The sequence below is a fragment of the Phaeobacter sp. S60 genome (genome assembly GCF_000826845.1).
Lineage (GTDB): Bacteria > Pseudomonadota > Alphaproteobacteria > Rhodobacterales > Rhodobacteraceae > Phaeobacter > Phaeobacter piscinae.
Genome location: NZ_JSWJ01000023.1, coordinates 1 through 55,608 on the forward strand (window position 1 = coordinate 1; position 55,608 = coordinate 55,608).

Annotated in this window: 54 protein-coding genes, 4 tRNA genes and 1 riboswitch (1 of these 59 only partly in view); of the genes, 28 read left to right on the top strand and 30 right to left on the bottom strand. The window is 62.1% G+C overall.

Annotation, left to right across the window (positions count from 1 at the left end; translation table 11 throughout):
• Positions 1–275 precede the first annotated feature (275 nt).
• Genes OO25_RS18715 through thiC form a run of 7 tightly spaced genes read right to left on the bottom strand, consistent with a single transcriptional unit; the run spans position 276 to position 6,356 of the window.
• The gene (locus OO25_RS18715; RefSeq protein WP_040181971.1) at positions 276–1,055 is read right to left on the bottom strand and encodes a hydroxymethylpyrimidine/phosphomethylpyrimidine kinase; all 780 of its coding nucleotides are present in this window, start codon (positions 1,053–1,055) and stop codon (positions 276–278) included.
• A complete protein-coding gene (locus OO25_RS18720) occupies positions 1,052–2,041 on the bottom strand; it encodes a HesA/MoeB/ThiF family protein (protein WP_040181973.1) in 990 nt (329 codons plus the stop codon). The genes OO25_RS18715 and OO25_RS18720 overlap by 4 nt, the downstream gene beginning before the upstream one ends.
• Positions 2,017–2,610, bottom strand: coding sequence for a thiamine phosphate synthase (locus tag OO25_RS18725; RefSeq protein ID WP_040181974.1), 594 nt, complete (start codon positions 2,608–2,610; stop codon positions 2,017–2,019). The genes OO25_RS18720 and OO25_RS18725 overlap by 25 nt, the downstream gene beginning before the upstream one ends.
• A 23-nt stretch (positions 2,611–2,633) precedes the next feature.
• A complete protein-coding gene (locus OO25_RS18730; RefSeq protein ID WP_040181975.1) occupies positions 2,634–3,401 on the bottom strand; it encodes a thiazole synthase in 768 nt (255 codons plus the stop codon).
• 3 nt (positions 3,402–3,404) lie between these two features.
• A complete protein-coding gene (gene thiS / locus OO25_RS18735; protein WP_040174277.1) occupies positions 3,405–3,602 on the bottom strand; it encodes a sulfur carrier protein ThiS in 198 nt (65 codons plus the stop codon).
• Complete coding sequence (locus tag OO25_RS18740; protein ID WP_040181977.1) at positions 3,571–4,545, bottom strand: FAD-dependent oxidoreductase; 975 nt, start codon at positions 4,543–4,545, stop codon at positions 3,571–3,573. The genes thiS and OO25_RS18740 overlap by 32 nt, the downstream gene beginning before the upstream one ends.
• A complete protein-coding gene (gene thiC / locus OO25_RS18745; RefSeq protein ID WP_040181980.1) occupies positions 4,542–6,356 on the bottom strand; it encodes a phosphomethylpyrimidine synthase ThiC in 1,815 nt (604 codons plus the stop codon). Before thiC ends, OO25_RS18740 begins: the two co-directional genes overlap by 4 nt.
• 122 nt (positions 6,357–6,478) lie before the next feature.
• A riboswitch (TPP riboswitch) is annotated at positions 6,479–6,608 on the bottom strand.
• A 209-nt stretch (positions 6,609–6,817) separates the two neighbouring features.
• On the opposite strand from thiC, the gene bioB reads away from it, so the two are divergent.
• From bioB to OO25_RS18780, 7 genes are all read left to right on the top strand, one after another.
• Positions 6,818–7,795, top strand: coding sequence for a biotin synthase BioB (gene bioB / locus OO25_RS18750; protein ID WP_040174273.1), 978 nt, complete (start codon positions 6,818–6,820; stop codon positions 7,793–7,795).
• The gene (locus tag OO25_RS18755) at positions 7,795–8,934 is read left to right on the top strand and encodes an 8-amino-7-oxononanoate synthase (RefSeq protein ID WP_040181983.1); all 1,140 of its coding nucleotides are present in this window, start codon (positions 7,795–7,797) and stop codon (positions 8,932–8,934) included. The genes bioB and OO25_RS18755 overlap by 1 nt, the downstream gene beginning before the upstream one ends.
• Positions 8,931–9,572, top strand: a complete 642-nt coding sequence (gene bioD / locus OO25_RS18760) for a dethiobiotin synthase (protein WP_040181985.1) — start codon at positions 8,931–8,933, stop codon at positions 9,570–9,572. The genes OO25_RS18755 and bioD overlap by 4 nt, the downstream gene beginning before the upstream one ends.
• Positions 9,569–10,882, top strand: coding sequence for an adenosylmethionine--8-amino-7-oxononanoate transaminase (bioA, locus tag OO25_RS18765; protein WP_040181987.1), 1,314 nt, complete (start codon positions 9,569–9,571; stop codon positions 10,880–10,882). The genes bioD and bioA overlap by 4 nt, the downstream gene beginning before the upstream one ends.
• Positions 10,883–11,503 carry a pimeloyl-ACP methyl esterase BioG family protein gene (locus tag OO25_RS18770; protein ID WP_040181988.1) on the top strand — a complete coding sequence of 207 codons (621 nt, stop codon included), beginning with the start codon at positions 10,883–10,885 and terminating at the stop codon, positions 11,501–11,503. It begins immediately after the preceding gene.
• Positions 11,500–12,288: a methyltransferase gene (locus OO25_RS18775; RefSeq protein WP_040181991.1), complete on the top strand. Its 789-nt coding sequence runs from the start codon at positions 11,500–11,502 to the stop codon at positions 12,286–12,288. Before OO25_RS18770 ends, OO25_RS18775 begins: the two co-directional genes overlap by 4 nt.
• A gap of 105 nt (positions 12,289–12,393) precedes the next feature.
• Entirely contained in the window at positions 12,394–12,921 is a 528-nt protein-coding gene (locus OO25_RS18780) for a DUF2478 domain-containing protein (RefSeq protein WP_040174257.1), read from the top strand.
• A gap of 224 nt (positions 12,922–13,145) precedes the next feature.
• On the opposite strand, the gene OO25_RS23025 is transcribed toward OO25_RS18780, so the two are convergent.
• Positions 13,146–13,229, bottom strand: a tRNA-Tyr gene (locus OO25_RS23025).
• Positions 13,230–13,349: 120 nt separating this feature from the next.
• Between OO25_RS23025 and rlmB the strand changes: the two genes are divergently transcribed.
• From rlmB to OO25_RS18795, 3 genes are all read left to right on the top strand, one after another.
• A complete protein-coding gene (gene rlmB, locus OO25_RS18785; protein ID WP_040174315.1) occupies positions 13,350–14,126 on the top strand; it encodes a 23S rRNA (guanosine(2251)-2'-O)-methyltransferase RlmB in 777 nt (258 codons plus the stop codon).
• Between the two features lie 196 nt (positions 14,127–14,322).
• Complete coding sequence (locus tag OO25_RS18790; RefSeq protein WP_242407072.1) at positions 14,323–14,886, top strand: YHS domain-containing (seleno)protein; 564 nt, start codon at positions 14,323–14,325, stop codon at positions 14,884–14,886.
• A gap of 370 nt (positions 14,887–15,256) precedes the next feature.
• On the top strand, positions 15,257–15,727 hold the full coding sequence (locus tag OO25_RS18795) for a CoA-binding protein (protein WP_040181994.1): 471 nt from the start codon (positions 15,257–15,259) through the stop codon (positions 15,725–15,727).
• A 45-nt stretch (positions 15,728–15,772) separates the two neighbouring features.
• Here the strand turns inward: OO25_RS18795 and OO25_RS18800 are convergent, their stop codons facing one another.
• From OO25_RS18800 to OO25_RS18810, 3 genes are read right to left on the bottom strand one after another with little or no spacing between them, the layout of a single operon-like run.
• The gene (locus tag OO25_RS18800; RefSeq protein ID WP_014874045.1) at positions 15,773–16,090 is read right to left on the bottom strand and encodes a phosphoribosyl-ATP diphosphatase; all 318 of its coding nucleotides are present in this window, start codon (positions 16,088–16,090) and stop codon (positions 15,773–15,775) included.
• Entirely contained in the window at positions 16,087–16,848 is a 762-nt protein-coding gene (gene hisF, locus OO25_RS18805) for an imidazole glycerol phosphate synthase subunit HisF (RefSeq protein ID WP_040181997.1), read from the bottom strand. The genes OO25_RS18800 and hisF overlap by 4 nt, the downstream gene beginning before the upstream one ends.
• A 34-nt stretch (positions 16,849–16,882) precedes the next feature.
• Entirely contained in the window at positions 16,883–17,365 is a 483-nt protein-coding gene (locus OO25_RS18810) for a DUF2867 domain-containing protein (RefSeq protein ID WP_040181999.1), read from the bottom strand.
• A gap of 270 nt (positions 17,366–17,635) precedes the next feature.
• Here OO25_RS18810 and OO25_RS18820 point away from each other — a divergent pair, with 270 nt between their 5' ends.
• Positions 17,636–18,082 (top strand): DUF302 domain-containing protein, encoded by a 447-nt coding sequence (locus OO25_RS18820; protein ID WP_040182004.1) that lies wholly within the window; start codon positions 17,636–17,638, stop codon positions 18,080–18,082.
• Between the two features lie 86 nt (positions 18,083–18,168).
• On the opposite strand, the gene hisA is transcribed toward OO25_RS18820, so the two are convergent.
• A complete protein-coding gene (gene hisA / locus OO25_RS18825; RefSeq protein WP_040182007.1) occupies positions 18,169–18,891 on the bottom strand; it encodes a 1-(5-phosphoribosyl)-5-[(5-phosphoribosylamino)methylideneamino]imidazole-4-carboxamide isomerase in 723 nt (240 codons plus the stop codon).
• Between the two features lie 132 nt (positions 18,892–19,023).
• On the opposite strand from hisA, the gene OO25_RS18830 reads away from it, so the two are divergent.
• The gene (locus OO25_RS18830; protein ID WP_014874050.1) at positions 19,024–19,410 is read left to right on the top strand and encodes a DUF2147 domain-containing protein; all 387 of its coding nucleotides are present in this window, start codon (positions 19,024–19,026) and stop codon (positions 19,408–19,410) included.
• Between the two features lie 117 nt (positions 19,411–19,527).
• Here OO25_RS18830 and OO25_RS18835 read toward each other — a convergent pair whose 3' ends face one another.
• Together OO25_RS18835 and OO25_RS18840 are read right to left on the bottom strand one after the other, a co-directional pair.
• Entirely contained in the window at positions 19,528–19,779 is a 252-nt protein-coding gene (locus OO25_RS18835) for a WGR domain-containing protein (protein WP_014874051.1), read from the bottom strand.
• Between the two features lie 175 nt (positions 19,780–19,954).
• Positions 19,955–20,491, bottom strand: coding sequence for a peroxiredoxin-like family protein (locus OO25_RS18840; protein ID WP_040182096.1), 537 nt, complete (start codon positions 20,489–20,491; stop codon positions 19,955–19,957).
• A gap of 102 nt (positions 20,492–20,593) precedes the next feature.
• On the opposite strand from OO25_RS18840, the gene OO25_RS18845 reads away from it, so the two are divergent.
• Entirely contained in the window at positions 20,594–21,325 is a 732-nt protein-coding gene (locus tag OO25_RS18845; protein WP_040182099.1) for an AraC family transcriptional regulator, read from the top strand.
• 97 nt (positions 21,326–21,422) lie between these two features.
• On the opposite strand, the gene hisH is transcribed toward OO25_RS18845, so the two are convergent.
• Together hisH and hisB are read right to left on the bottom strand one after the other, a co-directional pair.
• Positions 21,423–22,061, bottom strand: coding sequence for an imidazole glycerol phosphate synthase subunit HisH (hisH, locus tag OO25_RS18850; protein WP_040174242.1), 639 nt, complete (start codon positions 22,059–22,061; stop codon positions 21,423–21,425).
• 1 nt (position 22,062) lies between these two features.
• A complete protein-coding gene (hisB, locus tag OO25_RS18855) occupies positions 22,063–22,650 on the bottom strand; it encodes an imidazoleglycerol-phosphate dehydratase HisB (protein ID WP_040182101.1) in 588 nt (195 codons plus the stop codon).
• Between the two features lie 202 nt (positions 22,651–22,852).
• On the opposite strand from hisB, the gene OO25_RS18860 reads away from it, so the two are divergent.
• The gene (locus tag OO25_RS18860) at positions 22,853–23,092 is read left to right on the top strand and encodes an Lrp/AsnC family transcriptional regulator (protein ID WP_040174309.1); all 240 of its coding nucleotides are present in this window, start codon (positions 22,853–22,855) and stop codon (positions 23,090–23,092) included.
• Positions 23,093–23,505: 413 nt separating this feature from the next.
• Here the strand turns inward: OO25_RS18860 and OO25_RS18865 are convergent, their stop codons facing one another.
• The 6 genes from OO25_RS18865 to OO25_RS18890 form a co-directional block, all read right to left on the bottom strand.
• Positions 23,506–24,858, bottom strand: coding sequence for an aminotransferase (locus OO25_RS18865; RefSeq protein WP_040182010.1), 1,353 nt, complete (start codon positions 24,856–24,858; stop codon positions 23,506–23,508).
• A gap of 213 nt (positions 24,859–25,071) precedes the next feature.
• Positions 25,072–25,146 (bottom strand) — tRNA-Gly (locus OO25_RS18870).
• A gap of 215 nt (positions 25,147–25,361) precedes the next feature.
• Positions 25,362–25,436, bottom strand: a tRNA-Gly gene (locus tag OO25_RS18875).
• A 67-nt stretch (positions 25,437–25,503) separates the two neighbouring features.
• The gene (locus tag OO25_RS18880) at positions 25,504–26,415 is read right to left on the bottom strand and encodes a NaeI family type II restriction endonuclease (protein WP_040182012.1); all 912 of its coding nucleotides are present in this window, start codon (positions 26,413–26,415) and stop codon (positions 25,504–25,506) included.
• A 112-nt stretch (positions 26,416–26,527) separates the two neighbouring features.
• Positions 26,528–27,502: a DNA cytosine methyltransferase gene (locus tag OO25_RS18885; protein WP_040182014.1), complete on the bottom strand. Its 975-nt coding sequence runs from the start codon at positions 27,500–27,502 to the stop codon at positions 26,528–26,530.
• A gap of 156 nt (positions 27,503–27,658) precedes the next feature.
• Positions 27,659–27,733 (bottom strand) — tRNA-Gly (locus OO25_RS18890).
• 235 nt (positions 27,734–27,968) lie between these two features.
• On the opposite strand from OO25_RS18890, the gene OO25_RS18895 reads away from it, so the two are divergent.
• A complete protein-coding gene (locus OO25_RS18895; RefSeq protein ID WP_040182103.1) occupies positions 27,969–28,175 on the top strand; it encodes a hypothetical protein in 207 nt (68 codons plus the stop codon).
• Positions 28,176–28,290: 115 nt separating this feature from the next.
• Here OO25_RS18895 and OO25_RS18900 read toward each other — a convergent pair whose 3' ends face one another.
• The 3 genes from OO25_RS18900 to OO25_RS18910 all read right to left on the bottom strand — a co-directional run bounded on the left by OO25_RS18900 (position 28,291) and on the right by OO25_RS18910 (position 35,084).
• The gene (locus tag OO25_RS18900) at positions 28,291–31,734 is read right to left on the bottom strand and encodes a pyruvate carboxylase (protein WP_040174233.1); all 3,444 of its coding nucleotides are present in this window, start codon (positions 31,732–31,734) and stop codon (positions 28,291–28,293) included.
• 126 nt (positions 31,735–31,860) lie between these two features.
• A complete protein-coding gene (locus OO25_RS18905; protein ID WP_040182016.1) occupies positions 31,861–33,066 on the bottom strand; it encodes an alpha-hydroxy acid oxidase in 1,206 nt (401 codons plus the stop codon).
• 224 nt (positions 33,067–33,290) lie between these two features.
• Positions 33,291–35,084, bottom strand: coding sequence for a diguanylate cyclase (locus OO25_RS18910; protein WP_040182018.1), 1,794 nt, complete (start codon positions 35,082–35,084; stop codon positions 33,291–33,293).
• Positions 35,085–35,319: 235 nt separating this feature from the next.
• Here OO25_RS18910 and OO25_RS18915 point away from each other — a divergent pair, with 235 nt between their 5' ends.
• The gene (locus OO25_RS18915) at positions 35,320–37,683 is read left to right on the top strand and encodes an ATP-dependent helicase (protein WP_040182105.1); all 2,364 of its coding nucleotides are present in this window, start codon (positions 35,320–35,322) and stop codon (positions 37,681–37,683) included.
• Between the two features lie 356 nt (positions 37,684–38,039).
• Here the strand turns inward: OO25_RS18915 and OO25_RS18920 are convergent, their stop codons facing one another.
• Positions 38,040–38,258 carry a DUF1127 domain-containing protein gene (locus OO25_RS18920; protein ID WP_014874065.1) on the bottom strand — a complete coding sequence of 73 codons (219 nt, stop codon included), beginning with the start codon at positions 38,256–38,258 and terminating at the stop codon, positions 38,040–38,042.
• Positions 38,259–38,577: 319 nt separating this feature from the next.
• On the opposite strand from OO25_RS18920, the gene OO25_RS18925 reads away from it, so the two are divergent.
• The 8 genes from OO25_RS18925 to mraY all read left to right on the top strand — a co-directional run bounded on the left by OO25_RS18925 (position 38,578) and on the right by mraY (position 48,124).
• Entirely contained in the window at positions 38,578–39,648 is a 1,071-nt protein-coding gene (locus tag OO25_RS18925; RefSeq protein WP_040174303.1) for an Mrp/NBP35 family ATP-binding protein, read from the top strand.
• Between the two features lie 823 nt (positions 39,649–40,471).
• The gene (gene mraZ / locus OO25_RS18930; protein WP_040174211.1) at positions 40,472–40,939 is read left to right on the top strand and encodes a division/cell wall cluster transcriptional repressor MraZ; all 468 of its coding nucleotides are present in this window, start codon (positions 40,472–40,474) and stop codon (positions 40,937–40,939) included.
• Positions 40,940–40,942: 3 nt separating this feature from the next.
• A complete protein-coding gene (gene rsmH / locus OO25_RS18935; protein ID WP_040182020.1) occupies positions 40,943–41,950 on the top strand; it encodes a 16S rRNA (cytosine(1402)-N(4))-methyltransferase RsmH in 1,008 nt (335 codons plus the stop codon).
• Positions 41,947–42,321 (top strand): cell division protein FtsL, encoded by a 375-nt coding sequence (locus tag OO25_RS18940; RefSeq protein WP_040182022.1) that lies wholly within the window; start codon positions 41,947–41,949, stop codon positions 42,319–42,321. The genes rsmH and OO25_RS18940 overlap by 4 nt, the downstream gene beginning before the upstream one ends.
• Positions 42,318–44,105 carry a penicillin-binding protein 2 gene (locus OO25_RS18945; protein WP_040174205.1) on the top strand — a complete coding sequence of 596 codons (1,788 nt, stop codon included), beginning with the start codon at positions 42,318–42,320 and terminating at the stop codon, positions 44,103–44,105. The genes OO25_RS18940 and OO25_RS18945 overlap by 4 nt, the downstream gene beginning before the upstream one ends.
• Positions 44,106–44,120: 15 nt before the next feature.
• A complete protein-coding gene (locus tag OO25_RS18950) occupies positions 44,121–45,605 on the top strand; it encodes a UDP-N-acetylmuramoyl-L-alanyl-D-glutamate--2,6-diaminopimelate ligase (RefSeq protein ID WP_040182024.1) in 1,485 nt (494 codons plus the stop codon).
• Entirely contained in the window at positions 45,602–47,014 is a 1,413-nt protein-coding gene (murF, locus tag OO25_RS18955) for a UDP-N-acetylmuramoyl-tripeptide--D-alanyl-D-alanine ligase (RefSeq protein ID WP_040182025.1), read from the top strand. The genes OO25_RS18950 and murF overlap by 4 nt, the downstream gene beginning before the upstream one ends.
• Before the next feature lie 27 nt (positions 47,015–47,041).
• Positions 47,042–48,124: a phospho-N-acetylmuramoyl-pentapeptide-transferase gene (gene mraY, locus OO25_RS18960; RefSeq protein ID WP_024097922.1), complete on the top strand. Its 1,083-nt coding sequence runs from the start codon at positions 47,042–47,044 to the stop codon at positions 48,122–48,124.
• A gap of 316 nt (positions 48,125–48,440) precedes the next feature.
• Here the strand turns inward: mraY and OO25_RS18965 are convergent, their stop codons facing one another.
• Positions 48,441–49,355 (bottom strand): glutaminase, encoded by a 915-nt coding sequence (locus tag OO25_RS18965; RefSeq protein WP_040174200.1) that lies wholly within the window; start codon positions 49,353–49,355, stop codon positions 48,441–48,443.
• A gap of 129 nt (positions 49,356–49,484) precedes the next feature.
• Between OO25_RS18965 and murD the strand changes: the two genes are divergently transcribed.
• Positions 49,485–50,882 carry a UDP-N-acetylmuramoyl-L-alanine--D-glutamate ligase gene (gene murD / locus OO25_RS18970; protein ID WP_040182028.1) on the top strand — a complete coding sequence of 466 codons (1,398 nt, stop codon included), beginning with the start codon at positions 49,485–49,487 and terminating at the stop codon, positions 50,880–50,882.
• Between the two features lie 3 nt (positions 50,883–50,885).
• Here murD and OO25_RS18975 read toward each other — a convergent pair whose 3' ends face one another.
• The 3 genes from OO25_RS18975 to OO25_RS18985 all read right to left on the bottom strand — a co-directional run bounded on the left by OO25_RS18975 (position 50,886) and on the right by OO25_RS18985 (position 52,890).
• Complete coding sequence (locus OO25_RS18975) at positions 50,886–51,329, bottom strand: MarR family winged helix-turn-helix transcriptional regulator (RefSeq protein WP_040174196.1); 444 nt, start codon at positions 51,327–51,329, stop codon at positions 50,886–50,888.
• Positions 51,330–51,333: 4 nt separating this feature from the next.
• Positions 51,334–51,627: a putative quinol monooxygenase gene (locus tag OO25_RS18980; RefSeq protein ID WP_040182030.1), complete on the bottom strand. Its 294-nt coding sequence runs from the start codon at positions 51,625–51,627 to the stop codon at positions 51,334–51,336.
• Positions 51,628–51,708: 81 nt separating this feature from the next.
• Positions 51,709–52,890 carry an NAD(P)/FAD-dependent oxidoreductase gene (locus OO25_RS18985; RefSeq protein ID WP_040182033.1) on the bottom strand — a complete coding sequence of 394 codons (1,182 nt, stop codon included), beginning with the start codon at positions 52,888–52,890 and terminating at the stop codon, positions 51,709–51,711.
• 132 nt (positions 52,891–53,022) lie between these two features.
• Here OO25_RS18985 and ftsW point away from each other — a divergent pair, with 132 nt between their 5' ends.
• The 3 genes in view from ftsW to murC are tightly spaced (at most 19 nt apart) and all read left to right on the top strand, a layout consistent with a single transcriptional unit that may run on beyond the window.
• Positions 53,023–54,234, top strand: a complete 1,212-nt coding sequence (gene ftsW / locus OO25_RS18990; protein ID WP_052463923.1) for a putative lipid II flippase FtsW — start codon at positions 53,023–53,025, stop codon at positions 54,232–54,234.
• Positions 54,235–54,253: 19 nt separating this feature from the next.
• Positions 54,254–55,351 carry a UDP-N-acetylglucosamine--N-acetylmuramyl-(pentapeptide) pyrophosphoryl-undecaprenol N-acetylglucosamine transferase gene (locus tag OO25_RS18995; RefSeq protein WP_040182035.1) on the top strand — a complete coding sequence of 366 codons (1,098 nt, stop codon included), beginning with the start codon at positions 54,254–54,256 and terminating at the stop codon, positions 55,349–55,351.
• On the top strand, positions 55,348–55,608 hold the 5' portion of the coding sequence (gene murC / locus OO25_RS19000; RefSeq protein WP_040174189.1) for a UDP-N-acetylmuramate--L-alanine ligase. 1,137 nt of this gene lie beyond the right edge of the window; only the first 261 of its 1,398 coding nucleotides appear in the window; its start codon is at positions 55,348–55,350; the stop codon falls past the right edge of the window. Before OO25_RS18995 ends, murC begins: the two co-directional genes overlap by 4 nt.

Here is a 55,608-nt window from a genome sequence, read left to right on the forward strand (position 1 = left end):
CGCCAAACGCCCCCAGCCCCTAGGCCAAACAAAGTGAGGTCAGCTCAGGCTCGGAATTGGGCCGATTACAAAAACACCGCGCCGGATCAGTCCGGCGCGGTGTTTCCGTGTCGACCGCACTGTTAGATGCGCCCTTGGGCAGCAAGGGGCGCCACCGCCCCGGAAATAGCGGTCCGAGGCAAAGACACGCGAAATGCCGTGCAGCCACGGGTCTCTTCAGGCGTCAGCCTAAGCGAGATCTGGCTGCGATGGCCTGCAGGCCTGAGCGGGGCGGTTCAGGCCGCGCCTTCCTTCAGCCATTCATGCACATAATCGCCGGCATGGGCGCAGGCCTGATCCAAATTCTGACCGGCCATCAGTTGAACGGCAATTGCCGTGGCAAGGGTGCAGCCGGTGCCACGCCTGCCGTGCTGCAGCCGTGGTCTGTCGTAGCGCACATGCGTGTCACCAAAAAAGAGCTGGTCAACCGATATGGCCCCGCCTCCGTGTCCGCCTTTGATCAGCACCGCATCGGCGCCCGCCTCCTGCAACTGACGGGCCTGCAATGCGATGCCGGATGCCTCAGGGCTGTCGGGTTGCCGGTTGCTGGCGGAAGGGGCAAGCTGAGCGGCCTCTTGCAGATTGGGGGTGATGAGAGTGGCGCGCGCAATCAGCGGTTTGAGGTCTGCGACCTGCATCAACTGGCCGCCGGAACTGCTGCGCAGCACGGGATCCAGCACAACCGGGCATGTTTCGGGCACGGAGTGGGCCAGCGCCTTGGCGATGACTTTGGCGGCCATTGCGCTGCCGACCATACCGATTTTTACTGCAGAAATCGGCCCGGTCGCGGCGGCTGCGCGTATCTGGCTCTGGATGGTCTCGGGGGGCGTCGGGCGGATCTCCTCCAGCGCCGTGTCTGTCTGCACTGTGATCGCCGTCACCACCGGCCGCAACGCGGGCGATCGCTGTGCAAATGGCGGCAACAGCTGGGCCATTGCAGTGGCCGCGGCGATGTCTCGGGTCAATCCCGCACCGCCGCTGCTGTCGGTTCCAGCGATGATCAGAAGCGCGCTCATCCGCGCCGCCCCGCAGCCAGCAGGACAAGTTCTCCGGCAAACTCCGGGGCAATCTGGGTCGCCGTGCGCCAGGCGCGCAGGCCACTGTGACAGGCCAGCACCACGCGGCGATCACGGGGCAGATCGCTTGCGCGCAAGGCCTCCGGCAGGATACGGACAGCAGCGCGGACGGCGGGTGTCGGGGCTTCTTGCGCGGAGCGCAACTCAACCACGTAATCCTCATCGGTGATCGCGTTCCGCCCGATGAAGGGGAAGGGGCGGGATGGCTCCTCTGCAGTGCTGAAATCAAAACCACCCATCTGCAGCCCTGCGAAGTCCACGCTGAAGAGGCGCCCGCGCGGGGTCGGCTGGTGGTTGAGCAACAGTTTCAGCGCCAACTGTGCCTGCCAGGCGCCAATCACACCGACAACCGGGCCCATAATACCGGAACTGGCGCAGGTGGCGGCACTGCCGGGCGGGTCAGGGAAGACCGCGCGCAGTGACGGGCCACCGCCGCAGAAGACGCCGACATAGCCCGATTGCGCCAGTGCCGAAGCAGAGATCAAATCTCGCCCCAGCCGCTGGCAACAATCTGACAACGTATACGACACCGCGTGGCTGTCGGCGGCATCGATCACCAGATCCACCGGTGTCACCGCAGCTGTGACATTGTCGGGGGTGAGATCTCGCGCATGGGGATGCAGGCGCAATTCGGGCGCCATGGCGCGCAGCCTTTCGCGGGCGGCGTCAACTTTGTAGCGGCCGATATCTGCGGGCGTATACAGGGGTTGGCGCGGCAGGTTCGTGGCCTCTACACTGTCGCCATCCACCACCGTGATTTCACCAAGTCCAGCCCCGGCGAGATATTGCAGGACGGGGCTGCCCAGCCCGCCAGCCCCGACCACCAGAACATGGGCAGCTGCAAGCTTTGCCTGTCCTTCCGCCCCCACCTCGGGTAGGGCAATCTGACGGTCAAAGCGGCTCATGAGGCACAGGCCTTGATCCATTCGCGGGTGCGCGCCTCCGGATCAGGGGCCTGCTGGATATCGGTGACCACAGCGGCGCTGTCTGCGCCCGCAGCAAAGACACCGGGCAGGCGTTCGGGCGTCAGCCCGCCAATGGCGACCAGAGGGGTGTCGCCCGCCATTTCCTTCCAGCGCCGCAGGCGATCCAAGCCTTGTGGCGCCCATTTCATCTTCTTCAGCAGGGTCTCATACACCGGGCCAAGGGCAATATAGTCCGGCTCAAACGCCAAGGCGCGCTCCAGTTCCGCCTCATCATGGGTCGACAGGCCAAATTGCACGCCCTTGCGACGCAGCGCGGCAAAATCGGCGCTGTCCATGTCTTCCTGCCCCAAATGGACAAACCCGCAATTCAGGTCCAGGGCGGCCTGCCAATGGTCATTGACCACCAGCTGTGCGCCATGCACCGCACAGAAATCCCGCGCCCGCGCGATCTGGCGGCGGATCTCCCGCTCTGGCAGGTCCTTCAGCCGCAGCTGCACCAGTCGGACCCCATGCGGCACCAGCAGTTCCAGTTGGCTGACATGGCCAACGATCAGGTAAAAACGCTCCATTGTCGTCTCCAAATTGAGGGGGCTCAGCTCAGCGCGGCGAGGCCAAGAACAGGGGTGGAGGGCACGGCCATATCGCGGCGTTCCATCGGGTCAGCCAGATACCCTTCACGGCCGGCCTCAATCGCGAGTGCGATGGCACCGGCCATGCCGGCAGGGTCTCCGGCCTTTGCCACTGCGGTATTCAGCAGCACCGCATCCATTCCCAGCTCCATTGCCTGGGTGGCATCCGAAGGGCGACCGATGCCCGCATCGACGATCAACGGCACGTCGGGAAAATGCGCCCGCATTGCGCGCAGCGCATCGGGGTTGCGCAGGCCCTGACCGGATCCAATCGGCGCGCCCCAAGGCATCAACACCTCGCAGCCTGCCTCCAGCAGTTTTTCTCCCACCACCAGATCATCGGTCGTGTAGGGAAACACCTGAAACCCGTCATCAGACAGCACGCGCGCGGCCTCCACCAGCGCAAACACATCGGGCTGCAGCGTGTCGGAATGACCGATCACCTCCAGTTTGATCCACGGGGTGTCAAACAGCTCGCGCGCCATATGGGCGGTGGTCACGGCCTCCTGCACAGAATGGCACCCGGCTGTGTTGGGTAGGATGCGACAGTTCAATGTCCGCAACTGATCCCAAAACCCGGCGCCGGTGCCCTCCGCCGTTTCCCGCCGCAGCGACACCGTGATGATCTCGCTGGCGCTGCTTTTGATTGCCGCGTTCAGAACGCAGGGTGAGGGGTATTGCGCGGTCCCCAGCAACAGGCGTGAGGTGATGTCCTGACCATAGAGTTGCATGGTTCAGCCCCCTTGCATCGGCGTGAGGATCTCCAGCCGATCCCCCTCCGCCAGTTGAGTTTTGGGGCGGGCAGCGCGGGCCACGAAGTGTCCGTTGACGGCGGTTGCAACTGCGGACTGGGCATAGCCGAGCTGGTGCAGCGCCTCGTCGAGAGTGCCGGCGCGGACCTCATGCGGTTTGGCGTTGACGGTGATTTTCATCCTGTGTCTCCGGTCTCAGGCGGTTTGCCACCTGCTGCGCCATGGCGGGCGCCAGCAGAAATCCGTGGCGGTACAGCCCATTGAGGAAAAGCGTCCCGCCGTCCTGATGAAGGCGGGGCAGATTATCGGGGAAGGCGGGGCGCAGACCTGTGCCGGATTCCACCACGCTGGCCTCGGCAAACCCGGGGTGCAGGGTGAAGGCGGCGTTCAGCAACTCACTGAGGGAACGCAGGGTGATTGCGCGCGTCGATGTGCTCTCGATCATCGTGCCGCCGATCATGAACAGGCTGTCGCCCCGCGGCACCAGGTAGAGCGGCATTCGCGGATGGAGCAGCCGCAGCGTGCGACTGATCTCCACCTCCGGGCAATGCAGGATCGCCATCTCGCCGCGCACAGGGCGCAGATCTGGCAGTTGCCCTGCGGCGGCGATGCCCCTGCAATCCAGATCAACAGAGCCGGGGGCATCCGTTCCAAGGCAGATTTTCGCCCCCAGCGCGGCGGCCGCAGCCGCCAGATCCCGGATCGCGCGGCGCGGGTCCAGATGCGCCTCCTGTTCGAAGAACAAACCTTGCGCAAAGCGTCCCGTGAGGGCTGGTTCCAGTGCCGCGATCTCTGCCCCGTCCACCCCCCGATAGCCGGTCGTGCGACGGGCAAAGCGGGTCAGCTCTGCCCGGTCGCGGGCGGGCGCCACCACCAGCGTGCCGCGCCTGTGAACGGCTGTGACCTTGGCCCACCAGTCGATGGCGCGGCCACCGAGTGTGATCACCTCCTCCTCGGCGCTTTCGCGTTCACACCAGGGCGCCAGCATGCCGCCTGCATAGCGCGAGACACTGCCCGCGCCGATCTCTGTCGCGCGCTCATAGACCCGCACCGCAGCCCCGCGCTGCGCCAGTTCATAGGCGCAGGCGAGGCCCGCGAGGCCTGCACCTGCGATGGTGATCATTCCGCCGGTTCCGCAGCCTCGGGCGCTGGCACATAGAGTTCGCCGCCTTCGCGAAACTTGGCGGCCATCGCCTCCATGCCTTCCTTCTGCGCCTCGGCACGGATGTCGTGGCTGATCCGCATCGAGCAGAACTTCGGACCGCACATGGAACAGAAATGCGCCACTTTATGCGCCTGCTTGGGCAGGGTTTGGTCGTGGAACTCGCGCGCCGTCTCCGGATCCAGCGACAGGTTGAATTGATCCTCCCAGCGGAACTCGAACCGCGCGCGGCTGAGGGCATCGTCACGGCGCTGCGCCCCCGGCAGACCCTTGGCGAGGTCGGCTGCATGGGCCGCGATCTTATAAGTGATCACGCCGGTTTTCACGTCGTCGCGGTCCGGCAGGCCAAGGTGTTCCTTGGGCGTCACGTAGCAGAGCATCGCACAGCCGAACCAGCCGATCATCGCCGCCCCGATACCGCTGGTGATGTGGTCATAGCCCGGTGCAATGTCCGTGGTCAGCGGCCCCAGCGTGTAGAACGGTGCCTCGTGGCAGCACTCCAACTGCTTGTCCATATTCTCCTTGATCTTGTGCATGGCGACATGGCCCGGCCCTTCGATCATCACCTGGCAATCCTTGGCCCAGGCGATCTTGGTCAACTCGCCCAGGGTTTCCAACTCGGCAAACTGCGCCTCGTCATTGGCGTCCGCAATCGAGCCGGGGCGCAGCCCGTCGCCCAAGGAGAACGAAACATCATACTGGCGGCAGATGTCGCAGATCTCCTCGAAATGTTCATAGAGGAAGCTCTCCTTGTGGTGATGCAGGCACCACTTGGCCATGATCGAGCCGCCGCGCGACACGATGCCGGTCACCCGCTCCACCGTCATCGGCACCATATGAAGCCGCACGCCGGCATGGATGGTGAAGTAATCCACGCCCTGTTCCGCCTGTTCGATCAGCGTGTCGCGGAACACGTCCCAGGTCAGGTCCTCAGCGATGCCGTTCACCTTCTCCAGCGCCTGATAGATCGGCACGGTGCCGATCGGCACAGGGGAATTGCGCACGATCCATTCGCGGGTGTTGTGGATGTTGCGCCCCGTCGACAGATCCATCACCGTGTCGGCGCCCCAGCGGATCGCCCAGACCAGCTTGTCCACTTCCTCCTCCATCGAGGAAGTGACGGCAGAGGTGCCCATGTTGGCGTTGATCTTCACGAGGAAGTTGCGGCCGATGATCATCGGCTCGATCTCGGGGTGGTTGATGTTGGCCGGGATGATGGCGCGGCCCGCGGCGATTTCCGAGCGCACGAACTCGGGCGTCACGTAGTCGGGGATATTGGCGCCGAAGTCATTGCCGTCGCGCTTGCCGTGGCAGGGGGACAGCTCGCGCAGCTGGTTCTCGCGGATTGCCACGAACTCCATCTCAGGCGTGATGATGCCTGCGCGGGCATAGGCCAGCTGAGTGGGTGCCGCGCCGTTCTTGCCGCGCAAGGGAGCGGGTTTCACCGGGAACTCTGCCACCAGCCGGTCGCCTGCGGCAAAGCCGTTGTCCTCGGGCTTCACATCGCGGCCCTGATATTCCGCGACATCGCCGCGGGCTTCGATCCACTGGCGGCGCAGCTGTGGCAGACCTTCGCGAATATCGGTCAGCACATCCGGGTCGGTATAGGGGCCGGAGCTGTCATAGACCGGCAGCGGCGCCTCGCCCGCGGTGGGGTGGGTGGCGATTTCGCGCATTGGCACGCGGATGTCCGGGTGGACTTCGCCGCTGACATAGATCTTGCGCGATGCAGGCAATGCGCCTGTGGTGATTTTCGGGTTGGGGACGTTCATTTTGGTGCTCCTCGAAGCCTAGACTTGGAAAAGACACCAGATGAGGTTTGGCTCGGGAAACAGAGGGCGTAGGACCCCCTTGTTCAGTCATCGCAAGACGTCCGGGAGTGTACAAGTCCCGCAGCCATGCGCGCCTAGCTTCCTACGCCAGTATCAACTGGGTCAGGTTCAAAGGGTCGCGCCGCCGGTTCGGGAATGCCCCGCACCTAAACGCCTCTCAGTCCCCTTGGCGGGACTCCCCTGCGTGCTTTAGGGGTAGGGGAGACAGGGTCTCTCCGTCAATATTTTATTTTATAGATTATTTTTAACGTTTTATTTTAGGATGTTGTGACGGTTTTGGTTGGAGATTAGAGCGAATTCGCCGCAGCGCAGCTTTGCACTTGATCGCTGCACGTCAAGTTATCTATAAAATACCAACGCCATCCGCGTATGGCCATCTGGTAGAGAGAACAGGAGACAGCATGCTGGACGCTGCACCCATCCGCACCGATTGGACCCGCGAGGAAGCGGAGGCAATTTACAACACCCCTTTCATGGATCTGCTGTTTCAGGCGCACTCGGTGCATCGGCAGTATTTCGACCCCAATCAGGTGCAGAAATCCAAGCTCCTCAGTATCAAGACCGGCGGCTGCGCCGAGGACTGCGCCTATTGCTCCCAGTCGGCGCGCAACGGCGCGCAGCTGTCGGCCTCAAAGCTGATCGAGGTGCAGCGGGTGATCGCCGAGGCCAGAAAAGCCAAGGAAGGCGGCGCCACGCGCTATTGCATGGGCGCGGCCTGGCGCTCGCCCAAGGACCGCGACATGGCCGCATTGGAGGCGATGGTGCAGGGGGTCAAGGATCTCGGGATGGAGACCTGCATGACCCTGGGTATGCTGGAGGAAGACCAGGTGTTCCGCCTGCGCGACGCCGGTCTGGATTACTACAACCACAACATCGACACCTCGGAGCGCTACTACTCCGAGATCATCACCACCCGCACATTCGCTGACCGGATCGACACCCTGAACCGGGTGCGCGAGGCGGGCATCAAGGTCTGCTCCGGCGGCATCGTCGGCATGGGGGAGCAGCAGCTGGACCGCATCGACATGATGCTGGCGCTGGCAACGCTGGAGGTGCATCCGGATTCGGTGCCCGTGAACATGCTGATCCCGATCGCCGACACGCCGCTGGCGGATGTCGAGAAGCTGGATCCGATCGAATTTGTCCGTTCCGTGGCGCTGGCCCGGATCCTGATGCCGAAATCCCATGTGCGTCTGTCCGCAGGTCGCACCGATATGTCGGATGAGATGCAGGCGATGTGCTTCTTTGCCGGGGCCAATTCCATCTTTGTGGGCGACACGCTGCTGACTGCGGACAACCCCGAAGAGGACAAGGACCAGCAATTGTTCGACCGTCTGGGCATCACCGCGATGGCGGTGGGATGTGACGGCAGCCGCTGATGGCGGGCGCCTTCCCGAGGCATGAGACGTCGCTGGAAGCGCTGCGCAATCGCGGGCGCTACCGGCAGCTGATGCCGAGGGACGGGCATGACTTTGCCTCTAACGACTACCTGGGCCTGGCCGGAGACGACGTGCTGTGCGCAGCGGCGATTGCCGCCGTGGCACGCGGCGTGCCGGTGGGGGCAGGCGGCGCGCGCCTGTTGCGCGGCAATGACGCTGAGCACCAGTTGCTGGAAGCCGAAGCGGCGGAGTTTTTCGGCACCGGGGCGGCGCTGTTCATGGGCGGCGGCTTCAATGCCAATCAGGCGATTTTTTCCACCCTGCCGCAGCAGGGCGATCTGGTGCTTTATGATGCGCTGATCCATGCCAGCACCCATGACGGCATGCGGCTGGGCCGCGCCGACACCCGCAGCTTTGCCCACAGCGACGTGGAAGATGCTGCAAGGGTGCTGAAAGACTGGCGCGCCCAAGGCGGCGAGGGCCAGGTCTGGATCGCGGTTGAGGCGGTCTATTCGATGGACGGTGATCTGGCGCCGCTGGACGCGCTGATGGCGCTGGCGGATGCCACCGGCGCCGTGCTGGTGGTGGATGAGGCCCATGCAACCGGTGTCTTCGGCAATCTGGGGCGCGGGCTGGCGCATGATATCGCGCACCGTCCCAACGTCCTTTCCTTACACACCTGCGGCAAGGCGCTGGGCGCCTCTGGTGCGCTGATCTGCGGCCCGAGTGTGCTGATTGAGACGCTGATCAACAAGGCCCGCAGCTTCATTTATGCCACCGCGCCGTCACCGCTGAATGCCGCACTGGTCCGCGCTGCTTTGTATGAGCTGCGGGATAACCCGGCCCGCCGCGATCGGGCATGGGAGGGCATCAGCCATGCCCAGGATGAGGCCAAACGGCTTTGCGGTCTGGCGGGCTTCCAGAGCCAGATCCTGCCGGTGGTGATCGGCGACGACAAACGCACCATGGCGCTGGCCTCGGCCATGCAGGCCCGCGGCTACGACATCCGCGGCATCCGCCCGCCGACGGTGCCCCGCGGCACCTCGCGGCTGCGCCTGTCGATCACCTTGAATACCGGGGCAGAGGTCATGACCGCGATGTTCGAAGACCTCGCCCGGGAAATGGAGACAAGGACATGAGCGCGCTGATCGTCACCGGCACCGATACCGGCATCGGCAAGACCATCTTCTCGGCCGGCCTGGTGCAGGCCCTGGCCGCCACCTACTGGAAGCCGGTGCAATCCGGGCTGGAGGAGGAGACCGACAGCCAGATCGTGGCGCGCCTCTCCGGCCGCCCGGTGCTGCCGGAGGGGTACTTGCTGCAGCTCCCCGCATCGCCGCATCTGTCGGCGGAGTCCGAGGGCGTGGAGATCGACCCGGATACGCTGGACCTGCCCGACGTGGACGGCGTATTGGTCGCCGAAGGGGCAGGCGGTTTGATGGTTCCGCTGAACCGCAAGGCGCTGTATCTTGATCTGTTCACCCGCTGGGGGGCGCCGGTGATCCTTTGTGCGCGGACGCAGCTGGGCACGATCAACCACACGCTGTTGTCGCTGAAGGCCCTGCGCGGCGCGGGCTGCCCAGTGGTTGGCGTTGTTTTCATCGGCGATCCGGAACCGGCGGTGGAGGAAACCATCTGCCAGTTCGGCAAGGCCGCGCATCTGGGCCGGCTGCCGGTTCTGGGCGAGCTGACCTCTGACGCGCTGGCGGTGGCCTTTCAGGCCAGCATCCGGGTGGACCTGATCAAGGCCGCCCTGGCCCAAGGAGAGATGGCATGAGCGCATCCGGCCTCACCCAGCTGGAATTCGACCAGCAGCACCTTTGGCATCCCTACACCAACGTTGCCAAACCCGGTCCGACCTTCGTGGTGAAGGAAAGCGAGGGTGTCCACATCACGCTGGACGACGGCACCCGGCTGATCGACGCCATGTCGTCGTGGTGGTGCATGATGCACGGCCATAAGAACCCGGCGATCACCAAGGCGATCCATGACCAACTCGACACCCTGCCGCATGTGATGTTCGGTGGGCTGACCCATGATCCGGCGATCGACCTGGGCCGCAAGCTGTTGGAGATAACGCCGGACAGCCTCACCCGCATCTTCTATTGCGACAGCGGCTCGGTCTCGGTCGAAGTGGCGATGAAGATGGCGGTGCAGTACCAGCACGCTATCGGCCAGCCCGGGCGCAAGGAGTTCGCCACCATCCGCTCCGGCTATCACGGCGACACCTGGAAGGCGATGAGCGTCTGCGACCCGGACACCGGCATGCACCATCTGTTTCAGGGCGCGCTGAGCGTGCAGCATTTCGTCTCCCGCCCGCCGATACGCATTCATGAAGAATGGATCGATGACCCGGCGCAAAACGGCCTCGGCGAGCTGCGCCAAATGCTTGAGGCCAACGCGGAAAAGATCGCGGCTTTCATCCTGGAACCCGTGGTGCAGGGCACCGGCGGCATGTATTTCTATCACCCGGAGTATCTCAATCAGGCGCGCGCCTTGTGTGACGAGCTGGGCATCCTCCTGATCTTCGACGAGATCGCCACCGGTTTCGGCCGCACAGGCGAGCTGTTCGCCACTGGTTTCTGCACTGTCGAACCGGATATCATCTGCCTCGGCAAAGGGCTGACGGGCGGCCATATTTCATTCGCCTGCACCATGACCAATGACCGCGTCGCCGAGGGCATCGGCGGCGGCAATCCCGGGCTGTTCATGCATGGCCCCACCTATATGGGCAACCCGCTGGCCTGTGCCGCGGCCAAGGCCTCGCTGGATCTGCTGACCGGGCAGGCCCCTGAAACTCAAGACTGGCGCGGCACCGTCGCCGCAATCGGTGAGCAGATGCAGGCCGAGCTGGCACCGGCGCGCGATCTGCCCAATGTGGCGGATGTGCGGGTTCTGGGCGCGATTGGCGTCATCGAGATGAAACACGCGGTGTCTGCGGATGAGGCCCACGCCCGGGCGCATGAGATGGGCGTGTTCCTGCGTCCCTTTGGCAAGAATATCTATACCATGCCGCCCTTCATCACCGCGCCGGATCAGCTGAGCGAAATCACCGCAGGCATGCTGCGGCTGGCGCGGGAGCTGTAAATGGACTTCCGCTGGCTCAAACAGGATCAGGCAGCCGAGGCCATCGTGGTCTTTGGCGGCTGGGCTGTGGGGCCGGAGGTGTTTGATCATCTCACAGGCCCTCAGGACATCCTTTTTGTCAGTGATTACCGCAGCCTTGATGCAGACCTTCCCGATATGTCGGGTTACGACCATATCACCCTCCTGGCGTGGTCTTTTGGCGTTGCAGCCTATGCCCATTGGCAGGAGGGGCGCACCGATCCCTTTGACCGCAAAGTTGCAGTCAACGGAACCCTTGCGCCGGTGGATGCAGGGCACGGTATCCCGCCAGACGTGATGGCCAAAACGGCGGAAGGGCTGAGCGAGGCGAGCTTTGCCCAGTTCCTGCGCCGGACCTTCAATGCGCCGCAATCCCCCAGGGTGATCGACATCGAGACCCGCCGCGCTGAACTGCATGCGGTTGCTGCGCGCGGCGCGGCCCCCGCCGTGGCCTTCGATCAGGTCTGGATTGCGGGGCGGGATCGAATTTTCCCGCCTGTCAATCAGCACCGGGCCTGGGAAGGTGCGCCACTTCGGGAGTTGCCCACAGCGGCCCATGCCCCCTTTGATCACTTCGACAGCTGGCAGGCCGTGATCTCATGAAAGATCTGACACCCCCAGCTGTTGATGCCGCCCGTGTGGCGCGCGCCTTTCGCCGGGGGCTGGGCAGCTATCACGGTGCGGCGTCTGCGCAGGCGCAGATTGCAGCCGAACTTTCGGCGCTTTTGGCCAAACACGTGGGTCAGACACCGTTTTCGCATTTGTTTGAATTTGGGGCCGGGACTGGCCATCTGACCTATGCGCTGCTGCGGGATCTCTCGGTTTCGCGCCTCACGCTCAACGATCTGCTGCCTGAGGCGGAGGCCGGTTTGCTGCCGATCCTGAGGGCACGGGGGAAATCCGCAAGTTTCCTGCCAGGGCGAATTGAGGACATCTGCCTGCCCGAGCCGCTAGATCTGATCGCAGCGGCCTCTGTTGTGCAGTGGGTCAGCGACCTGCCAGGCCTGCTGCGCCGATTTGAGGCCGCGTTGTGCCCCGGTGGCTGGCTTGCGCTCTCCGGTTTCGGCTCGGCGCATTTTCACGAATTGGTCGCACTCGGCTCTGATGCAGCAGCCCCAAACTATATGGACCACCACCAATGGGCGGGGGTGCTGCCTCAGGGGCTGCGGCTGATCGAACTGCGGCAGGCGCCGATCGTTCTCAGGTTTGACACTCCGCGCGCGGTGTTGCGCCATCTACGGGACACCGGCGTGAACGGCCAGTCGCGCGGTGGCTGGAGCCGTGGCAGGCTTCGGGCGTTTGAAGACGCTTATTGCAGCCGTTTTCCCCATCAGGGCGGTGTACGTCTCACCTATGATCCGGTGCTGATGCTGGCGCGGCGCGTCTGAACGGCACTGCGGCCAAAGTCGCAGGCCGCGCGACGATTGCGCCTCTGGCAGTTGCGCTGCTTTGGCGCTAGCCTGTGGCCGAAAATCACCAAATAAGAGGCCACAATGCATCTGTCCTACGTCATGACCCAGGAGCGCGGTGCCACCGACAAGCTGCTCAGCGCATTGGCAGAGCGGTTGCAGGCCGATGGGCTGCGACTGGCCGGGATCGTCCAGACCAATACCGAATGCTATGATAACGCGCTGTGTGACATGGATGTGCGCGTCCTGCCGGCGGGCGAGACCATCCGTATTTCGCAATCTCTCGGCCCAGAGGCGCGGGGATGCCGTCTCAACCCGGAGGCGTTGGAGCGCGCGGTGGGACAGGTCACGGCGGCGCTGGGGCAGGACCCGGCACCGCAGGTTCTGCTGGTGAACAAATTTGGCAAACACGAGGCGGACGGGCGCGGAATGCGCCCTGTCATCGGCGAGGCGCTGGCGCGCGGAGCGGTGGTGGTTTCTGGCGTCAACCGGATGAATGTCGAGGCGTTTCAGAACTTCTCTGACGGGCTGGCGCAGGAGGCTGAACCGGATCTTGATGCGCTCGTAAACTGGGTTCATTCCGCCGTTGCAGAGGCCGCGAAAGAGCGCTGATAATTCCTGTAGTCGCACAGCTGATCTAACAAACCGGTGGGGGATATCACGCCGGTTTGTTTGGCGTACCTGCCGCCGATGATATCAGAGAGCGAAGTGTATAGGCGCAGGTGGTCGGTGCGTGAAGTCGGGAATAATGATATAAATCAGCTGGTTGAATTAAGATATTCGCCCGGCGCCAAGCGCTACCATCTTCTTGCTTCATACTGTTGAAAGAGAGAAGATGGTGGGCGACCCTGGAATCGAACCAGGCGTGCGTCTCCGCGAGGGAGTTACAGTCCCCTGCCACACCTTGCGGCCTGTCGCCCACAATCAGTTGCGTGTTGCACCTGATGTGGAGGCGTGATTACAAGCAGGCCAAAGGGGCGTCAACCGGAAAAACACAAGTTTTTCACGCGGGTCCTGATTTCTTTCTGCTGGAGAGCAATATGTCCAAAAAACCCAAGTGGGTCGTCGAAAAAGAGCAGGCCAAAAAGGCGGCTTCTGCGGAAACCGTATGGCTGTTTGGCCTACATGCGGTGCGCGATGCGCTGCTCAATCCTGAGCGTGAAAAACTGCGCCTGATGGTGACCCAGAACGCCGAGGCAAAACTGGCCGACGCCATTGCCCAGTCGGGGGTTGAGGCGGAGGTGATTGACCCTCGCAAATTCAACCCGCCGATTGACAAGCAGTCGGTCCATCAGGGCGCCGTTCTCGAAGTGAAGCCGCTGAATTGGGGCGGGCTGGACGAGAACTGCATCGGCGCGGAGGTTCCGCGCGTGTTGCTGCTGGACCGGGTGACAGATCCCCACAACGTTGGCGCAATCCTGCGTTCGGCAGAGGTGCTGGGCGCCAGCGCGGTCATCGGCACACGACACAATTCCGCACCAGAGACCGGCGCGCTTGCCAAAACCGCCAGCGGTGCGCTGGAGCGCCAACCCTATCTGCGGATGCGCAACCTTGCGGACACGATTGTCGAACTGCAACGGATGGGCTTTCTAGTGCTGGGCCTTGATGGCGAGGCGGAGCAAACCATCGAAACGGTTCTGGACGGGCGCAAGGGCGATCCTGTGGCATTGGTCCTCGGGGCAGAGGGGCCGGGCCTGCGTCAAAAGACGAAGGAAACCGTGGATCATCTGGTTAAGATTGATGCTGCTGGTGGCTTTGGGTCGCTGAATGTCTCCAATGCGGCGGCGATTGCGCTCTACGCATCGCTGCCTCGCTAATTGGTACCAGCGACCCCGATCAGGCCTGTGAGGCGCCGTACTGACAATGTCAGCGCGCCCTCACAGGCCCATCACAAATGCGTATCCTCTCTTTGCAGACGCCGGTCTGCCGGGCAGACTTATCGTGACATCGTCGCGGGCATGTACCCGTCTGCGCCCCAAGACTGAACAACTCGACGAAGGACCCCGCCTGCCCGTGACCCGCCGCCCTGCCATGCCCAGTCCGCGATCCCACCCGATTCCGTCGCCGCGTATTTCGCGCCTGCGGGAAGGGAAAGTCCGGCATCTGGGTGCTGTTGTCAGGTCGATGATGGCCGTGCTGGCGATCGGCAGTGTGGTTGCATTGACGGCAACGCTGAGACCTGAGACCGCCCGCGCTGATCCGGCGCTGGTCTCCGCGCCAAAGGGCGTGGCGGCAGGTGGCCATGATGTGGTGGCATTTTTTCAGGATGGGACGGCCGTGCTGGGCCAGCAGACCCATGCGATCCTGTGGCATGGGGCCGTCTGGCGTTTTGCCTCCTCGCAGAATCAGGAGCGGTTTGAGCTGAACCCCCGTGCCTATGCGCCCCGGTTTGGGGGCTATTGCGCCTATGCGCTCTCCAAAGGGTATCTGGCGCCCGGCAATCCGACGCTTTGGGTGATTGCGGATGGTCGGCTTTATCTGCTGAACAATCCAAGCGCGCTGGCCGCCTGGCAGGCCGAGCGGCAAGCGCTGATCGCCGCCGCAGAGGGGCGGTGGCCCAAAATCCTGCGGAAGTGACCGGCAGGCACCGCCTCTTGCCTGAGTTGCGGAAGTCCCGTGACAGCCCCCTATGTGACTGGCCGCGCGAGAGAAATGTCACGAATTTGAGAGGTTCCCTTTCAAATTCGACAACCCACCCCATATTATTAACAGACTGCGAACTGGAACCTTCGCAGATCTTTTTCACTGTCCCTCGTTCCATACCTTGCGCCCGGGCCTGATCCTGGGCGCATTTTTCTTGCTCTGTAGGGAGCGTGCGATTTCTGATAGGGCCGCAGCACGCAATTGACCTTGCACCCAATGCATCAGGCGATACGGTCAGGATTGACGCAACGCTCATCAGACGACTTTGGCAGGGCGATGTGAGACCAGCGCAGACGGGGGAGCGATGCCAGACTATACTGACCAGCATCTGAAAGATGTGCTGACACGCACCAAGACCATCGCGGTGGTTGGCGTTTCCACCAATTCGGTCCGTCCCAGCTACTATGTGGCGCGGTATCTCGGCCTCAAGGGCTATCGCGTGCTGCCGGTGAACCCGGGTCATGCCGGGAAGTCCCTGTTTGGTCAGACCATTCACGCCAGCCTAAGCGATATTCAGGAGCCGATCGATATGGTCGACATCTTTCGCCGCTCCGAGGCGGTGCCCGCCATCGTGGAGGAGGCGCTGGAGGTCTGCGAAGGGGTGCAGACGATCTGGATGCAGATCGGCGTAGAGCATGCTGGGGCCGCCGCAAAGGCGGAGGCGCGCGGTGTCACAGTGATCCAGAACCGCTGTCCGAAGATCGAATATCAGCGCCTGTTCGGAGAGCTGCGCATGGGTGGATTTGCCACCGGGATCATTTCCTCGAAGCTCTGAGGCGGCTGGCCAAATCAGTGCTCCCGCCAGCGCCAGATCCCTATGTCAGCCCTTGGGTCGCGCGGCCTTCTCAGCAATGCCACTCAGCCCCTGACGATCTGCCAGCACCTGAAGCACATCATCCAGCGCCACATCACGCGCCGCCAGCATCACCAGAAAATGATAAAGTACATCCGCCCCCTCAGAGGCGAGGCCGGTCTTGTTGTCCTTCACCGCCTCAATGATGGCCTCAATGGCTTCCTCGCCGAATTTCTCGGCACATTTTTCCGGCCCCTTGGCGAGCAGTTTGGCGGTCCAGCTGCTGTCCGGATCAGCCCCCTTGCGGGACAGAATGGTGGTCTCAAGATCGTGCAACAGGGTCATGTCAGCCTCATCAGGATACCGGCAGCGGCCATATGTTGTTTGGCTTCCTGCACAGTGAATTCACCAAAGTGAAAGATGGAGGCCGCCAGAACCGCGCTGGCACCGCCCTTGGTGACGCCCTCTACCAGATGGTCCAGCGTGCCGACACCACCAGAGGCAATCACGGGCACATCGACGGCATCGGATATCGCGCGGGTCAGCGGCAGGTTGAAACCTGATTTGGTGCCGTCGCGGTCCATTGAGGTCAGTAGGATTTCTCCCGCACCTTTGGCCACCACGAGCCGGGCGAATTCAACCGCATCAATTCCGGTTTCGCGGCGACCGCCATGGGTGAAGATCTCCCATTTTCCAGGTGCCACCGTTTTTGCGTCAATGGCGCAGACGATACACTGGCTGCCGAACTGATCCGCAGCCTCGCGAATGACATCCGGGTTGGCCACTGCTGCGGAATTGAACGAGACCTTATCGGCCCCAGCCAGGAGCAAGGCACGCACGTCTTCTTTGGTACGGACCCCACCGCCAACGGTGAGCGGTACGAAACATTGCTCCGCTGTGCGCCGAACCATATCGAACATGGTGCCACGGTTTTCATGGGTCGCGTGGATGTCAAGAAAGCAGATCTCATCCGCGCCGGCCGCATCATAGGCCTTGGCGGCCTCAACGGGATCGCCGGCGTCGCGCAGGCCAACGAAATTCACACCTTTGACCACGCGGCCATCAGCCACGTCGAGACAGGGGATAATGCGGGTTTTCAGCATGGAGGATCCCTTTGCCGCTGCGGTTGGTCTTGTCTTACTGCGCGGGTGGTTGGGATGCAATCGCGGGGCTGTGCCGCGCGATGCGGCGCATACTGTCCCGGACAATCAGGATATGAAACGGCATCACCAGCGCCAGATAGATCCGCCCCTGAAGGTTATGCCGGTGTACCCAGGTGGCCATGTAAATCTGCCCGTCGTGGCGTAAAACGGTGATGCGGAAATCCAGATGACTGTCATCGGCACCCAGGATCAATTCGCGGCTGTCCTCAAAGGTGACGGGAAAGATCGCGCCTTCGCCGGTGTCACTCACCTCGGTTTTCAGTCCCAGCGGGCGCACAATCGCGTTGCGCAGGCGCAAAAGCGCGGAGGCCCATCCCGGCATCGACAGGCCAATATCGGCAGCCTCCCGCGGGGACAATGGGCTTTCAACCGCATAGCCGTCGATGAAATCGCCGGGCGAGACCATCTGCCACAAACGGGCACTGTCGGGGAGGCGGGTCTTGCGGACGCGGGGCATGGGCTGAGTTCCGTTTCTGTCTTCGCACCGGAGAGATCAACGGCACTATTGCGGCGCAATAAACGTCAATTTGCGACAGATGGGAAGCGGGCGCGGTGCCGCAGGGGGCGCGGCATCTGCCTCGGCGCCGTTTATGACTGCGCTTGCTGTGATCAAACGATCGGACCCGGCCCTGTGGCACGGGTTTGCCGATGCCAAAGATGTGAATTGTACACAGGGCTTTGCTGGCTTGTTCTTAGCGCATTCATTCCCCAATTCGGAGCTGCCGTTATGATCAAATCCCTTGCCCTCGCCGGAGCCATTGCTGTTATGTCTGCCCTTCCTGCCGCTGCTGACCTGATCAAAATACCAAGCCAGAAACCCGTGGCCGACACCATGGATGCGCTGCAGGCCGCCGTTGAGGGCGCGGGCGCCACGGTGTTTGCCCGTGTGGATCACGCCGCAGGGGCGCAGAAAGTGGATCTGTCGCTTGGTGACGCGCAGCTGCTGATTTTTGGCAATCCCAAACTGGGCACCCCGGTGATGCAGGCGGATCCGCGCGCGGGGTTGTTCCTGCCCCTGAAAATCCTCGCGTATCAGGACGCGGAGGGGCAGGTCTGGCTGACCTATGAAGATCCGGCCGAGATGCTCTCAGCGCTGGATGTTCCGGCCGATGCGGAGGCCGTGGCCAAGATGCAGGGCGCGCTTGGCAAGCTGACGGGTGCCGCGGTCAAATAACGCGGGCGGTTTCAGCACAGGCGGAGGGGGCGCTGCCCCCTCTGGTCCCTTCACCCCGGGGATATTTTCAGCCAGAAGAGGGGCGATCAGCTTTTCAGGATCTTCAGCGCCTTGCCAAGGTCAATCGCGCCATCATAAAGCGCGCGACCGGAGATGGCGCCGTTCAAAGGCGCGCCGCAGGATTTGAGCGCCTGCAGATCGTCCAACGAAGAAACGCCGCCCGAGGCAATCACCGGAATACTCACGGCATTGGCCAGCGCGGCTGTGGCCTCAACGTTCGGACCTTTCATGGCGCCATCGCGCAGAATATCGGTGTAGATAATCGCGGCCACACCGGCATCCTCAAAGGATTTTGCCAGATCGGTCACCATGACATCGGTCTCTTCGGCCCAGCCCTTGGTGGCGACGCGGCCATTGCGGGCATCAATCCCGACGGCGACCTTGCCGGGGAAGGCGCGCGCCGCTTCGCGGACCAGATCGGGGTTCTCTACCGCGACGGTGCCGAGGATCACCCGCGCCAGACCTTTGTCAATCCAACGCTCGATGGTGGCCATGTCGCGAATGCCGCCGCCCAGCTGGGCCGGGACCTTGCAGCGCTTCAGGATCTCTTCGACCGGGGCCGCGTTGATCGGCTCACCCGCAAAGGCCCCGTTCAGATCCACCAGATGCAGCCAATCACAGCCTGCCTCGACAAACTCCAACGCCTGCGCTGCCGGGTCGTCGTTGAAGACGGTGGTCTTTTCCATATCGCCGTGCAACAGGCGAACGGCCTGGCCATCCTTGAGGTCGATTGCGGGGTAGAGGATCATCCGGCCGGTCCTTCATCAAACTAAGCTGGCCTCTTTTGCACAAGGCCGCGCCGGATTGCAACGCGACCCGAGGTCAAGCTTGCCTGAATTGCCCCTTGGCGGCCAGACTGGCTGCAAAAGGGAGGATGACACATGAAAAAACTGGCACTTGGTATTGCCTGTGCATTGGGACTGGCGGGCATGGCCTCAGCTGATCCGGTGCTGGGCACCTGGAAAACCCAGCCTGATGACGGCTCTTATGCGCATGTCACCATGGCGCCCTGCGGCGCTGCAGTCTGTGGCAAGATCAGCCGGACGTTCAATGCCGAGGGAGAGTATAAATCGCCCAACATCGGCAAAACGCTGGTGATCGACATGGTGGCGAATGGCGATGGCTCTTATGCGGGCAAGGTCTGGCGCCCCTCGAACAACAAGATCTATACCGGCAAGATGAACCTGTCCGGCAAATCGCTGGCCCTGCGCGGCTGCGTGGCGGGTGGGTTGATCTGCTCCAAACAGACCTGGAGCCGGGTGAAGTAAGCGCGCCCTTCAAGGTCACGTGAGTGGATCAGTACCTCAAGGGGGTGGCGGCATCAGATCGGCGCCCTTTTTTGATGGGCGTGCGGATGATGGGTGTGCGAAGACTGGGGCTGGGCCTTAGAACAGTCCCAGCTGCACCGGGATCGGCACAAAGCCACGTTTGATCTGGCGGTCGCGATGTTTCTCGGCAGCGGCCAGGGCGGTTTCCTGGGATGTATAATAGCTGCGCCGTTGTTGACCGCCGGCCTCTCCCAATGGGCCGTTGGTCTGTTCGACACACCACTCCCCGAACAGGGTCTGGCTCAGGTTCAGCACGCAATAGCGGTGCTGACCTTCAATATAGTCGAATTTTTCGAGACGGATCTGCACCGGGCGGCGACCTGCAAAAGACTGGGGATATCTGGGTTTGCGGTGTATGCCCGTGTGCGCCCCCACTGTCCATCCATTCTCGCCCGGATTTCGCATTCCCATGCTGCGTCCGGTTGCCATCTGGCCACAGCACCCTGCGGCCAGATACCTCCCTTTATCGGTCTGCGGCTTGTGATCAGACGTCGCCGTCGTATTCGCCGCGCGCGGGGTAGTCATTGGCGATGGCAAAATCCAGCGCCGAGACCAGCTCCGAGAAATGCGGGCGCACGAAGGGCATGGTCTGCACCGATCCGTAATAAAGCGTCTGCTCAGGCGTCACCATGAACAGGCCGGGTTCGGAAAACAGCGCCGGTTCTTCGATCCCGATGGAGGTCTTCCCGCGCGAGGTGGACAGATACAGCCCCCACTGGCGGGCGACATTCAGCGACAGGTCATAACCAAAGCGCAGCGCCTTAGCGCCGATCTTGTCGGCCATGGCGCGGGTCCGTTCCTCGCCATCACTGCTGACGGCGATACAGGCCACGCCGCGGCTGGCGAAATCAGCAACCCGCTTTTCCAGCTCAGTCAGATAGTTGGCGCAGATCGGGCAGTGCAATCCGCGGTAAAAACAGATCACTGTGCCCCGTGTCGCATCTTCTGACGACAGATTAAATGTCCCGTGGTCCAGTGTCGGCAGGGTGAGATCGGGTGTTTTTTGGCGTGGCATCAGCATGGGGTGGTCCTTGTCAGATCGCAGTTTTGGTGGCTTGTTTTTCATCTTTGCGCAGATTATGGTCACATAAATCCGAAAAATATGATGGATAATCCGATTTCCATGGACCGTCTGACCACATTGATGGATCGCTTCCAGCTCAGCGTATGCGCCGCAGGGCCGGGGGAGGCGAACCTTATCGCCCTTGCGGATCCCAAAGGTGAACCGGTGTGTATCTGCTATCGTACGAATGAGCGGTCACAGATGCCCACCTCTGCTGCGGTGATGTGGGCGGCGCGGGTGGAATGGTCTGGACGCCGCAACCCGTTTCTCGCGGCTCTTCCGGCGCAGGTTGAATATGACATCTCCGATGCTCCGGAGGTACAGGCTCTCGTGCGTGCAATGCGGGGGGAGGCTGAGGCCGGTCGATGTGGGGCGCAATCAGTGATCAACCGCTTGGGCGAGGTGCTGATGGTGCATCTTCTGCGCAACCAGCTTCAGAATGGTGCGACCGAGCCGGGGCTGCTGGCCGGGCTGGCTGACCCACGGCTGAGCCGGGCGATTGTCGCCATGCATGATCATCCGGGCCGCCTCTGGAGCAATGCCGACCTTGCCGAGATCGCAGGATTGTCGCTATCGCGTTTTGCCGAAGTTTTCGCCGCAGAGGTGGGAGAAACCCCGATCGGATACCTGCGCCGCTGGCGGTTGATCCTTGCACATCAGGATCTGTCGCGCGGGGACCGGGTTGATGCCGTGGCCCGGCGCTACGCGTATAGCAGCCCCGAAGGTTTCAGCCGTGCCTTTCGCAAGGCCTATGACGTGGCGCCGCTGTCCCTGCGCATGGCGGCTGCCTGATCGCCGCCGCGCCTGTCATCTTTCCATAAATACTCAAATACAAAAGCCACCTGCGCAGCAGGTGGCTTTCGGATGTCATGATATACCAACCCTTGGGTTACGGCGCCCAGGTCAGGAAATTCCCGATCATCCGCAGGCCAATGTCCTGGCTTTTCTCCGGGTGGAACTGCATCCCCACCATGGTGTCACGACCAATAACCGCGGTGACATCGCCGCCGTAATCCACATGTGCCAACCGTTCGGATGGGTCACTCACTCGGAAATGGTAGGAGTGCACAAAATAGCAGTGATCGCCGGACGTGATGCCATCAAACATCGCGTGGTCATGGTCGATCACCAGATTGTTCCAGCCCATATGCGGCACCTTCAGGGTGCTGTCGCTGGGCGTGATCTTGACCACATCCCCCTGAACCCAGCCGAGGCCTGGAGTGTCGCGGTATTCGTGGCCGGTGGTGGCCATTAGCTGCATACCGACACAGATCCCCAGAAAGGGGCGACCGTTCTGTTCGACCGCCTCCACCATGGCCTCATAGATGCCGCGATGGCCGCGCAGCTCCTCCGCGCAGGCCGGGAAGGCGCCGTCGCCGGGCAGCACCAGCCGGTCGGCCCGCGCCACAACGTCAGCATCCGAGGTCACCACAACCTCGCCGCCATCCACCTCCCGCGCCATGCGCTGAAAGGCTTTTTCGGCCGAGTGCAGATTGCCGGATTCGTAGTCGATGATCGCGGTCAGCATATTAGAGCGCACCTTTGGTCGACGGGATGGCATCGCCTTTGCGCGGATCGGTTTCGACAGCCGTGCGCAGGGCGCGGGCCACGGCCTTGAATGCCGCTTCGGCGATGTGGTGACTGTTGAAGCCGTGCAGTTGGTCAATATGCAGGGTGATGCCGCCGTGCGTGCTCAGCGCCTGAAAGAACTCGCGCACCAGTTCGGTGTCGAAAGTGCCGATCTTCTGGGTCGGAAGGTCTACATTCCAGATTAGAAACGGGCGCGCTGACAGATCCAGCGCACAGCGCACCTGCGCGTCATCCATCGGCAGGTGGCATTCGCCATAGCGGTTGATGCCCTTCTTGTCGCCAAGGGCTGCAACCAGTGCCTGCCCCAGCGCGATGCCGGTATCCTCGACGGTGTGGTGATCATCAATGTGATAATCGCCTTTGGCGCGGATGGTCATATCGATCAGCGAATGGCGGGACAGCTGGTCCAGCATATGGTCGAAAAAGCCGACGCCGGTCTGGTTGTCATAGGCACCGGTCCCGTCGAGGTTGATCTCGACAGTGATCTCGGTTTCGGCGGTCTTGCGGGTGATCTGAGCGCTACGCATGGTCGGCATGTCCTTGATATCCTGCGCCGCTTATAGGGGCAGGGCGGGGGCGCGCTCAAGCCTGCCGCAGCAATTGGCGCAAAACTGTTGCGCCATTCGACAGCGCAGCCCCCACGGGAGGCCGCGCCGGGGATTGCCTCCGCCGCGCCTGCGTGTCAGCTTGGCGGTCAAACCACGCATTCCCAAACAGTTGAGGGGCACCATGTCCACCTGCGTCTTTATCCAGATCCGCTGCAAGCCCGGCACAACCTACAAGGTCGCCGAGGAGATTGCTCTGCGTGAAATCCATTCCGAGCTTTATTCCACCAGCGGGGACTATGATCTGTTGATGAAACTATATATTCCCAGCGATCAGGATGTTGGCAAATATATCAATGACCAGCTCTTGGTCATCGACGGGATCGAACGCTCACTCACCACCATGACCTTCAAGGTGTTCTGATCCGCCGCAGTCTTCGGGGCAGCGGGGGAGCGGCGCGGGTCCATGCCACGCCACCTCCCTTGCCCCGGTTTCCCCGACCTACCGGATACAGTGGTCCCCGGATCCACTGGCGCTCTGTACCCCGCAAGTCCCGGACCGTCTGGTTCCCCCCGAAACCATCTGACCGCAGGGCCATGCGGGATCACATAATCAACTGGTGCTGAAATGCTGGTTTGGAACACCTTTGGAATAGGATAATCCTTGCAGCATTTCACGGTCCATTCACGGGGAAAAATCGCAGGTTTGTGACATTGTCGATTTGGGAGGCCATGCTGCGTCCCACGGTGATAAGCCACCTGACCAAGAAAAAGCGGCGCCATGATCTGACGCCGCTGCCGTGGATTTTGCAGTCTTAATTGCCGCGCTTTTTCGCGTTAGTGGGCCAGGTGGCCACCGGCCTTTAGCTCCGCGTAGCTGGCGTCAATCGCGGTCTTCAGGCGGGTCAGCATCTCGTCAACTTCCTCGCGGGTGATGATCAGCGGCGGGCATAGCGCCACCGCATTGCCAGCCACCGCCCGCAAGATCAGCCCATTATCCTGACACAGCCGTTGCGCGGTTGCACCGGCACGCCCTTTTTCAAAACTCGCGCCGGTGGTTTTGTTCGACACCAGCTCCAGCGCCGCGATCAATCCCTTGCCGCGCACCTCGCCCACCAGCGGATGATCGGTGAAAATCTCCCGCAGCTGCGCCTGCAAATAGCTGCCCACCTCGGCGGCATGCGCAAACAGGTTATCGCGCTCGTAAATCTCCAGCGTCTTCAGCGCTGCCGCACAGGCTGCGGGGTGACCGGAGTAGGTATAGCCGTGGCCAAACACGCCGACCTCATTGGTCTGAACCACCATCGCCTCATACATCCAGCCCGGAATGACTGAGGCGGAGATCGGGAAATAGGCGGACGAGAGCTGCTTGGCGAAGGTCATCAGATCCGGCGTGATGCCCATGGTGGTGCAGCCGAAATCCGCACCGGTGCGGCCAAAGCCACAGATCACCTCATCCGCCCAGATCAGAATGCCGTATTTGCGCAGCAGCGCCTGCAGCCCCTCATAATACCCCTCCGGCGGCACGATCACGCCAGAGGCGCCGGTGATCGGCTCCACGATCATCGCGGCAATGGTGTCGGGATCTTCAGCAAGGATCTGATCCTCAAGGTTTTGCAGGATCCGCTCGACAAACTGCGCTTCGGTCTCATTGCCCTGCCGGGCGGTGTAATAATGCGGCGAGTCGGCGCGCAGGATGCTCAGCGCCTCCAGCGGCGCGTCGAAATGCGCCAGATTCGCGGGCAGGGACGTCAGTGAACCGGCCGCCACCGTGACCCCGTGATAGCCGCGCTCGCGGGTGATGATCTTGCGTTTTTCCGGCTTGCCGATGGCGTTGAAGTAATACCGCAGCATCTTGTAATGGGTGTCATTGGCATCCGAGCCGGAGTTGCCGAAGAAGATATAGGCATCCTCCACCGGCACCATTGCCGCCAGCTTGTCGGCAAGATCCTGGATCGGCTGATGCGTCTTGCCGCCAAAGGTGTGGGAGAAGGGCAGCTTGTGCAGCTGTTCGGTGATCGCATCCATCACCTCGGTGTTGCTGTAGCCCAGCGAGGTGCACCAAAGACCCGCAAGCCCTTCGATATATTTGCGGCCGTCGCTGTCGAACACATAGATGCCTTCGCCCCGCTCAAGGCAAAGCTGTTCAGTGGCGGTGAAATTGGTGGTGGGATAGATTACCGGGGCCATGGGCTGTTGTCCTCCTGAGCTGGCGCGCCGCCGTGGCGGCATATCGGCGATGGGGCTTGCGCCCCCTTTGGCCACAGCATTGGCGGGTTTTGAGAGTCGGGTCAAAGGAATTTGATCAAATCTTCACGCCAATTCCGCACAGGCCACATGTGGCGTGCAGCAAAAGGCAGAAACGCAAAAGGCCGCTCAAAAGAGCGGCCTTTGCAGTCCAAATGGAGCGGGCGAGGCGATTCGAACGCCCGACCCTAACCTTGGCAAGGTTATGCTCTACCCCTGAGCTACGCCCGCGCTGCCATTTGGTGAGGCGGTATGTAGGAAATTGCTGCAGCCCCCGCAAGAGGGAAAATGACCCGCCATAGCAGAAAATAGCAATACCCACGCTGGCCCCGCACATTCGCGGGCCTGCGCTTTACCGCCCGCGCTGATCCGGCAAAAATCCTCTAGTGAATTGTCTTCATTGGATAAAGAAAAAGCCGCTCAATTGAGCGGCCTTTCTGTCCTGATGGAGCGGGCGAGGCGATTCGAACGCCCGACCCTAACCTTGGCAAGGTTATGCTCTACCCCTGAGCTACGCCCGCGCTGCCATCTGGTGAGCCGGTGAATAGGCAATTGCGCGCAGGGCTGCAATAGGAAAACAGCGGCTTTTTACGCCTTGTCGAAAAAATCTTCGCAGCCCGCGTGGCCGGCGCTCGCCGCCAGCCGGGCCTCCGCCAGAGTGGTCAGCTGCGCGGAGATGAATTCGGATCCGCTGCAATGGGGCAGGTTGAGCGCGCGGATCAACTGCGCATCCTTGCGCCCCTCAAGGATCACGATGCCATCGCGGGCCAGAAGGTCGCGGGTGCCATGGCCGCCGTCCGAACGGATCCGCCGCATGAAATCCTTCTGCGCTGCCACGGCCTCCACAACATCCCGCGGAATCGGCTGGCGCTGTACCGCCCGGAACAGGGTCGCCATCCGGGCATTGCCGCTGTCCCCGGCGAAAATCTCCTCCACTACGACCTCGGGCAGCAGACGCCAGAAATTAGCCGGGTAAGGCTGATCGCACAGCAGCCAGAGGATATGCTCAAACCCCTGCGCAGAGATCGACCGTTTGGCGTCCTTGTTCTGCCCGGCGGTCAGGTAATCGCGCCGTGCCACGATCAGCCCCAGATAACAGCGCGCCCGTGGCTCATCTGCCGCCACCAGAATGCAGGGCTGATCCACCGCCTCGGTTGGAATCATCCAGTTGCTGCCCATCGTGTGTTTGATATCCACGTCATGGCCGAGGATTTCGGTATCCAGCCGCCCCTTCGGCAGCCGCAGCAGCGCGCGCAGCTCAATCTCCACCCGCGTACCGATATAGGTCTTTTCGGTCTTCTCCAGATCCTCATAGGCGCGCCGACCAGTTTTGGAGGTCAGGATCACATCGTCAATGCAATCGCGCAGCATTGCGGGGACGCTGCGGGTCAGCTCCATCAACCCGCCCGCGCGGGTGGTGATGTCCTGCGCCAATGCAGACAGCAGGGCGTGATCGGCGTGACCGGGGCTGATCTGGCTGGGCGGCAGTTTCTGTTTCATCGCACGCCCTGTGCTGATCCGCAGCGGCGGGATGAGTATTTCTGGAAAGGTGACAGGGCAGGGTGTGGCCTATCGGAGCAGGCGGAAATCAGACCCGGCATCTCAACGCGCCTCAGCGTCCGGCGGCAGGCGCGGTGACAACCGTCAGGCTGGGGCGTGCAATAGCCAGGCGGATCTGGCGCGCTACAGCCTCCGCTACCGGGGGCGGGAAGGCATTGCCGACCTGGCGATAGGCGTTGGTCTTGGCACCGGTGAAATGCCAGCTGTCGGGGAAACCCTGGATGCGCGCCACCATCCGCACGGTGAGGCGCGGCATATCGTTGTGGAACGGATCCGGTGCCTCATAGGCGATCGTACGCCCCTCAACGCCCAAGGCCGCCCAGGCACGCCGCGCCCGTGTCGGACCCAGATCCGGTCCGCCGTGTTTCTTGGAGCCGCCAACAATGGTCGGGGCTATTTCATCGGCCTTGGCGGCCCAGTCGTCCGCCCCGCGCCAGCCGCGTTCCTTCATCAGGTCGAGCAGCGTCTCACCCACGGTGCGCGGATTATGCGGCAGGGGGTCAGGCCAGTTGAACTGGCCAGAAAATTCCTTGCGCAGGGCAACAATCGCCACGCGGGGGCGCAGCTGCGGCACGCCGTAGTCAGAGGCATTGAGCAGCCGCCAGTCGGTCTCATAGCCAAGCTTGGCGAGCTGTTTCTTCAGCTTCTCGCGGTAATCATGGAACACCGCATCGAGGAAGCCACGTACGTTTTCGATCATCACCGCGCGGGGGCGGGTGGCGGCGACAATCTCGATGGCGTCATCAAAGAGATTGCGCTCGTCTTTCTCACCAAGCTGTTTGCCCGCAACGGAGAATGGCGGGCAGGGCAGGCCGCCGGCCAGGAGATCAATACCGCGATAGGCGTCGGCATCCGCCTTGAAGGCGCGCACGTCCTCCTCCAGTACGTTCCACTGGGGGCGATTGTGGCGCAGGGTGGCGCAGCAGTGTTTGTCGATTTCGACCAGCGCGGTGTGGTCAAATCCGGCCTTTTCAAGCCCCAGCGCCTGACCGCCTGCCCCTGCGCAGAGTTCTACCGATGTGAGCATGCTGCCGTATTACCTGTTCTCGTGCTGCGGATGCAGCTGTTCCCGCTCTGTTCTTAGGCGCTGAAGTGATTCCGCGCAAGCCAGAGGCTACGCCGGATTTCAGAAACACAAAAGGCCACCGTTGCGTCTGCAGCGGTGGCCTTTTTGCTGTCCAAATGGAGCGGGCGAGGCGATTCGAACGCCCGACCCTAACCTTGGCAAGGTTATGCTCTACCCCTGAGCTACGCCCGCGCTGCCATTCGGTGAGGGGGATTTAGTCATTCGCTGGCAGGGCTGCAAGCGAAAAACGCAAAGTGGTCGGCAAAAAATGACCGTCACGGCGATTTGAGCGACGGAACCCGCTGGTTGCTGCGTTTTACCTCTATGATGACACCATGAGCCCGGCCGAAACGACCCCAAGCACAACGTATCAATGAGCCGGGCCAACCCGCAGACAGATCTGCGAAACCGAAAAGGGAGCCGCTTGATGACACTGCTAAGCACACCGCTGCGTGACCGGCTGGGCACATCCTTGGACGACCGGCTGGATACACTGCGTATTCTGGGTCTGACCGTTGCCATTTGTCTGGCAATCGGCGTCAAACTCACCGCCGGTGGACAGGTCGCGGGTCTTCATTCCGCCGAGGCCCCGGTGATGCTGCTGCCCGCGATTGAGACACAGGCGCTGATCTGAGCAGTCCGCGTCTGGCAGCACGCACCATCTGACGGGAAAAAGGCGCCCCCGATCTGAGGGACGCCTTTATATGATATTCGCATTGCCTGCCATCCGTGACAGGCGCTGGCGGCGATCACTCCAGCTCGATCAGCAGATCCTTGGCGTCGATCTGACCACCGGGTTGGACATGCACGGCCTTCACCACCGCATCACGTTCGGCGTGGATGCCGGTCTCCATCTTCATCGCCTCGATGGTCAGGAGCATATCGCCCTCATGCACCGGCTGACCAACCTGCACCGCAACGGAGGCCACAACACCCGGCATCGGCGCACCGATGTGATTGGGGTTGCCCTGCTCGGCCTTCGGATTGGCCTGGGTGGTGGCCTTGACCAGACGGTTCGGGACGCGAATGACGCGGGGCTGACCGTTCAGTTCAAAGAAGACTTTGACCTCACCCTTGTCGTCAGTGTCGCCAATCGCCTGCAGCCGGATTTCCAACGTCTTGCCGGGATCGATTTCGGCAGTGATCTCCTCGCCCGGTTCCATCCCGTAGAAGAAGGTGCGGGTGGGCAGGCTGCGGACCGGGCCATAGGTCCGGTGGCGGCCCATGTAATCGAGGAAGACCTTGGGATACATCAGGTAGCCGTTCAGATCCTCATCATCGACCTCTTTGCCTTCCAGCTCTTTGGACAGTTCGGCGCGGGTCGCTTCCAGATCCACCGGGGCGAGATGGGCGCCGGGGCGTTCCAGATTGGGGGCATCGCCTTTCAGCACCTTGGAGACGATCGCTTCAGGGAAGCCGCCCGGAGGCTGGCCCAGATTGCCGCGCATCATGTCCACCACCGAGTCGGGGAAGGCCACATCGGTCTTCGGATCCTCAACATCATCGCGGGTCAGCCCTTGGGACACCATCATCAGCGCCATATCGCCAACCACCTTGGACGATGGCGTCACCTTCACAATGTCGCCAAACATCTGGTTCACATCGGCATAGGTCTGCGCCACATCTGACCATTTCTCTTCCAGACCCAGCGACCGGGCCTGTGCTTTCAGGTTGGTGAACTGACCACCGGGCATCTCGTGCAGGTAGACCTCGGATGCAGGCGCGGCGAGACCGCTCTCGAAGGCCACATAATGCGCCCGCACCTGCTCCCAGTAACCGGAGATTTCGCGCACGGCGGCAATGTCGATACCGGTATCGCGGTCGGTGTTGCGCAGCGCTTCGACGATGGAGCCGAGGCAGGGCTGCGAGGTGCCGCCACTGAAGGCATCCATCGCCGCATCCACCGCATCCACGCCCGCATCAGCCGCCGCCAGAATGGTGGCACCCGCCACACCGGAGGTGTCATGGGTGTGGAAATGCACCGGCAGGCCAACCTCTTCCTTCAGCGCCTTGACCAGCTGGCGGGCGGCCGCTGGCTTCAACAGGCCGGCCATGTCTTTGAGGCCCAGAATATGCGCGCCTGCGGCTTCCAGCTCCTTGGCCATGCCGACATAATATTTGAGGTCGTATTTGGCCCGGTTCGGATCGAGGATATCGCCGGTGTAGCAGATCGTGCCTTCGCAGATCTTGCCGCTCTCAACAACGGCATCCATGGCGACACGCATGTTTTCAACCCAGTTCAGGCTGTCAAATACGCGGAACACATCCACGCCGGTGGTCGCGGCCTGACGCACGAATTCCTGCACCACATTGTCGGGGTAGTTGGTGTAGCCAACCCCGTTGGAGGCGCGCAGCAGCATCTGGGTCATCAGGTTCGGCATCCGCTCGCGCAGATCGCGCAGGCGCTGCCAGGGACATTCCTGCAAGAAGCGGTAGGCCACGTCGAATGTCGCGCCACCCCAGCACTCAACCGAGAACAGCTGGCTGAGGTTCTGCGCATAGGCCGGGGCCACCTTGATCATGTCGATCGAACGCATCCGGGTCGCCAGCAGCGACTGGTGGCCGTCGCGCATGGTGGTGTCTGTCAGCAGCAGCTGGCGCTGTGCTTTCATCCAGTCGGCCACTGCCTGCGCGCCCTTTTGCTCGAGGAGGTTGCGGGTGCCGTAGGGCTGCGTTGCGGCATCCGCCTTGGGGGCCCGCGGCTCTTTCAAATCGGCATGGGGCGCGGCACGGCCTTCGGTTTCAGGATGCCCGTTGACCGAGATATCGGCGATATAGGTCAGCACCTTGGTGCCCCGGTCGCGGCGCTTGGCGAACTGGAACAGTTCCGGCGTCTCGTCGATGAATTTGGTGGTGTATTCATTCGACAGGAAGGTCGGGTGTTTCAGCAGGTTCTCGACGAAGGCGATGTTGGTGCTGACACCGCGCACCCGGAATTCGCGCAGCGCGCGATCCATCCGCGCAATCGCCTTCTCTGGGGTGGGCGCTTTGGCGGTCACCTTGGTTAGCAGTGAATCGTAGTAGCGCGTGATCACCCCGCCCGCATAAGCGGTGCCACCATCCAGACGGATGCCCATGCCGGTGGCCGAGCGGTAAGCGGTGATGCGGCCATAGTCGGGAATGAAGTTGTTGAGCGGATCCTCGGTGGTGACCCGTGTCTGCAGCGCATGGCCATTGAGGCGGATTTCATCTTGCGATGCCTTGCCGGTGGCCTCGGCAATGGTCTTGCCCTCGGCGATCAGGATCTGCGCCTGCACGATGTCGATACCGGTGACTTCCTCGGTGACCGTATGTTCCACCTGGACCCGCGGGTTCACCTCGATGAAGTAGAATTTGCCGTCGTTCATATCCATCAGGAATTCGACGGTGCCCGCGCATTCATAGTTCACATGCTGGCAGATCTTGCGGCCCAGATCGCAGATCTCTGCGCGCTGCTCCTCCGTCAGATAGGGGGCAGGGGCGCGTTCGACCACTTTCTGGTTGCGGCGCTGAACGGAGCAGTCCCGCTCATAAAGATGGTAGATTTCACCGTGCTTGTCGCCAAGGATTTGCACCTCAACGTGACGGGCGCGGGTGATCATCTTCTCCAGATAGCCCTCGCCATTGCCGAATGCGGCTTCTGCCTCACGGCGGCCTTCCAGCACTTTTTCTTCCAGCTCATCTTCGCTGTGAATGGGGCGCATGCCACGACCACCACCACCCCATGAGGCCTTCAGCATCAGCGGGTAGCCGACCTCAGCCGCTTCCTTGCGGATCGCGTCCATATCATTGCCCAATACCTCGGTGGCCGGGATCACTGGCACATCGGCCTCAATCGCGACGCGGCGCGCCGAAGCCTTGTCGCCAAGGGCGCGCATGGTTTCCGCCTTCGGCCCGATGAAGGTGATGCCGTTGCGGGCGCAGGCATCCACAAAGTCCGGGTTTTCGGACAACAGGCCGTATCCGGGGTGGATCGCATCGGCGCCGCATTCCTTCGCGACACGGATAATCTCATCAATCGACAGATAGGCCGCAACCGGCCCCATGCCTTCTCCTATCCGATAGGCTTCATCTGCCTTGAACCGGTGCAGGCCCAGTTTGTCCTCTTCGGCATAGACGGCCACCGTCTTCTTGCCCATCTCATTGGCTGCCCGCATGACGCGGATGGCGATCTCGCCGCGGTTGGCGATCAGGATTTTCTTGAAGTCGGTCATGGCGTCCTCGGGGTCGTGCAGTTTGGCGAAGTGATAAGCGCAAATTAGGGTCCGGTATAGACGTAGTTCTGGGTATGACCAGCGTGATAGCGCTGACCTGAGGCCAGAAACCGGCATAATTCGCATTTATGGCGGTGCATTTATGTCCGTATCGGACCTATCTGTCGTGAACGGGGTGGCAAACGACGCAAGTGCCAACGGTTGGGGCAGCGCAGACAGTGTCTCAAGGCCCAGTTGCCCCATATTGGCCTCCAGATCTTTGCGCAGAATATCCACCAGATGATCCGGCCCCCGTGGCCCAAGTGCGGCGAGCGCAAAGTGGAAGGCGCGGCCCAGCATCACATAGTCGGCCCCCAGTGCCAGCGCGCGCAAAATATCCAGCCCGCTCTCGATCCCGCTGTCGAATATCAGCGGCAGGCGGGTGGCGGCGCGAATGCCTGGCAGGGCCTCGATCGTGGAGGGTGCGGCGTCGAATTGGCGGCCCGCATGGTTGGACACCCACAGCGCATCGGCGCCGATGGCCTCCAGCGGCGCTGCATCCTCTGCGCGCATCACCCCCTTGATGATCAGCGGGCCATCCCAATGGTCGCGCAGCCACTGCACATAATCCCAGTCCGGTGAGGTGCGCAGCAGGTAGCCGACATGGGCTGTTGATGACAGGCTTGCGCCCGCTCCGCTCACATATTTGTCCAGTGTCCGCATATGTGGCAGGCCACGGCGTGCCATGCCCATCGCCCAGGCCGGTCGCATGGCAACCTGCGCCAGCAACCGGGGTGTCAGCCGCGGCGGCTGCGTCAGCCCGGAGCGGGTCTGCCGTTCCCGCCGGGAGGCGACAGGCACATCCACGGTCAGCACCAGCCCGGCAAATCCGGCGGCCTTGGCGCGCGCCAGCAGATCTCGGCGGATGTCAGGGGCCTTCGGCGGGTAGAGCTGGAACCACGGCGCGGCCCCCAAATCATCCACCAGATCCTCGGGCGACTGGCTGGCCACGGTGGACAGGCAATAGGGCAGGCCCTGTGCCGCAGCGCAGCGCGCCAGCAACCGTTCCGCATCCGGCCAGATCAGCCCGGACATGCCAACCGGCGCCACACCAAACGGCAGTGGCCGGTCAACGCCCAGAAAGCGACGGCGCAGATTGGTCTGCTGAGGCCCATGCAGGATAGACGGCGAAAACCCCAGCAGATCCAGCGCAGCACGGTTGCGGACCTTGGTTGCCTCGGTCCCGGTGCCGCTGTCCAGATACTCCCAAACGAACCGCGGCAGGCGCCGCCGGGCGCGCTGGCGAAGGTCACTGAGAGCGGGATAACGCTGGTGCAGATCCATGCCGCGCATTTGTCGCTGCCTTGCAGCAAAAGTCTAGTGCCGAGTGCGGGTTTGAAACAATTTTGTAACTATTCGTGCTGGGCCTGTTTACTCTGGCCTGTTGTTCCTCGACCTTCTGACATCAGCTGCTCAAATGCGGTGTGACGACGCCATGGTGTGATGTACTGCCTCACGAGCATCTGACAGGCCATGATTGATGCGAGGTCGCGCCACCGTTGCAGCGTGCGCCCGTATTACTCGGCAGCGATCGGGCTGTCGGACCCGGGAGGCTTTGGCTTTATGTTCTGCGCCGCTGGATCACGCGGAGCCTGCTCTGCTGAGGATGCGACGCAGACCTGGTTGCGGCCCTTTGCCTTCGCCTCGTAAAGCGCTTCATCCGATGCCCGCAGTAGATCCTGCGGCATGGTGCCGTGACGCGGATAGTGAGCGACGCCAAGTGAGATCGAAATCGCCGGGAGCGCCTTTTCTCCATAGCGCACAACGATGGCTTCCACGGCTTGGCGCAGCAGCTCTGCCTTGGTCATGACATCTTCCTGGCAGGCGCCTGGCAGGATCAGGGTGAATTCCTCGCCTCCGGGGCGGCAGGCAACTTCGTCGCCGTCGCAGGCCTGTTCCAGCACCGAGCCGACGGCGCGCAAAACCATATCGCCAGCGTCATGGCCGTGATTGTCGTTGAACTTCTTGAAGTGATCCACATCCACGGCAATGATGCTGAGTGGCGTACCGGCATTCTGGCTGTTGTTGATGCTCTTGCGCAGGGTCTCGGTCATATGGCGGCGGTTAAACAGGCCGGTGAGCGGGTCACGTACAGACTGATCATGCAATTGATCGCGCATGCGCACATTGGCGATGGCCATGGAGATCTGTTCCGCGCACATCTGGGCCAGTTTCTTGCTATTGATGAAAGCCTCGGTTGCATCCGTCAATGCGCGCAGATGCATCAGGCCAACCGTTTCCCCATGCGCGAGGATCGGGAAGCAGTAATAGGCGCGACCATCATGAGGCTCAGCGTGTCCGCAGACAAAATCAATCTCCGAGGCGCCAAATTCATAGGTGCGGCCACGGCGCAACCCCCAGCATTCTTCCGGGTGAATGTGATCTTTGTGGGTGCCGCCATTCCAGCTGGCGCAGCCATCCAGCACATCGCGTGAGTTGGAGTAGACATAGACGCTGCCCTCTGCGGTGGGCAGGATATGGGTCATGAAGCGCGCAACCATGTCAAACAGTTCATCCAGTGAACGGCTGGATTGTAACCATTCGTTCAGTTCGCCCAGCAGCTGCACCTCGCGGGCCAACCGCAGCTGTTCGTCCAGAATTTCACGTTCGGTTTCACCGCGCTGACGCAGCTGGTTCATCCGAAACCGGTTCGATTTGAAAATCACATAAGCGGCAATTGTCATCGCCGCCAGGGCAATACCGGTCAGCAGAGCGACCAGCAACCGGGCTAGCTGTATGAATGTGGTGCGAAGGTCGGTGATATCAGTGTGAAAATCGATGGCACCGTCAAAATGACCATTGTGCATCAGCGGGACGTAGATGCGGGCGACCTCTCGGGTCAGCTCTTCAGTGTAGCTGCCGCTAAGGGGTGAGTTGTCGACCTCAAACACGGGCACCGTGTCGCTGTCGTAATAGGTTTCTCCACGAGAGACCTGAGTTGAGAAAAAGACATTGGATTCGAATTCCCCAATCTCATCACTGCGCGACGACCAGAAAATCTCGCCTGCACTGGTCAGTAGGCGATAGCGGTAAACGGCGGTTTCTTCGGTAAACAGAGTCAGCAGCGAGGCGTCCTGCGGCTGGATAATCCCCTCCTCAAAGGCGGATTCAGCATCGGCCATATGTAGTGTGACACGGCGCTGCCAGAGTTCCGCTTGCTGGCGGATGTCCGCCTCAAGCATCCTGTCGACAACCGGGCCAGGGACTGCAAGTACGGCCCAGGTCGAAACCGCTGTGGCGGCAATCAGCATGAGCAACAGGGACAGACCACGTAGTCTATCCACAATACTGGAGGTCAGTGCTTTTTTCATAATGCGCTGGTCTGCCTTGCCGGATGTCGAGTGTCAAAAAAACAACCTATAGATGAAGGCACGATGCCTGAATGGGTTTTAGAAAACGTTAATGCCTCACCGCGCGGTCTTTCTTGGCACGGCGCTGACATCCCGCAGGCGGCACAAACGCCACATCTCGTACCGCGAATTTGGGGTGGAACAGACTGTGAACGCCCTCTTTCCGCCGGGATTGAATCGCGCTAATGTCCCGCTCATGAGCAGTTTTGACGATATCGACCCCTATGAGGGGATCTCGCTGTCCGCGCGCGCCATGGCAGCGCGGCCGATGCCGTATCTCGACGGGCTGAACCCGGCACAGCGGGCCGCCGTTGAATGCCTGGAGGGACCTGTGCTGATGCTGGCCGGGGCCGGCACCGGCAAGACGAAGGCGCTGACTGCGCGCATCGTGCATCTTCTGACCACGGGCACCGCCAAACCAAATGAGATCCTTGCTGTGACCTTTACCAACAAGGCCGCGCGCGAGATGAAGGAGCGGGTTGCAGGCATGTTGGGGCAGGCGGTTGAGGGGATGCCCTGGCTTGGCACCTTCCATTCGATCTGCGTGAAGCTGCTGCGCCGCCATGCCGAATTGGTCGGGCTCAAATCCAATTTCACCATTCTGGATACCGATGATCAGATCCGCCTGCTGAAACAGCTGATCAAGGCGGAAGGCATTGATGACAAACGCTGGCCCGCGCGCATGCTGGCAGGTGTCATAGACGATTGGAAAAACCGCGCGCTGACGCCGTCGAAAGTGCCGGTGTCCGATGCCAGTGCCTACAACCATCGCGGCGTGGATTTCTACGCCCAGTATCAGGCGCGGCTGAAGGATCTGAACGCGGTCGATTTTGGTGATCTGCTGCTGCATATGGTCACCATATTTCAGGATAACCCGGATGTGCTGGAGCAATATCAGCGCTGGTTCCGCTTCATCATGGTGGACGAATATCAGGATACCAACGTGGCGCAGTACCTCTGGCTGCGGCTGCTGGCGGGCGCCCATAAGAACATCTGCTGCGTCGGTGACGATGACCAGTCGATCTATGGCTGGCGTGGCGCAGAGGTGGGCAATATCCTGCGGTTTGAAAAGGATTTTCCCGGTGCCAATGTGGTGCGGCTGGAACAAAACTACCGCTCGACTGAACATATTCTCAGCGCCGCCTCCGGTGTGATCCGTGGCAATTCCGGCCGTCTGGGCAAGGAGCTGTGGACCGAGGCGCGCGGCGGCGAGAAGGTCCGCCTGATCGGTCATTGGGACGGCGAGGAGGAGGCCCGCTGGATCGGCGAGGAGATTGAGGCGATGCAGCGCGGCACCCGTGGCCTGGCGCCGGTCGATCTCAACAATATGGCCATCCTCGTGCGGGCCTCGCATCAGATGCGCGCCTTTGAGGATCGGTTTCTGACCATCGGCCTGCCGTACCGGGTCATTGGCGGGCCACGCTTTTATGAGCGGCTCGAAATTCGCGATGCCATGGCCTATTTCCGGCTGGTGGTCAGTGCAGACGATGATCTTGCCTTTGAGCGGATCGTCAACACGCCGAAGCGCGGCCTTGGCGATAAGGCGCAGCAGACCATTCAGACCATGGCGCGCAGCAATGGAGTCTCCCTGGTGGAGGGCGCGCGGCTTGCGGTTGAATCCGGCCAGATCAAGGGGAAGGGTGGCAATGCCCTGCGCCAGCTGGTCACCGATCTTGCCCGCTGGGGGCGTCTGGCGGGGGATGCGGATATGACCCATATGGAGCTGGCCGAAACCATTCTGGATGAAAGCGGCTACACCACCATGTGGCAGACCGACAAAAACCCGGATTCGCCGGGGCGTCTGGAAAACCTCAAGGAACTGGTGAAGGCGCTGGAGGCGTTTGAAAACCTGCAAGGCTTCCTCGAACATGTCAGTCTGATCATGGATAATGACAAACAGGACGCCGCCCAAAAGGTGTCGATCATGACGCTACACGCCGCCAAAGGGTTGGAATTTCCGGCTGTGTTCCTGCCTGGCTGGGAGGATGGGCTGTTCCCCTCGCAGCGCTCCATGGATGAAAGCGGCCTGAAGGGCCTCGAGGAGGAGCGCCGTCTGGCCTATGTCGGCATCACACGGGCCGAGGAAATCTGCACGATCTCCTTTGCCGGCAATCGCCGCGTCTTTGGGCAATGGCAGTCACAACTGCCCTCCCGCTTCATTGATGAGTTGCCGGAAGAGCATGTGGAGGTGCTGACCCCGCCCGGTCTTTATGGTGGCGGTTACGGGGCTGCGGCCCCCGGCGGCGGCAGTGGGGCGGTGCGCTCCACGATTGAGGATCGCATGGCGGCCGCCGACGGGTACAACTCGCCCGGCTGGAAACGCATGCAATCCCGCGCCGGTGAGCGTGGTTTGTCACAACCCAAGGAAAGCAAATCCAGCGTCATCGACCTCACCGCGACATCCGCCTTCATGGTCGGGGAGCGGGTGTTTCACCAGAAATTTGGCTATGGCGCGATCACCGGGATCGAAGGCGACAAACTGGAGGTGGATTTCGAGAAGGCTGGCACCAAGAAAGTCGTCGCCCGCTTTGTCTCCGCAGCGGAGGACGTGCCCTTTTAATCCACGCCTCGGTGGGACCTTGCCGTGATGGATCACATCTATTGGTCGTCGCAGTGAAGAGGGCCGACATAGCAGCCACAACAGATCAGGCGTCGACATTCTGTCGGCGCCTTTTTTGCGGCCGGTGATCAGTGGGAGGGACTGCGGTGCAGACCATAAGGCACAAAAAAACGGCGGTGCCAGGGAGGAGGAGGGCACCGCCGTTCTGTGCAACACCATACCATCAGGGAGGAGGAGGTATGATGTATCAGGATCCGGCTATGACGCCGGTATAGGGTGCGGTGACATCAGGGAGGAGGAGGATGTCACCGCGATTACAGGCCCTCAAGGGAGGAGGAGAAGAGAGCCTGAACTCTTTATTTCGTGCCGTAGGCGGCCTCATAGGCAACGCTGCGCAGCATGGAGCGGCTCAGCCCCAGATCTGCCAGTTCGCGACCAGAGAGCGTCGACAGCTCATTCATGGTCTGGCGGTACAGGCGGTAGCGTGCAATCTTGCCTTTCAGTTCGTCAAACACGGCGCGCGGGCTGAAGGCCAGAGCGCCTTTACGGGTTGTCATATTATCAACAGCGGCCATCGGTGTTGTCCTTAACGTCTATGTGTGTGTCTGGCCGTTCCCGGCCTCGCTTGACCCCATAAATATGATAATGCTGCGAGCGCACAATCCCTGAAAGGGGCATTTCTGCTATGCAGCAAATGCATGGGTTTCCTAAGGGAAACGGGGTTGATCCTGCTGAGTTATGCATCAAGGAGCGATCAGGCGCTCAAAAACCGGGCGGGGCGTAAACCGGCGTGCCATGGCGCCTGCCTTGATCGGCGCGGTCTCTCATTGCAATGCGGCCTTGGGCTTGGTCGCGGCAGGTCTTATATGGCTGGAAACCATGAGGAGACCGGCCATGACCCCCACCCAGGAAGAGATTCGCGACGCCCTTGCGCGGCTGCAGCTGCCCGATGGCGGGACGCTGGTCTCACGTGACATGCTGCGCGCGGTGATGGTCGATGGCGGGCGCGTCAGTTTCGTGATCGAGGCCCCCAATCCGCAGATCGCCGCCCAGATGGAGCCGCTGCGCCGCGCTGCCGAGGCCACTGTTCTGGCCTTGCCGGGGGTGGACAGCGTGTCCGCTGCACTGACCGCCCATGCTGATGCGGCCGCCAAACCGGCACCGACCCTGAAACTGGGCGGCCATCCCAAACCGCAGCAGGGGCCGCTGAAACCCAGTGGTGTCAAACGCATTCTCGCGGTTGGTTCGGGCAAGGGCGGCGTGGGCAAATCCACCGTCAGCGCCAATCTCGCCGTGGCTCTGACGCGGCAGGGCCGCAAGGTGGGGTTGCTGGATGCGGATATATATGGACCGAGCCAGCCGCGCATGATGGGCGCCAGTGGCCGCCCCGCCAGCCCGGATGGCAAAATCATTGAACCGCTGCACGCCCATGGCGTCACCTTGATGTCCATCGGCTTCATGGTGGATGAGGCCAAGGCCGTGGTCTGGCGCGGCCCGATGCTGATGGGCGCGTTGCAGCAGATGCTGGGCCAGGTGAACTGGGGTGAACTCGACGTGCTGATCGTGGACCTGCCGCCCGGCACCGGCGATGTGCAGCTGACCCTCTGCACGAAGGCGGAGCTGTCCGGCGCCATCGTGGTTTCCACGCCGCAAGATGTGGCGCTTCTCGATGCGCGCAAAGCGCTCGACATGTTCAACACCCTCAAGACCCCCGTGCTGGGCCTGATTGAGAATATGTCCTTCTTCGCCTGCCCGGACTGCGGTGGCGAGCATCATATCTTTGGCCATGGCGGGGTCGCTGCGGAGGCGGAGCGCCTTGGCGTGCCGCTGTTGGGCGCGCTGCCGATTGATCTTGAAACCCGGTTGGCAGGCGATAATGGCACGCCGATTGCGGCCGGTGACGGCGTGATGGCGCAGGCCTACGCCAAAATGGCCGAAGGGCTGATCCGCGGCGGTATGGCCTGACACACTATCTGATCGCCAATCGACCGGCCTGCTGAAGGCCGGTCTCACCCGCAGGTGCTTTTTTCGGGTCTCACAGCAATCTGACCGCCGGGCCGACCTTGGGAAACTATGGGCTGTCTGGGAAATTATGGGAGCCATGGGAATTCATGGGGCCGGTGGGAATTTATGGGCGTGCGCGCATGTTTTGCCGCCGCTACTCCGAATCACTGTGCCATTACGGTGCGATTATTCAGGGATATCGGCAAAATCAGGCCGTTTCTAATATCCGATACGGGTGGCGCCGTGTGAACGAATGGGGAACACATGGATTCTCCAGATCTCTGTCCAGAATATCTGGGAAATCATGGCACTTTTTTCAGATCCACGATCACACCTATATGTAGTGGGTTTTGCGATCACTTAATCTATCACTGGGAATATTATCGATTCCTCTCCGTAGAATCGGCGTGGCATTATCTACATGCGGCAGGAGGGTCCACAGAAAACAGTTGTGGCCCACGTTTTCCCATAGTATCCCTAGTTTATCGAATGAGACGAAGAGCAGGGGCGCCAAACGACCCCAACCAAGACTACTAAGAAGCAGGTTTCATACAGGCCTTCGCTTTCATCGAAAATAGAGAGATCCGGCGCGCGAGCGAGCAGACATCCCCCCAGGTGGCGCGCGCAGTCGGACACCCCGCACGTCGGGATTAGGGAGGCGGGTTGATCAGTGGCAGCAGATCAGCCCGCCCCTTTTGCTTCTGGGGATCGCTTCGGCACGAGGGACGCTGAAAAAAGGGACGATAGATTGGGCCGTAGGTTCAGAGGTGAAAGCCACCATAAGGTGGATACAAAGGGGCGGGTCTCGATTCCGGCCTCCTTTCGCCGTGTTCTGGAAGCGGGCGATCCCAACTGGCAATCCGGCAGCAACCCCGAACTGGTGATCGTCTACGGTGATCATCGTCGCAATTTTCTCGAATGTTACACGATGGAGGCGATCGCGGAAGTCGACGCCAAAATCGATGCCTTGCCGCGGGGCTCAATGCCGCGCAAAATGTTGCAGCGTATGTTCCACGGTCAGTCCTTCCCGACCACCGTAGATGAAACTGGGCGCCTGGTGCTGCCTGCCAAGCTGCGCAACAAGATTGATCTGGAGGCCGAAGCCTTCTTTATCGCGGCCGGCGATACTTTCCAGATCTGGAAGCCTGAAACCTATGAAGAGGAAGAGCTGGCGAAATCTGAGGAGTGGATGGATGATCTGCCCGAGGACTTCGACCCGATGGAACTCCTCGACGGCGCCGGAGGCGCTTGATCCATGACAACGGACCGCCCAACCTCAACCGGTCCTCACGTACCGGTTCTTCTGCGTCCGCTGCTGAAAGCGGTGGCGCCGGTCACCGGGCGCTGGCTTGATGGCACCTTTGGGGCCGGAGGTTATAGCCGTGGCCTGCTGGAGGCGGGCGCGGATCATGTCATTGGCGTCGACCGCGATCCGCTGGCCTTTGAAATGGCCGAAGGCTGGATCGGCGACTATGCTGGCCGTCTGAGCCTGCAACAGGGTGTGTTCTCCCGCATGGACGACTATGCGCAGGATCTTGATGGCGTTGTGCTGGACCTTGGCGTCTCCTCCATGCAGCTGGATCTGGCCGAACGCGGCTTTTCCTTTATGCGTGACGGGCCGTTGGATATGCGGATGTCCCAGGATGGCCCCTCAGCCGCCGATCTGGTTGCGGAGTTGGACGAGGCCGCCTTAGCCGATATCCTGTTCCTCTTTGGGGAAGAACGCGCCAGCCGCCGTATCGCCCGCGCCATCGTGAAGGCCCGGACCGAAGCGCCGATCACCACCACGCTGCAACTGGCTGGCATTATCGAAGGCTGCCTGCCGCGCTCCAAACCCGGCCAGTCACATCCTGCCACCCGCAGCTTTCAGGGGCTGCGCATTGCGGTGAACGCCGAATACGAGGAGCTGTTCGAGGGGCTTCTGGCCGCTGAGCGCGCGCTGAAACCCGGCGGATTGCTGGCGGTTGTGACGTTTCATTCGATCGAGGATCGCATGGTCAAACGCTTTTTCCAGCATCGCGCCGGCAAGACCGGCCGTGCCAACCGCTACGCGCCCGAGGTGGAGGAGACCCCCTCGCAGTTCACACTGGTCACCCGCAAGGCGGTGGGCCCCGATGATGACGAACTGGCCGAAAACCCGCGCTCCCGCTCTGCACGCTTGCGGGTCGGACGCCGCACCGAGGCCGCGCCGATTGCAATCAGCGCCAAGGACATCGGCATGCCCCAGCTGAAGCAGGCGCAGGGGAGAAACAAACGCTCATGAAGACGCTGCTTTATATCGCCACCTGTCTGGCTGTCTTTGGGTTGGCGTTCTGGGCTTACCGCGAGAATTACACCACTCAGCAGGTGCTGAAGGAGACCCGCAGCCTGCAACGCCAGATCGGTGCCTCGCAGGTCCGGCTCAGTGTGTTGCGCGCCGAATGGGCCTATCTCAACCGTCCGGATCGCCTGCGCGAACTGGCGGAGCTGAACTTTGATCGCCTCAGCCTGCTGCCGCTGCGCCCGGAACAATTTGGCCGCGTGGATGAGGTCGCCTATCCCCCGCAAGAGGATGAGCGGCTGGATTTCACCAACGGGGTTGAGGTTTCCTCGCTTGGGACCAATGGCCAGACCGCCACGGGGACGCAGCCATGATCCGCACGCCGCTGCGCCCCTTGGCCCGGGTTTTGACAGCGCGCGCACGTGGCGAGAACCCGGACGCCATCGAACGGGAGAATCTACGCCAGCGTCATGCGGAGATGCAGGCCCAATCCCGCCAGCGCGCCGAGGGGCGCCTGCTGGTGCTGGGGATGTTTTTCCTCTGCGCCTTTACCGCGATTGGCGCGCGGATGGCGACGCTGGCCACCTCCGAACCGGTTGAGCCAGTCGCCAGCGCGCCGGGCAGCGCCATCGCCATGCAGCGTGCCGATATCGTCGACCGCAAGGGCCGCATTTTGGCGACCAACTTTGAAACCCATTCGCTCTATGCTCAGCCGCCGCAAATGGTGGATCCGGAAGGGGCCGCTCGACGCCTCGTTGAGATTTTCCCCGATCTGGAGCTGGAGCGTTTGGTCAGCGACTTCACCGGCAAGCGTAAGTTTATATGGATCAAAAAGAAAATCAGCCCCGAGCAGAAACAGGCGGTGCATGATATCGGTGATCCCGGCCTGCTGTTTGGCCCCCGCGAGATGCGGCTTTATCCCAATGGCAGTGTCGCGGCGCATGTGCTGGGCGGCGCCGGTTTCGGCAAGGAAGGCGTCAGCGCGGCTGAGGTGATCGGCGTGGCAGGTGTTGAAAAGCAGTTTGACGACTACCTGCGCGACCCGGCCAATGGCGGGCGCCCGCTGAAGCTGTCGCTGGATCTGACTGTACAGGCCGCAGCTGAACAGGTGCTTTATGGCGGCATGAAGCTGATGAACGCCAAGGGAGCGACCTCGATCCTGATGGACGTCCACACCGGCGAGGTAATCTCCGTCGTGTCGCTGCCAGATTTTGACCCCAATGACCGCCCGCGTCCGCCCACCTCCGGCTTCGATCCCTCTACCAGTCCGCTGTTCAACCGCGCGGTGCAGGGGGTCTATGAACTCGGTTCGACCTTCAAGATTTTCACGGCGGCACAGGCAGTTGATCTAGGAATTGTGAACTCCGAGACCATTATCGACACTTCCGGTCCAATGCGAATCGGGCGTTTCCCGATTGGTGAGTTCCACAACAAGAATTACGGCAAGTTGAGCGTCGCCGATATCATCGTCAAAAGCTCCAACCGGGGCACCGGGCGTCTGGCCTTGCAGATTGGCGCGCAGCGTCAGCAGGATTTCCTGCGCGCGATGGGCATGTTTGACCCCACCCCGATTGAGATCGCCGAGGCGGCAGGCGGCAAACCGCTGAAACCCCGCAAATGGGGGGAGCTGAGCACGGTGACGATTTCCTATGGGCATGGGTTGTCCACCAGCCCGATGCATCTGGCGGCGGGCTATGCGGCGATTGCCAATGGCGGCCAATATGTTGCCCCCACCATCCTGCGTCAGAAGGGGCCACAGCTGGGCCACCGGATCATGTCGCCGGAAGCCGCGCGCCAGGCTCGCGCGATGCTGCGCAAGGTGGTGACCAGCGGGACCGCCAGTTTTGGCGAGGTGCCCGGCTATCAGGTCGGTGGCAAAACCGGCACCGCTGACAAGCCCAAACCCCGTGGCGGCTATTACGAGAGCAAGGTCATCGCCACCTTTGCTGCGATGTTCCCGGCCCATGATCCGAAATATGTGTTGGTGGTGACGCTGGATGAACCGTCGGTCATTGCCCATGGTGAGGAGCGCCGCACCGCAGGCTGGACAGCTGTGCCGGTCGCGGGTGAAATGATCGGCCGCGTTGCGCCGCTTCTGGGGCTTAGACCACAAGTTGAACCCGATGGGCTTGCTGCTATAACCCTCACCTCAAACTGAACAGGTGGGGTTGCTATGAGCACCATTGAAAACCGTCCTCTCAGCCAGTTGGGGCTGACCGCGCGTGGCGGCGTCGATCCGATGATCCGGGGCATTGCCGTGGACAGCCGCAAGGTGATCGAGGGTGGGCTGTTTGCGGCCCTTCCCGGCAGTCAGGTGCATGGGGCGAAATTCACCCCCGCAGCACTTGGCAATGGGGCGGCGGCAATCCTGACCGACGCGGCCGGAGCGCAGATCGTGGCGGAGCTTTTGCGCGAGTCGACCGTGGCGCTGGTGGTTGTCGAAGACCCGCGTCAGGCGCTGGCCTATGCGGCCGCCCTGTGGTTTGGCGCGCAGCCTGAAACCATGGTGGCGGTCACCGGCACCAATGGAAAGACGTCGGTGGCGAGCTTCGTGCGCCAGATCTGGGTTGAGCTGGGCCATCAGGCGGTGAACCTTGGCACCACCGGTGTTGAGGGCGCCTGGAGCCACCCGCTCAATCACACCACACCGGAACCGGTCACCCTGCAAGATGCGCTGTCGCAGGCAGCAGCTGCCGGTGTCACCCATGCCGCGATGGAGGCCTCGTCTCACGGATTGGAGCAACGGCGCTTGGACGGCGTGCATCTGGCGGCGGCGGGGTTTACCAATTTCACCCAGGATCATCTGGACTATCACGAGACATTTGAGGCGTATTTCACTGCCAAGGCGGGTCTGTTCCGCCGGGTCCTGCCGGATGATGGCGTGGCGGTCATTAACATGGATGATCCCCGCGGGGCGCAAATGCGCGCTGTCGCTGCCGCTCGCGGGCAGGAGGTGATCTCCGTGGGGCGCGGTCTCGGTGATCTCAGCCTTGTGGGTGCGCGCTATGACGCCTCCGGGCAGGACATGCGCTTCACCTGGCACGACAAACCCTATCAGGCGCGGCTGAATCTCATCGGGGGCTTTCAGGCGGAGAATATCCTGCTGGCCTGCGGTCTGGTGATTGCCAGCGGTGAGGATCCGCAGGCGGTGTTTGACACGCTGCCGCATCTTCAGACCGTGCGGGGGCGGATGCAACTGGCCGCCACGCGGGAAAACGGCGCGACGGTGTTTGTCGACTACGCCCATACCCCCGATGCCGTGGCCACCGCGATCAAGGCGCTGCGCCCGCATGTGCTGGGCCGGCTGGTGGCCATTGTCGGCGCAGGTGGTGACCGTGACGCCGCCAAACGCCCGCTGATGGGGCAGGCGGCGCAGAACAACGCCGATCTGGTGATCGTCACCGATGACAACCCCCGCAGCGAGGATCCGGCGGTGATCCGCGCCGCCGTCAAGGGCGGCGCGCCGGATGCGATGGAGGTTGGCGACCGGGCCGAGGCGATCCTGCGCGGCGTTGATGCGCTTGGGGCGGGCGATGCCCTGCTGATCTGCGGCAAGGGGCATGAAACCGGCCAGATCGTCGGCAGCGATGTTCTGCCTTTTGATGACGTGGAGCAGGCCAGTATGGCTGTCGCGGCGCTGGACGGGAGATTGGTATGAGCCTTTGGACAGCTGAGGAGGCCGCCGCCGCAACTGGCGGTCAGGCCATTGGCAACTGGTATGTGAACGGTATTTCCATCGACACCCGCAGCATTGCCAAGGGCGATCTGTTTGTGGCGCTGAAGGCGGCGCGCGATGGCCATGACTTCGTGGCGCAAGCGCTGGAGAAAGGCGCCGGTGCTGCGCTGGTCTCACACCGACCCGAGGGCGTGGCCGAAGATGCGCCATTGTTGCTAGTTGACGACGTGCAGACCGGGCTGGAGGCCCTGGGCCGGGCAGGCCGTGCGCGCACAGATGCGCGGGTGATCGCGGTCACCGGATCCGTTGGCAAGACCTCGACCAAGGAAATGCTGGCACGAATGCTGTCGGATCAGGGCCGCACCCATGCGGCCGTCGCCAGCTACAACAACCACTGGGGCGTACCGCTGACATTGGCGCGGATGCCGCGTGACACCGAATTTGCCGTGATTGAGATTGGCATGAACCACCCCGGTGAGATCAGCCCGCTTGCGAAACAGACGCGCCCGCATGTGGCGATGGTGACAACCGTGGCCCCTGTGCATCTGGAGGCCTTTGACGGGATCGACGGCATCGCCGCCGAGAAGGCCGCCATCATGGATGGGCTGGAGCCCGGTGGCGTCGCGGTTCTGAACGCCGATATTGCCGAGGCCCCGATCCTGCAGTCGGTTGCCGAGGGCGCGGCTGGCGATGTGTTGTGGTTCGGCGCCGGGCAGGGGTCGATTGCCCCCACATACCGGCTTACCGCAACCACCCTGCGCGGGGATGAGACCGAGGCCGAGGTGACGCTGCCCGGCGGTCAGGTGCACAGCCTGCATATCCAGTCGCTTGGCGCGCATTTCGCGATGAACGCGCTAGGGGCGCTGGCCTGTCTCGCGGCGCTGAAACTGGATCTGACCAAGGCGGTGCAGAGCCTGTCGCTCTGGTCGCCGGTCACCGGTCGTGGCGCGCGGGAAACCGTGTCGCTGGGTGAAGGGAGGGGTGACATCCTGCTGCTGGATGACAGTTATAACGCCAACCCCACGTCTGTGGCGGCGGCGCTGACGGTGCTGGCGGCAACCCCCTGCGACGGTCGCCGGATTGCCTACCTCGGCGATATGAAGGAACTCGGCCCGCAGGAGGTTGAGTTGCATGTGGCGCTGGCCGAGCTGCCCGCGATGGCAGATCTGGAGGCGGTGCATTGCATTGGCCCCCTGATGGGCGCTCTCCATGCCGCGCTGCCTGTGGACAAACGCGGCGGTCATTACGCCAGCAGCGCTGATGTGCTGGCGGATCTGGCGGGTCAGATCGGTGCGGGGGACGTGGTGCTTGCAAAAGGCTCGCTCAGCATGGCATTGGCCAAGATCGTTGACGGCATCCGTGAATTGAGTCATGGCGAGACCACTTTCTGAACTTTGATGAACTGAGGACCGGCTGACATGCTCTATTGGTTAACCGCGCTGTCGGATGGGGGGGATCTCTTCAACCTCTTCCGCTACATCACCTTCCGCGCGGGCGGGGCGTTTCTGACGGCGCTTCTGTTTGGGTTTCTGTTTGGGCCGCCGCTGATCAACGTGCTGCGCCGCAAGCAGGGCAAGGGCCAGCCGATCCGCGACGATGGGCCCGAGGGGCATCTGGCAAAGGCGGGCACCCCGACCATGGGGGGCTTGCTGATTGTCGGCGCGCTGGTGACCGCGACGCTTTTGTGGGCGCGTTGGGACAATCCCTTTGTCTGGCTGGTGCTGTTTGTCACGCTGTCCTTCGCGCTGATCGGCTTTGCGGATGATTATGCCAAGGTCTCCAAACAGAACACCGCAGGCGTTCCGGGCAAGCTGCGGCTGGCGCTGGGGATCACCATCGCGGTGATCGCAGCCCTCTGGGCCTCCGCCTATCATCCGGTGGAGCTGCAAAACCAGCTGGCGCTGCCGGTGTTCAAGGATACGCTGATCAATCTGGGCCTGTTCTATGTGCCGTTTTCGATCTGCGTGATCGTTGGCGCGGCCAATGCGGTGAACCTGACCGACGGTCTGGACGGTCTGGCGATTATGCCGGTGATGATTGCCACCTCTACGCTGGGCGTGATCGCCTATGCGGTGGGGCGTGTTGACTTCACCGAGTATCTGGATGTGCATTATGTGCCCGGCACCGGGGAAATCCTGATCTTTGCCGCGGCGCTGTTTGGCGGTGGTCTGGGGTTCCTGTGGTACAACGCGCCGCCGGCTGCCGTGTTTATGGGTGATACCGGGTCGTTGGCGCTGGGTGGCGCGCTGGGAGCCATTGCGGTGGTCACCAAACACGAGCTGGTGCTGGCGATTGTTGGCGGTCTCTTTGTGGTGGAGGCGCTGTCGGTGATCATTCAGGTGCTCTATTTCAAGCGCACTGGCAAGCGGGTGTTCCTGATGGCGCCGATCCATCACCACTATGAGAAAAAGGGCTGGGCGGAGCCGACCATTGTGATCCGCTTCTGGATCATCTCGCTGATCCTCGCGATGATTGGTCTGGCGACCCTGAAAGTGCGCTAAGTCACGGCCGATTGCCGCCGCGCAGGCTGTCCTGCGGGGCCGGTGGGCCGGTCTGGTCTGATATCTGGAACCGCTCTGGGCAGGGATGCCTTGGGCGGTTTTTCAGTACGAAGAAGGCGGCGCCGCCGGAGGGGCGGAGGGTGGATGACCTTTGCTAGGGGTCATCTCCGTCTGTCGGCCTGTGCGGATCCCCCGACAGCCTTGGTGGGACTGGTAATGGGGGACGGTCTCCTGGTCTTCGTGTTGCAACGTCTCTAGGGTAGCGGTGGTACCTAAACGGAGGATAACCGCTGCGTGCGCAGGGCTGGCAACGCGGCTAAAACACCGACCAGTCCATTTCCCGGGCAAGACGTTCCATCGCCTCAGTACCCAGTTTGGAATTACCATTGCGGTCCAGCCCCGGCGACCAGACGGCGATGCAGGCCTGACCCGGCACAACACCAAGGATACCGCCGCCGACGCCGCTTTTGGCGGGCAGGCCGACGCGATAGGCAAACTCACCCGAGCCGTCATAATGCCCGCAGGTCAGCATCAGCGCATTGAGCCGCCGCACCCGGTCCAGCGAGACCATGCGCGGATGGCAGTCGGCGCCGATCAAAAACCGCCCTGCGCGTGCCAGCTGCGTGGTGGTCAGTTCGGTGGCGCAATGGTGGAAATAGGTGCCCAGCACCTTCTCCGGCGGGTTCTTGAGATTGCCGAAAGAGGCGAGAAAATGCGCGTGGGCAAAGTTGCGGTGCCCATGGGCAGTTTCCGAGCGGGCCACATCGGCGTTGATGTGAATGTCGTCATCCTCCGCCGCGGCGCGGATAAAGCTGAGGAACTCGGCCAGCGCTTCACGCGGCTCGCGACCTGCGAGCACCTCATCCGTGGTGACGATTGCGCCTGCGTTCACAAATGGATTGCGGGGGCGGCCACGTTCGTGTTCCAGCTGGACGATGGAATTGAACGCTGTGCCCGAAGGCTCCCGCCCGACCCGCCGCCACAGCTGATCGCCAGAGCGACCGAGCGCGATGGCGAGGGTGAAGACCTTGGTGATGCTTTGGGCCGAAAACCGCGTGGCGGCATCCCCCGCGCTGTAGATCTGCCCGTCGGCGGTTGCCACGGTGATGGCAAATTGGTCGGGATCGACCTGACCCAGTTCAGGGATGTAGCTGGCGACCTCGCCCCGGTCGGGATCATCGCGAAGATCGCTGTTGATGGCGTCGAGGATCTGCTGCAAGCGCGCGTCCATGGCTGCGGGGCCTCCCAATTTATGGCCGACGTTAGCCGGATGCTGGTGCTAAGACAAACGCAACGGGACTGGCATTGGTTCCATGGATCGGGTAGCGATTTGATCAAAGGTTTTGCGGGAGGTTGGGCGATGATCCCTGTCACAGGTTTTGAGGGCGCAAAAGTCGCCGTGTTGGGGCTGGGCCGGTCGGGATTTGCCACCGCACGGGCGCTGCGCGAAGGCGGAGCAGAGCCGATCTGCTGGGACGACAATCCCGGCGCGCGGGCGCGGGCCGAGGTTGAGGGGCTCACCTGCCGCGATCTGCTGAAATCCGGGGCATTTGATGACATTGCCTCATTGGTTGTCTCGCCGGGGATCCCGCATCTTTATCCCAAACCCAACCCGGTGATCCGCGCGGCGATGATCGCGGGCGTGCCGGTGGACAATGACATCGGGCTGTTTTTTCGCTCGGTTGCGACACGGGGCTGGGAACGGTTCGATCAGGCGCCGCGCATCGTGGCGGTCACGGGGTCCAACGGCAAATCCACCACGGTGGCGTTGCTGCACCACATCCTGCAGGAGGCCGGACGCGAGAGCCAGCTGGCGGGCAATATCGGCCGGGGTGTGCTGGACATTGATCCGCCGGGATCGGGCGGCATCGTGGTGCTGGAGCTGTCGAGCTATCAGACAGATCTGGCCCGCGCGCTGACGCCGGACGTGGCGGTGTTCACCAACCTCAGCCCCGACCATTTGGACCGGCACGCGGGCATGGGCGGCTATTTCGCAGCCAAGCGGCGGCTGTTTGCCGAAGGCGGACCGGATCGCGCTATCATTGGCGTGGATGAGGATGAGGGGCTGTATCTGGCCGGTCAGCTCTCTGAGGCCGCCAGCGACGACCGGGTGATCCGCATCTCGGCCAGTCGGAAACTGACCGGGCCGGGCTGGCAGGTCTTCGCCCGCAAGGGGTTCCTCAGTGAATACCGCAAAGGGCGACAGGCGGCGTCGATTGATCTGCGCCAGATGCAGGGGCTGCCCGGCGCGCATAACCATCAGAATGCCTGTGCGGCCTATGCTGCGGCGCGTGCTTTGGGCCTCGCACCACGTCTCATCGAGGACGCGCTGGCCAGCTATCCGGGTCTGCCGCATCGCAGTCAGACCATCGCGACCCACGCAGGCGTGCGCTATGTCAACGACAGCAAGGCCACCAATCTGGACAGCGCGGTGAAGGCCTTGAGCGCCTTTGACAATATCCGCTGGATTTGCGGCGGGCTGGAGAAAGACGGCGGGCTGGAGGCCCTGCGCGGCCAGACTGGCAAGGTGCGCAAAGCCTATGTGATCGGGCGCGAGGCGGCGGGCTTTGCCATGCAGCTGGACGTTGAGGCTGAGGTCTGCATCACCATGGCCGAGGCCGTCGCCCGCGCCAGCGCCGAGGCGGAGGCGGGCGATACGGTTCTGCTGGCCCCTGCGGCGGCGAGCTTTGACCAATACGACAACTTCGAACAGCGCGGCGAGGACTTTATCTCCGAGGTGGCGAAGCTGCAGAGTTGACGCCTACTGAGCTGCGGATTGCGCCATCTCTCTGGACAGGATCTGGTAGTATTCGGGCAGGGTGGCCTGTAGCCGGGCATGGCCCTCGGGGGTCAGTGTCACCTCCTTGGAACGGCCATCGGTCTCGCTTGCGGTGATGCGAACCAGCCCGTCGGCCTGCAGCGCGTGCAGCGTGCGGGTCATCACCGGTTTCGAGACATCAATCCGCTGCGCGATCTCATTCGGGCTGAGCCATTGGCGATCCGGTTCCCGGTCGATGACGATCAGCACCAGAAATCGCAGCTGCGACAGGCCATGCCCCGCAAAATAGGTTTCCAACTTGCGGATCAGCAGGCTGGCCCGGCGCATCATCAGCAGGGCATCGCTGATGAGCGCCGGGTCGCTGCCATAGGCCTCCACGTAGCGTTCGACCATCTGGCGGGAGGGCAGCTCCTTGAGGAAGAACATGCGGTCAGGCCAGCGCGGTCATCTTGTGGATTTCAGCCGGGGCCGCCAGCCAGTTTTCATATTTGGCAAAGATCGGTTTGATGTAATCCATATCGTAATGGGCAGCGAGGGCGTCGTCGCTGGTCCATTCCTCATCCAAGTAGAAACAATCGCCGCTGCGACCTTCAAGCAGGTTGAATTTCAGGCAGCCGGGTTCGGCGCGGGTGGGGGCAAGGATGCTGGTGAGGCTATCCCGGACGTCCTGCATATGCTCGGGCTTCGGGGTGATTTTGGCGATCAGTTGAAATTGCGTTTTCATCAAAAGGCTCCTTAATGAGTTATCATGATAACTAAATAGATATGCGGTCGCGAATGTCAAGCCACAGGCGGGCGGCTTGGCTCAGCTGCGGGCTGCGATTGCGCTGCCTGCGGCCACCCCAGAGGCCCAGGCCCATTGGAAATTATAGCCGCCAAGCCAGCCGGTCACATCAACCGCTTCACCAATGGCATAAAGGCCGGGAACGGTCTTCGCTTCCATGGTTTTGGACGACAGCGCATCGGTGTCGATGCCGCCCAGCGTGACCTCTGCCGTGCGGTAGCCTTCGCTGCCGGAGGGGGTGAGGTGCCAGTTTTCAAGACGGTCGCTGAGATCGCGCAAAGCGGCGTCGGATTGATCTGCCAGCCGCCCCTTGAGGTTGAACTCGGGCGCCAGAAAATCCACCAGCCGCCCGGGCAGGTGGCGCGCCAGCTCGGTGGTCAGGGCCTTGCGCCCGGCCTCCTGACGTTGGCTGCGCAGCAGGTCAAATAGTGGCGTTTCAGGGATCAGATTGACGCTGATCTGCTCCCCCTCACGCCAGTAGGATGACAGTTGCAACACCGACGGGCCAGACAGGCCGCGATGGGTGAACAACAGGGCCTCGTCAAAACGGGTGCGCTCATTCGACAGCCGCGCGGGCAGGGCAACGCCTGCCAGCGGTTTGAATCGTTCTTCGGAAAAGGTGAAAGGCACCAGACCGGGGCGGGTGTCCGTCAGGGGCAGATCAAACTGGCGTGCCAGATCATAGGCGAGGCCGGTGGCCCCCATCTTGGGGATGGATTTGCCGCCCGTGGCAATCACCAGATTGCGGGCGGTCAGCACCTGCGGCTTGCCCTCGCGCGCCACTTCGACGCGGAACCCATCAGCGCTGCGCGTCACGGAGGTCACGCTGGTTTGCAGCCACAGATCGGCGCCCGCTGCCTTCAGTTCCTCCACCAGCATCGCGACAATCTGCTTGGCCGAGCCATCGCAAAACAGCTGGCCGAGGGTTTTTTCATGCCAGGCGATGCCGTGACGGTCCACCAGCTCGATGAAATCCCACTGGGTGTAGCGGGCCATGGCGGATTTGCAGAAATGCGGGTTCTGCGACAGGTAGTTTTCCGGGCTTGCGTACATATTGGTGAAATTGCAGCGCCCGCCGCCAGAGATGCGGATTTTTTCACCCGGTGCCTTGGCGTGATCAATCACCAGCGTGCCGGGGCCGGAACGCGTTGCACACATCATGCCAGCTGCGCCAGCGCCAAGGATCAGGGTTTCATAAGCCATGCCCGGCCATAGGCGCGGATAACTGCCAAAGGCAAGAGGAAGAGGGTGGCCTGATGAAAACTTTCCGGGTACTGTTTGCCCAACGATCCCGAAAACGGGACGGATCACGAGGCAGATAGTGGCGGTTTACCCATGACTGAAATGGTCTATGGCGCGCTCCCCGTACAGGCGGGCGAGCCGATTCTACCCAAATGGTGGCGGACGCTGGACAAATGGACAATGTCCTGCGTCCTGATGCTGTTTGTTATCGGGCTTTTACTGGGGCTTGCGGCCTCGGTCCCGCTGGCAGAGCGCAACGGATTTGACAATTTCCACTATGTTGAGCGTCAGGCGGTGTTTGGTATCACGGCGCTGGTAGCGATGGTGATCACCTCGATGATGTCACCGACGCTGGTGCGGCGGTTGGCAGTCATCGGGTTTATCTGCGCCTTTGTGGCGCTGGCCCTGCTGCCGGTGTTCGGCACCGATTTTGGCAAGGGCGCGACGCGCTGGTACAGCCTTGGCTTTGCCTCGCTTCAGCCGTCAGAATTCCTGAAGCCCGGATTTATCGTGGTGGCGGCTTGGATGATTGCTGCAAGCCAGCAGATCAACGGGCCGCCGGGCACGCTGATGTCCTTTGGCCTGTGTCTGACCGTGGTGTTGATGCTGGTGATGCAGCCTGACTTTGGTCAGGCCTGTCTGGTGCTGTTTGGCTGGGGCGTGATGTACTTCGTGGCTGGCGCGCCGATGCTGCTGTTGGTGATCATGGCGGCGGTGGTGGTGATGGGGGGCGTTGTCGCCTATTCCAGCTCAGAGCATTTTGCCCGCCGCATTGACGGCTTCCTGAACCCTGAAATCGACCCGACGACTCAGATGGGCTATGCCACCAACGCCATCCGCGAGGGCGGTTTGTTTGGCGTCGGTGTCGGCGAGGGTGAGGTGAAATGGTCGCTGCCTGATGCGCACACCGATTTCATCATTGCCGTCGCGGCCGAGGAATACGGGTTGGTCCTCGTCGTAATCCTGATCCTGCTCTACACCGCTGTTGTGGCGCGGACCCTGTTCCGCCTGATGCGGGAGCGGGACACGTTCATCCGCCTTGCAGGCACCGGTCTGGTTTGCACCTTCGGGGTGCAGGCGATGATCAACATGGGCGTTGCTGTACGGCTCTTGCCGGCCAAGGGGATGACCCTGCCGTTTGTGAGCTATGGTGGTTCCTCCCTCATTGCGGGCGGTATTGCGGTTGGTATGCTGCTGGCGTTTTCGCGCTCGCGTCCGCAGGGCGAGATCGCGGATTTCCTGCGTGGGCACGGACGGGGTCACGGGCATCAAACCGGGCCTGCGCGCGGCCATGGGCGCGGATAGAAGAAAGACCTGAATTACGATGGCGCAGAAATTGCTCTTGATGGCGGCGGGTGGCACCGGGGGGCATATGTTCCCCGCGCAGGCTCTGGCCGAAGCGATGCTGAGACGCGGCTGGCGGGTGAAGCTGTCCACCGATGCGCGCGGGGCGCGCTACACCGGTGGCTATCCGCACACGACGGAGATCACGGAGGTGTCCTCGGCCACCTTTGCCCGTGGCGGGCTGCTGGCGAAGGCGATGGTGGCACCGAAGATCGCGGCGGGTGTTACCCGGATGGCACTGCAGATGCGGCGCGACCGGCCCGATGTGGTGGTGGGATTTGGCGGCTACCCGTCGATTCCGGCGCTGGGGGCGGCGACGCTGCTGAAACTGCCGCGTATGATCCATGAACAAAACGGCGTGCTGGGCCGGGTCAATCAGCTGTTTGCGACCCGCGTGGCCGGGGTGGCCTGCGGTGTCTGGCCCACGGATCTGCCGGAAGGGGTTGATGGCGTGCATGTCGGCAACCCGGTGCGCGGCGCTGTTCTTGAACGCGCTGGGGCCGGCTATATCCCCCCCGGTGATTACCCGATGTCGGTGCTGGTGATGGGCGGAAGCCAGGGCGCGCGGATCCTGTCGGACGTGGTGCCGGGGGCAATTGCGGCGCTACCCGAGGCGCTGCGCAGCCGGTTGCGTGTCTCGCATCAGGCGCGCGATGAGGATGGCGCGCGGGTGACGCAATTTTATGCCGAACATGGGATTTCGGCGGAGGTGCAGCCCTTCTTCAGTGATGTGCCTGCGCGCATGTCGGAGGCGCAGCTGGTGATTTCACGCTCTGGCGCCTCTTCGGTCGCGGATATCGCGGTGATTGGCCGCCCGTCGATCCTGATCCCCTTTGCTGCAGCGGCTGGCGATCATCAAAGCGCCAATGCCCGTGGGCTAGTGGATGCCGGTGCGGCGATCCTGATCCCGGAGAGCGCCCTTGACGTTTCGGCGCTGACAGAGCAAATGAGCGCGGTTCTCAGCAATCCCGATGGTGCCAGTCAGATGGCGCGGGCCGCCTTGCAGGTGGGTATTCCCGACGCGACCGAGCGGCTGGTGGGGCTTGTTGAACAGCTGTCCGAGGAAGGAATGACATGACCCCTGCAACCAAACTCCCCGGCGACGTCGGCCCGATCCATTTTGTGGGTATCGGCGGCATCGGCATGTCCGGCATTGCCGAAGTGCTGCTGAACCTCGGCTATGTGGTGCAGGGTTCGGATCTGAAGGCGTCAAAGATCACCAACCGGCTGACAGAGCTGGGCGCGCGAATCTTTGTCGGGCAGGCGGCGGAAAACTTGGAAGAGGCCGCAGTTGTGGTCATTTCCTCAGCGATCAAACCGGGCAATCCCGAGCTG

Coding starts and splice junctions, on each gene's coding strand:
- OO25_RS18715 (WP_040181971.1), bottom strand. CDS start 1,055: ATGAGCGCGCTTCTGATCATCGCTGGAACCGACAGCAGCGGCGGTGCG.
- OO25_RS18720 (WP_040181973.1), bottom strand. CDS start 2,041: ATGGATCAAGGCCTGTGCCTCATGAGCCGCTTTGACCGTCAGATTGCC.
- OO25_RS18725 (WP_040181974.1), bottom strand. CDS start 2,610: ATGGAGCGTTTTTACCTGATCGTTGGCCATGTCAGCCAACTGGAACTG.
- OO25_RS18730 (WP_040181975.1), bottom strand. CDS start 3,401: ATGCAACTCTATGGTCAGGACATCACCTCACGCCTGTTGCTGGGGACC.
- thiS (WP_040174277.1), bottom strand. CDS start 3,602: ATGAAAATCACCGTCAACGCCAAACCGCATGAGGTCCGCGCCGGCACT.
- OO25_RS18740 (WP_040181977.1), bottom strand. CDS start 4,545: ATGATCACCATCGCAGGTGCAGGCCTCGCGGGCCTCGCCTGCGCCTAT.
- thiC (WP_040181980.1), bottom strand. CDS start 6,356: ATGAACGTCCCCAACCCGAAAATCACCACAGGCGCATTGCCTGCATCG.
- bioB (WP_040174273.1), top strand. CDS start 6,818: ATGCTGGACGCTGCACCCATCCGCACCGATTGGACCCGCGAGGAAGCG.
- OO25_RS18755 (WP_040181983.1), top strand. CDS start 7,795: ATGGCGGGCGCCTTCCCGAGGCATGAGACGTCGCTGGAAGCGCTGCGC.
- bioD (WP_040181985.1), top strand. CDS start 8,931: ATGAGCGCGCTGATCGTCACCGGCACCGATACCGGCATCGGCAAGACC.
- bioA (WP_040181987.1), top strand. CDS start 9,569: ATGAGCGCATCCGGCCTCACCCAGCTGGAATTCGACCAGCAGCACCTT.
- OO25_RS18770 (WP_040181988.1), top strand. CDS start 10,883: ATGGACTTCCGCTGGCTCAAACAGGATCAGGCAGCCGAGGCCATCGTG.
- OO25_RS18775 (WP_040181991.1), top strand. CDS start 11,500: ATGAAAGATCTGACACCCCCAGCTGTTGATGCCGCCCGTGTGGCGCGC.
- OO25_RS18780 (WP_040174257.1), top strand. CDS start 12,394: ATGCATCTGTCCTACGTCATGACCCAGGAGCGCGGTGCCACCGACAAG.
- rlmB (WP_040174315.1), top strand. CDS start 13,350: ATGTCCAAAAAACCCAAGTGGGTCGTCGAAAAAGAGCAGGCCAAAAAG.
- OO25_RS18795 (WP_040181994.1), top strand. CDS start 15,257: ATGCCAGACTATACTGACCAGCATCTGAAAGATGTGCTGACACGCACC.
- OO25_RS18800 (WP_014874045.1), bottom strand. CDS start 16,090: ATGACCCTGTTGCACGATCTTGAGACCACCATTCTGTCCCGCAAGGGG.
- hisF (WP_040181997.1), bottom strand. CDS start 16,848: ATGCTGAAAACCCGCATTATCCCCTGTCTCGACGTGGCTGATGGCCGC.
- OO25_RS18810 (WP_040181999.1), bottom strand. CDS start 17,365: ATGCCCCGCGTCCGCAAGACCCGCCTCCCCGACAGTGCCCGTTTGTGG.
- OO25_RS18820 (WP_040182004.1), top strand. CDS start 17,636: ATGATCAAATCCCTTGCCCTCGCCGGAGCCATTGCTGTTATGTCTGCC.
- hisA (WP_040182007.1), bottom strand. CDS start 18,891: ATGATCCTCTACCCCGCAATCGACCTCAAGGATGGCCAGGCCGTTCGC.
- OO25_RS18830 (WP_014874050.1), top strand. CDS start 19,024: ATGAAAAAACTGGCACTTGGTATTGCCTGTGCATTGGGACTGGCGGGC.
- OO25_RS18840 (WP_040182096.1), bottom strand. CDS start 20,491: ATGCTGATGCCACGCCAAAAAACACCCGATCTCACCCTGCCGACACTG.
- OO25_RS18845 (WP_040182099.1), top strand. CDS start 20,594: ATGGACCGTCTGACCACATTGATGGATCGCTTCCAGCTCAGCGTATGC.
- hisH (WP_040174242.1), bottom strand. CDS start 22,061: ATGCTGACCGCGATCATCGACTACGAATCCGGCAATCTGCACTCGGCC.
- hisB (WP_040182101.1), bottom strand. CDS start 22,650: ATGCGTAGCGCTCAGATCACCCGCAAGACCGCCGAAACCGAGATCACT.
- OO25_RS18860 (WP_040174309.1), top strand. CDS start 22,853: ATGTCCACCTGCGTCTTTATCCAGATCCGCTGCAAGCCCGGCACAACC.
- OO25_RS18865 (WP_040182010.1), bottom strand. CDS start 24,858: ATGGCCCCGGTAATCTATCCCACCACCAATTTCACCGCCACTGAACAG.
- OO25_RS18880 (WP_040182012.1), bottom strand. CDS start 26,415: ATGAAACAGAAACTGCCGCCCAGCCAGATCAGCCCCGGTCACGCCGAT.
- OO25_RS18885 (WP_040182014.1), bottom strand. CDS start 27,502: ATGCTCACATCGGTAGAACTCTGCGCAGGGGCAGGCGGTCAGGCGCTG.
- OO25_RS18895 (WP_040182103.1), top strand. CDS start 27,969: ATGACACTGCTAAGCACACCGCTGCGTGACCGGCTGGGCACATCCTTG.
- OO25_RS18900 (WP_040174233.1), bottom strand. CDS start 31,734: ATGACCGACTTCAAGAAAATCCTGATCGCCAACCGCGGCGAGATCGCC.
- OO25_RS18905 (WP_040182016.1), bottom strand. CDS start 33,066: ATGCGCGGCATGGATCTGCACCAGCGTTATCCCGCTCTCAGTGACCTT.
- OO25_RS18910 (WP_040182018.1), bottom strand. CDS start 35,084: ATGAAAAAAGCACTGACCTCCAGTATTGTGGATAGACTACGTGGTCTG.
- OO25_RS18915 (WP_040182105.1), top strand. CDS start 35,320: ATGAGCAGTTTTGACGATATCGACCCCTATGAGGGGATCTCGCTGTCC.
- OO25_RS18920 (WP_014874065.1), bottom strand. CDS start 38,258: ATGGCCGCTGTTGATAATATGACAACCCGTAAAGGCGCTCTGGCCTTC.
- OO25_RS18925 (WP_040174303.1), top strand. CDS start 38,578: ATGACCCCCACCCAGGAAGAGATTCGCGACGCCCTTGCGCGGCTGCAG.
- rsmH (WP_040182020.1), top strand. CDS start 40,943: ATGACAACGGACCGCCCAACCTCAACCGGTCCTCACGTACCGGTTCTT.
- OO25_RS18940 (WP_040182022.1), top strand. CDS start 41,947: ATGAAGACGCTGCTTTATATCGCCACCTGTCTGGCTGTCTTTGGGTTG.
- OO25_RS18945 (WP_040174205.1), top strand. CDS start 42,318: ATGATCCGCACGCCGCTGCGCCCCTTGGCCCGGGTTTTGACAGCGCGC.
- OO25_RS18950 (WP_040182024.1), top strand. CDS start 44,121: ATGAGCACCATTGAAAACCGTCCTCTCAGCCAGTTGGGGCTGACCGCG.
- murF (WP_040182025.1), top strand. CDS start 45,602: ATGAGCCTTTGGACAGCTGAGGAGGCCGCCGCCGCAACTGGCGGTCAG.
- mraY (WP_024097922.1), top strand. CDS start 47,042: ATGCTCTATTGGTTAACCGCGCTGTCGGATGGGGGGGATCTCTTCAAC.
- OO25_RS18965 (WP_040174200.1), bottom strand. CDS start 49,355: ATGGACGCGCGCTTGCAGCAGATCCTCGACGCCATCAACAGCGATCTT.
- murD (WP_040182028.1), top strand. CDS start 49,485: ATGATCCCTGTCACAGGTTTTGAGGGCGCAAAAGTCGCCGTGTTGGGG.
- OO25_RS18975 (WP_040174196.1), bottom strand. CDS start 51,329: ATGTTCTTCCTCAAGGAGCTGCCCTCCCGCCAGATGGTCGAACGCTAC.
- OO25_RS18980 (WP_040182030.1), bottom strand. CDS start 51,627: ATGAAAACGCAATTTCAACTGATCGCCAAAATCACCCCGAAGCCCGAG.
- OO25_RS18985 (WP_040182033.1), bottom strand. CDS start 52,890: ATGGCTTATGAAACCCTGATCCTTGGCGCTGGCGCAGCTGGCATGATG.
- ftsW (WP_052463923.1), top strand. CDS start 53,023: ATGACTGAAATGGTCTATGGCGCGCTCCCCGTACAGGCGGGCGAGCCG.
- OO25_RS18995 (WP_040182035.1), top strand. CDS start 54,254: ATGGCGCAGAAATTGCTCTTGATGGCGGCGGGTGGCACCGGGGGGCAT.